The following is a 57671-nucleotide window of genomic DNA, read 5'->3' on the forward strand; positions in this document are numbered from 1 at the left end:
CACACAGGTTTGGCCCGCGGCTCATCCGCATCTACGCCGACGACCTCGAAAAGGTCGGCCACCCCCTTGGCAGCGCTTGCGTGCCGCAGCCTCTTTGAGGGTGATTTCTTCGCGGTAAGTCACGGAAGCACGCTCCGAATGGTCAGTGGTTGCCGGGTGAGACCAATCTATTTCGCTTCTCATACATCGTGCGATCACGAGATATGTTGTGTCACATGTAGACTGGCCTACACTATCACTGGGAATCAACCTGTTTCCGCACGCAAAGAATGGTGCGGCCGGTGTTGAAAATTACTGGCATCAGCACGACGCCGGGCAAAATTATCAGACTGTTCTCAGTTTTCCTGCGCCGGAAGTCGTGCTGATGTCGGTGTCATTGACTACACCGCACCCGCCAGCTTCGACAGCGCCTCGGCCACCTCGGCGTCACGTCCAGTTGCGATCGCGGAATACCGCAGACTCGCCTTCGCGTGCTGTGCCCGAGGCGATCCATGGTTTCGCGCAGGTTCCCGACGCGGGCCGCCGACGTCCCTGCGAAGTGCCGAAGGTCGTGGATCGTGGGCCGTGGCATCTTCTCGCCGTCGCGCCCGCGCTTGTGGGGTTGGGGTGTGATGAAGCCTCGGCGTTTCAGGATCCGCCAGATCGTTGATACCGCTGGCGCTTTAGTGATCATAAGGTCGGCGGCCAGGTGGAAGGAGATGGTGTCCGCGCCGGCGTCGAGGCCGCGTTTGGTCAGGGTCTTGCGTAGCCGCACGATGCGCTCCTCGATCTCGGCGGTGACGGCCTGCGGGTTGCGGTGGGGTCGCCGTGACCGGGCGACGAAGGCCGCGTCCCCTTCGGACTCGTAGCGTTTGCACAGTTGCTGGACCCATTGCCGGGAGACGTCGTAGTCGCGGGCGACGTCGCTTTTGCTGCGACCTTCCAGGACCACGGCGGTGATGACGAGCTGCGCCTTCGACGTGGCTGACCTCCCGGGCTTGCAGAGGTGTCAACTATGTCGCGAGACAGCTGCCAACTAGGTCCTGAAACACCACAGCCCAGCCGTGACCGAGCCACAGACCAAGCACACTGTCATCTACACGCAGTACGTCACCGCTGCGCACCTTCACGACATGCGACTTCACCTGCCGATGTCGTTTTCGTCTCCGACGGCGATGAGCGCACCGACCCAGACGGCGGGTGTCGCACCGTCCTATCGCGGATGGTCTCAGCCACTCACGGGGCGGGCGACGCCAACGGCCGTCGCATTGTCGTTGACTCCGCGGACGGCCCCGACAGCCGGACCTTCGACCTAGATGAGCACGTCGAGGTTCACATCATCGCGCCGGGCGAAACCATGCCATGAGAAACGAAAGTGAATAGTGTCGATGCGGCGACCAGCCTAAACTTTGGCTCGTGGGATCGGACGCAATGCAGGTCGCCTTGGGCGAGCTGGCCGCAACGGCAGGCCACTGGCAGGGAGTGGGCACCCAGCTCACAGCAATGACACCGCCAACCCCAGACCCACCAGTCCAACCCACCACCGCCGCGATCAGCATCGTTAACGCGGCTGTCGGGACTGCCACCGCGTCGTTGGTCGCGCGAACCCAGGCGACCGCTGACGCATTGGTAAATGCTGCCGAAGGGTACGGCAACCAAGAGGCCACCAACGCCACCGACATGACCGGCGTTACACAGGGTGTGACGGTGGTCTAGGTGGCGGTCACCTTGTCGCAAATCCGGGCGTGGAGCACCGCGCCCCTGACCGATGCGGCCAGTTATTGGAGCAAGACCGCCGACCAGTGGGACGACGTTTTCTTGACCATGCGCAATCAGTCGCAGTCCATCGCCTGGAAAGGTGCTGGGGGTGATGGGTTGCGGCAGCGCACCGCAGCCGACTTCTCAACTGTCAGTGGCAAGGCCGACCAACTTCGCCAGGCGGCCGTATCGCCCGCAATGGGGCGAGCGAAATCAGCACCGCCAAACAACGCGCGTTGTTCGCTGTCGAGGACGCGCAGAACGCGGGTTTGATGTCGGCGAAGACCTTTCGGTTTCCTACAACGATCATGGCGGTACCCTCGCCGAGCAGGCCGCACGCCAAGCGCAAGCCGAACAGATGGCTATTGAAATGTGGTCTCGCGCCGCTGGACTAGAGGGTGCCGACGCCAAGGTTGCCGGCCAAATCACCACCGCCGCAGCCGATGTCGGCAATGTCGGCTTTGCGCCAGGCCGCAATGGCAAAGGCGTCCAGTTGGTCGACTTCAAACAGGACGGTGGTCCGGAACCAGCCCCGCCAGGTCTGCCGCAACCATTGAAAGACTTCATCAATTTCCAGCTGCAGGGTAAGCCGTTGGCGCCGATGACCGGGCCACCGATCACCGAGATTGAGAACCGCATCAGAGTCATGCAACACAGTCAGGAATGGCGCGACTACCAGGCCGCGCATCCCAAAGTGGCGGGCTGCAGCACCCGCGACATTATGACCGCATTGGGTGCAATGGGCGCAGGGGACCTATCGCTGCTTGCGGGTGCTGCAGCCGCCCCCGAAACATTTACCGCTAGCTTCTGGCTAGGACTGGCGGCCTGGGGAGCTGGGCAGGCGACAGCAATCGGCGGACTCGCACAGTGTGCGCCATAGGCAAGGGCTAAGGGGATGCAAATCGTATTACTGGTCGCTGGGGCGGTATTCATCATCTCGACGTTGGCCGTTACCGTTCGCCGTCTGATGAAAGCGGCACCGCACTCGAAAGCCAGGGCTGCGATGTGGGGAACGTTGGGTCAGTTGGGAGCTGTGACCATATTCCTGGTGTTGGCCCTTCAACGCCCGCACAGCGGCAACATATTTTCGTGGTTGATACTGATCGCTCTGGCGCTCGCCGCGATCAATGTTGTTGCCACCCTACTCATACGGTGGCTGAGCAGCGGTATCAAGCCGTGATGTCAGTGATTGCTGATGGGTTGTCGATGCCGAAAGTACTTCCGCTGCTGATCATTGGGCACGGTTCACTCGGCACCAGAGTCATGCCTGTAGCCGTAGCTGTCAGCGCCGCCGCCGAGGCCTTGTGTGACATCGTTGGCTGATGCGGGCACGGCGACTTTGAGTGCGCGTCCGCGGGTTGGGCGCTCAGTCGGCAGCTCCCGCCGCGGGGGCAAGTGTGGAGTGCAAAGCCACATAGCATCGCCGACCCCCAACAACGTGTTGGTGACCTCCCTCCCGGCGAGATGACGCATGCCTAGGGCCGCTATCGGCCCCAAGTACGCGCCGCCAGCCAGGTCAGTGTGCCGTCTCGGTAGCTCTGGGCGATCGCGCGGCGTTTGATTTTGCCGCTGGTGGTGGTGGGACTGGCGCCGCGTTGCACCGTGATGATTTTGTCGAGCGGAAGCCCGGTCGAGGTGATGACCTGCTGCCGTAACCGATCGGCAGCAGCTTCGTCAATTGGGATTTCCGCTTGGGTTTCCAGCACAACCACGACGCGGTTGTTATGCCCGAAGCAGGCAACTTTGGTGCGGTTCTGCTGGGATTCCCTGCGGATTAGGAACTCGATGTCGTAGGGGAATCTGTTCTCGCCGTGGAGCAAATGCCGCAAAGCCGGCGGAGTCGTCGATCAGGCCGTTGGAGCCGCCAGCGAGATAACCGGGGCGGGCGAGAACGTCAAAGAATAGTGCTTAAAGAAACTATTGCATAGCGTTATAGTCGAACGTGCAAGCTCTCGCACCACCCGGGTTATCCATTTCGAGGGGAGGTTGCGTGCGGTGAAAATCGCGATCAGTGGCGCCGGTGTCGCCGGACCGACGCTCGCCTACTGGCTGCACCGCACTGGCCACGAGCCGACCCTGATCGAACGGGCAAAGCAATTTCGCACCGGCGGCTACGTAGTCGATTTCTGGGGAGCCGGCTACCGGGTGGCGCAACGGATGGGCCTGGAGACGGCCATCCGCGACGCCGGGTATGAGATTCAAACGCTCCGATCGGTCGGTCGCGAGGGCCAGACCCTAGCCAGTCTGAGCGTCGACGGATTCCGGCGGGCCGCAGGCGGCGAGCTCACCAGCCTGGCCCGCGGCGACCTCGCCAGCGTCATCTACGACGCCATTCAGCAGGACGTCGAAACGATCTTCGATGACAGCATCACGGCGATCAGTCAACACCCGGACAGGGTCAGTGTGAGCTTCGCGCAATCAGCGGGTCGCGATTTTGACCTGGTCATCGGCGCCGACGGTCTGCACTCCAACGTGCGTCGGCTGACATTCGGACCCAAGCACGACGCCGAACATTACCTGGGTTGCCTCGTCGCAGCCGCCGTCGTCGAGGGATATCGGCCGCGCGATGAATCCGTCTACGTCACCTATAGCCGACCGGGCCGATCCGTCGCCCGATTCGCGCTACGCGGCGACCGGACCATGTTTCTGTTCGTGTTGCGCTCCGAAGAGGGCCATGATCCCGGCGATCTCGAAGGCCGAAAAGCGCTGCTGTGGCGCGAGTTTGCCGACGCGGGTTGGGAATGCAAGCACATCCTCGCTGCTGTCGATGACAGCGACGACCTCTACTTCGACGTCGTCAGTCAGATTCGCTTAGACCATTGGTGGTCGGGCAGAGTGGCGCTGGTCGGCGACGCTGCCGCCTGCGTATCACTCCTGGCGGGCGAGGGCACCGGTTTGGCCATGACCGCGGCGTACGTGCTGGCCGGGGAACTCCGCTGCGCTCAGGGCGATTTCCAACGTGCATTCCACGCCTACGAGACACGGATGCGCCCCTTAATTGAAGAGAAGCAAGCCAACGCGAAGAAACTCCTACCGGTCTTTGCAACTAAGACGCAGATTGGGATCCGGATTCGCGACCTGGTCATGCGGGCAATGAACTTCCGCCCGTTGGGTGACCTGGTGGTCGCCCGCGGCCTGCGCGACGACATCGATTTGCCCACCTACCTGATGTGAGATCGCGAATCGATGTGAGATCGGGAAAACCCAGTCCGACCAATGGGCCCCGAGAGTTTGGGATCGGTAGCGCATCTCGTCGTCTGAAGTGAAGGCAACTCCACACGGAGGGCAGTCACGGAAGGATTCAACGATGAGTCGACTGGTGCGGTTCGCGACAATTCTCTTGGCGTCAGCCGGTTTTGGCTTCGCAGTCCTGGGACCGGGAACTGGGGTCGCCTACGCCGACGGGGAACGGCATTGGTGTCCCGGAGACGACCCACGTGGTGAGCCCGGTGGCGCGTTCATCACCAGCCCACCGAATTGGGACTGGAATGTCTGCCATACCTACTACATCGTGCCGGCTGGGCAGGGCAATGTATCGCCAGGGATTCTGGCCGATGCACCGCCACCCCCGCCACCGGTGGTGTGCTGGTCGCTGTTCATTCCACGGCCCTGCTGAAAGTGCCTCGGCCTCGCCACCGGTCGGGCGGGTGGCGGGTCAACCCGCGCGCCCGCCGGGCGGTCAGAGGGGCTATGCCGCTTTAGCTTCGAGTGGCTCCGGTTCATCGACCGTGGCGTCGGCCGACTGGCGTTGCGTCTGGCTGTGTACTACGCCGATAGCAGCGACGATGACGCAGATCGCAGCGGGAAGGATCAACGCGTACCCACCGAACCGCGCACCGGCGACAATGCCGGCGACGCCGCCCGCGAGGAACAGCACGAACGTCACCGAGAGAATGATCGCCTTCCACTTTTCGATTCCGTGGACACGGCTACGGCCAATCATCAGCCCGAGGTCGGTGATGGTTCCGGTGAAGTGGGTCGTACGTACCGCCATACCGCGGAAATTCGACGTCAACCCGTTCTGCATGCCCAGGGCGGCGGCGGTAACGATCGCATGGACGACGGACGGCTCGATACCAACCGTGGCGATTTGTGTCTTGAGACCGGAAACTTCCAGCCCCGTCGCAACCAGCATCAGCAGTATCGCCTCGAGGATCAGCACGACAGCTTGTCGTGGCCCCGCCAGCGCTCGGGTCGGCGCCAGAATCGCACCAGCAATAGCCGCGCCGACGAGGAATCCAACTACGATCCCCGCCAGCAGGTGACCTTCATAAAGCAACGGATTCGCGGTGTTCATGCCGAGCTGCGTCGTAACCGCCGTGACGTTGCCGACTGGGAATGCGAAGATCAAAATGCCCACCGCATTGACGAAGCCTGCAGTCAGCGCCATTATCGCGCTGTAACTCACTACCAGCCTCTGCGAAGCAGAATCGTCGCTGCGGGCAGCGCTCTTCCGCAGCGGCATCAAAAATCCCCCCACTTGACCTTTACTTAACTATTTTCGTTGGCAACTCTTGGCCGCTCTGACAAGAAGCTACCAGCTGGGTAGCCCCTCGGCCTGTCGCCGAATCCTCTTCATAGATTTCCCAAAGTTAGGCCGCCAGCGCCACACTCCGTGGTTTGGCGAAAACCGCAGCTCTGCTGAGTGCCGGCCGGATCGCTTTCGTTGCGATGTGTCGAAAGTCATTGAACCGCGAGAAGTCATTGGCCAGCGAGAAGTCATTGGGCAGCGAGAGGCGAAACACTTTCTTCCACGCCGAGCCAACCTGGCGTGGCAGCGATCCGGTGGTGTAGGTCAGACCGTACCGGTCGAACAACTCTTGCACCTTCGGCGCGATCTCCTGGTAGCGGTTGCTCGGCAGGTCCGGGTAGAGGTGATGCTCGATCTGGAAGGACAGGTTGCCGGTCATGAAGTGCAGCACAGCATTTCCGGATATGTTGGCCGAACCCAACATTTGCCGCAGATACCACTGGCCGCGTGTTTCGCCCACGATGGAGGTCTTCTCATACGTCTGCACGCCGGATGGGAAGTGCCCGCACATGATGACCGAATGCGTCCACAGGTTGCGCACCAAGTTGGCGGTGATGTTGGCGGTCATTGTGGTCACTGCCGACGGCCCCGACAGCAACGGATGCAGCACGTAATCGCGCAGTAGGTGCTTGCGCACCTTGGCCAGCACCTGATTGCCCTGTCGCCGGAATTCGTCCTTGTCGCTACGCCCCTGCAGATACTTGCCGATCTCGAGATCGTATGCGGCGATGCCGTATTGAAACAGGCAGGCGTTGATGAAGTTCCACAACGGCTGGGCCAGGTAGAACGGCTTCCAGCGCTGGTTCTCGTCTACCCGCATGATGCCGTAGCCCAGATCGTGATCCTTGCCCAACACGTTGGTGTAGGTGTGATGGACCTCATTATGCGAGTGCTTCCACATGTCCGACGGCGAAGCGTTGTCCCACTCCCAGGAGGTGGAATGAATCTTCGGATCGCGCATCCAGTCCCACTGGCCGTGCATCACGTTGTGACCGATCTCCATATTTTCGACGATCTTCGAAACCGAGAGACCGGCCGTGCCGACGACCCAGGCGGGCGGGAACAGCGAGAAAAGCAGCACCGCGCGACTGGCTAGTTCGAGCCGGCGCTGACCATTGATGACGCGGCGGATGTACGCGGCGTCCCGCTCGCCGCGGCTGGCCAGCACGTGTTCGCGGATGGCATCGAGCTCGCGGCCCAGGTTCTCGATGTCCTCGTCGGACAGGTGGGCTGTCGGGTCGGATTGCGTAGCAGTCATTTTGGACTCCTTAAAGGTCAAGCTCGCACGCGCCCGCTGCGGCGGACACACAAGTTTGGATTTGCACGTTGTCCTCGCCGGCGCTCGCGGTGGTCACGGCGCCGTTGCGCAGATCACGCACAGCGCCCTGCCGTAACGGCACCACGCATCCGAAGCAGATGCCCATCCGGCAACCCGATGGCATCAACACCCCAGCGGATTCTCCTGCGTCGAGCAAGGTTTGCGATCCGTCGGCTTCCACGACACTGCCGGTCTTGGCGAAGGTGACGGTGCCGCCTTCGCCTGCGGAGATCAGCGTGGGACGGAAACGCTCGATGTGCAACTGATCGGCAATCCCTGCCGCGGCCCACCGCTGTTCGACGGCGTCCAGCAGCCCAGCCGGGCCGCAAGCCCACGTCTGGCGTTCGGCGATGTCGTCCACCAGGTCGTCCACGCGCGCCACATCTAGCATCCCGTGTGTGTCGGTGTGCTTCTCCACCAACCGGATTCGCCCCTCGCGGGCAAGCATCCGCAGCTCCCAACCGAAGATGACGTCGTCCGGTGTCGGCGCGGAGTGCACCACCACAACGTCCGGGTCGGCGACGCCGGCCCGGTGGCAGAGTTCGGCCAAATTGCGCAGCATCCCCATCACCGGAGTGATCCCACTACCCGCGGTCAGGAACAGCAGCTTGGCCGGCGGCCGGTCGCCGAGGACGAAATCGCCGGCGGGTTGGTCGAGGTGCACCACACTCCCGACGGTGGCGCGCCGGACCAGATGGTTGCTGACCACGCCGTCCGGGATGGCCTTGACGGTCACCGTGAAGCAACCGTCGCGCCGATGACCTTTCGAGGTCAGCGAATAGGCCCGCCACTGTCGCACTCCGTCTACGTCGACACCGATGCGCACGTACTGGCCCGGCTCGTGTGGGAGCCAGCCCCGCCCAGGTCTGATCACCAACGTGGCGGCGTCGCGTGTCTCGGGGTTGATCGCGACGATGCGTCCGCGCAAGTCGGTCCCGAAGCGCAACGGATCGATCAGGTCGAGGTAATCGCTGGGCACCAGCGGTGTGGACAGCGGTACAGCGACGCGCTCGGCAAACTTCAACGCTCGTTCACGCAGTGCGCCGACGACGGTGGTTCGGGATGCCAGGGTGGTCATGACTTCATCTTGATTGTTACCACGGGTAAAGTCTTGACTGACCAGCGTGAAAATCAGAGGCCAATTTGTTCGGAAAGGATAGTTTTGTCGGAAACGCCGCTCCATCTGACCGGACTGGAACTTGACGAGCCGGTGGTCAGGGCGCTGGAGGCGATCCTGCCGGCAATGGCGGAGCGAACCGTGACGGCGATCACGGTCGAGGTGCCGAGCTACGCGGACGCGTTCAGCGGACGCATGGGCCAAACCATCGAGAACGCGGTTCAGACGTCGCTGGGCGCATTCCTGCGGCTGGCCACCAGACCGGCCTATGCCGACCACGACGGGTCACTGTCCCCTGCGGTCGACGGCGCCTACGAACTCGGCCGCGGCGAAGCCCGCCAGGGTCGGTCGATCGATGCATTGCTCGCGGCCTATCGGGTGGGTGCGCAGGTGGCCTGGCGGGAGTTGTCGGCGACCGCGGTCGCGGCGAACCTCCCTGCGGCAACGATCGCGCGGTTCGCCGAGTTGGTGTTTGCCTATATCGACCAGCTGTCGGGGTCCAGCGCGTCCGGCCACGCTGACGAGCTCGCGACCACGGGACGGGTCCGGCAGCGTTACCTTGACCGACTGGCGCAGGATCTGCTTGCCGGTGAAGCCGCGGCGACGCTCCTCGCCGATGCCGAAAGAGCGGGTTGGCAGCCACCTGACACGCTCACGGCGGTCGTGCTGCCACTGACCCAGACACGAGGCCTGGCGACGCAATTCGGCCAGTCGACGTTGCAGTTGTCTGAGGACCTCCCCGGCGTCGAGGCATCGGAGGCGCTCACGGTCCTGCTGGTTCCGGACATGGTGGGCGCGGGTCGGCGCCAGCTGATCGCAGCTCTTGCCGGCCGGCACGCGTTGGCGGGTCCGGCACGACCGTGGATGCAGGTCCGGTCGTCCTACCATCGCGCGTTGCGCGCCCGGAACCTATTGCACGGCAAGGAATCCGACGGACCGTCAACGGTAGACACCGACGACCATCTCGCCGAACTCATCCTCGGCGCCGACCTCGAATCCGTCCGCGATCTACGTGCTCGGGTCTTGGCGCCGTTAGCCGACCTGCCACGCAATACCGCCGACCGGCTGACCGAGACACTGCGGTCGTGGGTGTTGCACCAGGGCAGGCGCGACGCGGTCGCCGCCGATCTCTTCATTCACGCCCAAACAGTGCGCTACCGCATGACCCAACTGCGCGAACTGTATGGCGACCGGCTCGGTGATCCGCGCACGCTCCTGGAACTGACAATCGCGCTCGGCCTGGGCGCCAAGCATTAAACTCCCCGCATGCGGCGACGGCTACGGTGGCAAAGTCCTTCTGTGACAACCAAAACGTTGATCGCATTCGCAGCGGCGTTGACAACGGGATGCGGCGCGTCGTCCGGTCCGACGCTGACGAGCACACCGACCAGCAGCACCACAAGACCGACTACCAGCAGCACGACACCACCGGCTCACAGCGGCACCACACCGGCGACGAGCAGTACCACCAACCCCGATTTCGGCACGTCACACGGTCAGACTTATGGCGTCACTATGGCTTCGCTCGACGGTGCCACGCCGGATAGTCGAGGTCGCTGGCATGGCCGGGTCGCGCAGCTTTCCGGCGGTGATCCACGTGTTGCCAACGTGTTCAATAAGGCCAGCAAGGCGTCCGGAAACGGACAGATCGACCAAATGCGCGCCGACGCCGACCCCGAAATCGGCTGGCTGTTCGAATTGAATCCGACCGTGACGTTCCGTCCCGTTGCTGTCGCGGAACTCATCGTCGGCGTCTATTCGGCGGACCGGGCGGCCCATCCGGTCAATTCGGTGAGCACGATCGTCATCGACAGTCGGACCGCGAGACCGATCACTCTTGCTGACCTGTTCGGTAATCAACAAGAGGGATTGAATCGGCTGTCCGAACAGACCAAAGTGATCTTTCCGCAGGTGTACGGCAATGGATCAGCGCCGATGGCTGACGAACCGGGCAACCGCCCGATCACCGAGAACTTCGCCAACTGGATTCCCGCGAAAGCCGGGATGGAGTTGCACTTCACGGATTACCAATTCGGTCACGGATTGCCGGTCATCACCGTGCCGTGGTCGGCACTGACGGACGTGCTTGCTCCAGACATGCTGGCTCTGACCCACGACTAGTCGCTGCTTGACCGCCGGCTTCCGCTACGGGACTGCCGGGCCAGCATCCGCACCGACTGTCAACAATCGCCGAGCGCGAAAACCGTTGTGTTTCCGGCATCTAGACGCAGTTTTCGCCGCCGGAGGCACCTCGGTGTCAACCAGATGTTTGTCGACGGTCCGAGGTGGGAAGGTTCAGAAAGAGGTGGGCGGCATCGGCCGGCCGGTACGCCCGCCCAGGTCCCGTCGGTTCAGCCCGAGAGCCGACGGGACCGCTTTATCTCCCCTTCATCCCGTGCCGCTGTGCCGGCTCGCCGCACACCCGGGAATCAAGCGCCTACCTGGGAGTACCGTGCCGCGTATGAATGGCGCATCTCCCGGCGTGTGGATTCTGGGCGGTTATCAGAGCGACTTCGCGCGCAACCTCAGCCGGGAGCACTGCGACTTCGCTTCCCTGACCGCCGAGGTCGTGGACGCCACGCTGGCAGCGGCGCGGATGAAGGCCACGGACATCGGAGTCGTACACGTCGGGAACGCCTTCGGTGAGATGTTCGCCACTCAGGGCCATCTGGGCGCCATGCCGGCCACCGTGTGCGACGGCCTGTGGAACACCCCGGCTGCCCGGCATGAGGCCGCGTGCGCGTCGGGCAGCGTCGCCGTCCTGGCTGCGGTGGCCGACCTGCGGTCCGGAGCGTACGACACCGCACTGGTCGTGGGTCTCGAACTGGAGAAGTCGGTGCCCGGCGACACCGCCGCCCAGTACCTCGGCGCGGCTGCCTGGACCGGACACGAAGGCGCCGAGGCTCGGTACCTGTGGCCGTCGATGTTCGCGCAAGTCGCCGACGAATACGACCGGCGCTACGGTCTGGACGACGCTCATCTCCGGGCAATCGCGCAGCTCAACTACGCCAACGCGCGGCGCAATCCGAACGCCCAAACCCGGGACTGGACCGTCCCGAATCCGATCACCGACGACGCCGTGACGAATCCGATCACCGAGGGCCGGTTACGGCGGTTGGATTGCAGCCAGATGACCGACGGCGGCGCGGGGGTCGTTCTGGTCAACGACGCCTTTCTGCGCGACCATCCCGAGGTGCTTCCGGCGGGCCGCATCGACGGTTGGGGGCATCGCACCGTGGGTCTGGGCTTACGCCAGAAACTGGACCGCGCCAGTGACGATCCATACGTGATGCCGCACGTGCGGGCCGCGGTGTTGGACGCGATGCGACGCGCACAGGTGACCTTGGACGACGTCGACGGGTTCGAGGTGCACGACTGCTTCACCCCCAGCGAGTACCTGGCCATCGATCACATCGGCCTGACCGGTCCGGGTGAATCGTGGAAAGCCATCGAGAACGGCGAGATCGAGATCGGTGGTCGGCTGCCCGTCAATCCCAGTGGCGGAGTGATCGGCGGCGGACACCCAGTGGGCGCGTCCGGGGTACGGATGCTGCTCGACGCGGCCAAACAGGTCAGCGGGACGGCCGGCGACTACCAGGTCGAGGGTGCGCGGACGTTCGGCACCCTGAATTTCGGCGGCAGCACCGCCACTACCGTCAGCTTCGTCGTCAGTGGGGTGAGTTAAGTATGGACGTAGAGATCGTCGGCAAGTACCTCTCGACGCTGCCCGAGGATGACGACCACCCGTACCGGACCGGCCCCTGGCGTCCGCAGACAACGGAATGGGACTCCGACGACCTGACCGTGGTGGCGGGTGAACTCCCCCACGACCTGGACGGCATCTACCTGCGTAACACCGAGAACCCGCTGCACCCGGCGTTCAAGACCTATCACCCGTTCGACGGTGACGGCATGTTGCATGTGGTGGGTTTCCGGAACGGAAAAGCGTTCTATCGCAACCGCTTCATCCAAACCGACGGCTTCCTGGCGGAGAACGAGGCCGGCGGGCCGCTGTGGCCCGGACTGGCCGAGCCCGTGCAGTTCGCGAAACGCGAACAGGGCTGGGGCGCGCGCGAATTGATGAAAGACGCGTCCAGCACCGACGTCATCGTGCATCGGGGCGTCGCGTTGACCAGCTTCTATCAGTGTGGCGACCTATACCGGGTGGACCCGTATTCGGGGACCACGCTGGGCAAGGAAGCATGGAATGGGGGCTTCCCGGCCGACTGGGGCGTCTCCGCTCACCCGAAAGTGGACGCCAAGACCGGCGAGCTGTTGTTCTTCAACTACAGCAAGCAGGACCCCTACATGCGGTACGGCGTTGTCGACCAGCACAACGACCTCGTGCACTACGTCGACGTTCCACTACCCGGACCGCGCCTGCCGCACGATATGGCGTTCACCGAAAATTACGCCATCCTGAACGACCTCCCGCTGTTCTGGGATCCCGGGTTGCTCGAGCACCGACTGCACCTGCCGCGGTTCTATCCTGATGTGCCGTCGCGCTTCGCGGTGATTCCGCGCCGCGGCAACACCTCGGACATTCGCTGGTTCGAAGCAGACCCGACATTCGTACTGCACTTCACCAACGCCTACGAGGAAGGCGACGAGATCGTGCTCGACGGTTTCTTCGAAGGCGCCCCGCAACCTCTGGAAAGCGGTGCCGGGCCAGCTGGCAAGTGGGAGAAGCTTTTTCGCTTCTTGGCGCTGGACCGATTGGAGACCAGATTGCATCGGTGGCGATTCAATCTGGTCACCGGCGCCGTGCACGAGGAACAGCTGTCGGATTCGATCACCGAGTTCGGCACCATCAACACCGATTACGCCGGCGGCAAGTACCGCTATACCTACGCCGCCACCGGCAAGCCGGGGTGGTTCCTGTTCGACGGGCTGGTCAAGCACGATGTGCAGACCGGGCACGAGGAGCGCTACTCGCTGGGCGACGGCGTCTACGGTAGCGAGACCGCGATGGCGCCGCGGGTCGGCGGCGACGCTGAGGACGACGGTTACCTGATCACCCTCACCACGGACATGACCGCCGATGCGTCCTATTGCCTGGTGTTCGACGCGGCCCGGGTGGCTGACGGGCCGGTGTGCAAATTGCAGCTGCCTGAACGGATTTCCAGCGGAACGCATTCGACGTGGGTGGCCGGAGCCGAGTTGCGGCGCTGGGATCAGGCGGAGTCGGCGGCCGGCGCAGTCGGACTGTAGACATGGACAAGCCCGGCCGGAGGACCCACTGGCCCGAGCAGTTGGCCTCCATCGGCGCCATCCGCTTTGCCCGCCGCTCGTCGAATTACGCTGAGACGGTCCGCTTCTACCGCGAGTTGGTGGGTCTGCCGCTGTATGAGACGTTCGGTGACAGCTATGGCAGCAACGGCGCGATCTTCGGGTTGCCGAGTTCGCAACTGACGATGGAGATCGTCGAGGCGCTCGCCGGACCCGACACTGACGTCCCGGTGGACCATCACGATCAGTTGTGCCTCTACTTCCCGGACCGGGCAACGCAGCAGGCAGCGATCGCCCGCCTGCAGGATGCCGGACTGCGACCGGTGCGACAGCACCCGTACTGGGAGGCGACCGGTGCGGTCACCTACCGCGACCCCGACGGCCGGGAGGTGGTGTTCGCTCCGTTCGTTTATGGGGTCAACGAGCCGGCCGACAGCTCGGCGTCGGGCCGGCACGAGTTCCCTTCGAACGAAGCTCAGAGCTGAGCTCAGCGGCCGTTGCGCGCGGCCAGCGAAGCCTCCGCGACCGCCCACAACGCGCAGATCACCGCGCACACCGTCGCGGCCGCGCCGACGTAGAGTCCGTATTCCGCCGCCACCGGCGAGTTCACATTGCGCTGGTAGTACAGCATCACCAACGCACCCACCAATAGCGAAATGACCAGCGCGGCAAGCGAAGCCGCACGTACCGACAGTCCACGCCCCACCATCGCGCCGGCCACCAGCAATGTCGCGGACAGCAGCACGATGAGTTGCCCCGGCCCGAACCCACGGGGTAACTCGAGACTGCCGTGGGTACCGCCGATCGCGTTGGCCCATCCGCCCCCGTTGACCTTCGTGGTCAGCCACGGCAGCCACGTACTGGTCAACACCGCTACCGCGAAAAGCGCCACCAACCAACCGGGACGCAGACGGCGATGCATGAATGCGAGATTAACCGACCATCACCGTCGGGTACGCGCGACGCTCAGCCGGCCAAGGAAGACAAGTTGAAGACGACTCCGGTCGGATCGGTCGCGGCGGCGAGTCGCCCGTAGGGCGTGTCCTCGGCGTCGCGTACCACCGCTCCCCCATGGTCGGTGATCATTCGGAGCGTCTTGTCGACGTCGTCCGCGCCGAAGAAAATGCTCCACTGCGACGGCACCCCCTCGGCGAGGAACCCGGCGCCGTCCATCACACCCAGTAACTGCTGGTCACCGAACCATGCTGTGGTGTACCGGAATTCGTCGGTGTCGCTGGCCTGTTCGGTTCGCCAGCCGAACACCTGGCGGTAGAAGTCGACGGCGGCGTGGTAGCCCCGCGTCGTCAACTGGTGCCACACGGGTGCGCCGGCTTCGCCGATCACCTCGAAGCCCTGGTGCTCCAACGGTTGCCATAAGCCGAAAACGGCCCCCGCCGGATCCGTGCCCACCGCCATGAACCCCTTGCCGGGCACCTCCATTGGTTCCAGGCAGCCTGATCCGCCGGCCGTAGTAACCGCGGAGACGGTGGCGTTGATGTCGGCGGTGTGGAAGTAGGTCGCCCAGTTGTCCGGCATCTGCCACTCGGGGTTGTTCGCCATTAATCCGGCGACGGGGCGGCCGTCCCTGGCAGCGTTGATGTATCCGCCGTACTCGGGTCCGGCGGAGTCGAATGTCCATCCGAAGACGGCGCCGTAAAACTCCTGGGCGCGGTCGACGTCGGAGGTGGTCAGGTCAATCCAGCAGGGGGCGCCCAGCGGGGCGCCGATACGGGTGGGCATGAGGTTCTCCTTGGGGTTGGTCGGTCTGTAAGTACCGACTCGTCCGGCCCGAGAAAGTCATCGCGATAGCGATCAGCGATGGAGGGCCCGGTCCCCATTCATGCCTGGATCCGGGCGGGTGAAGACCCGCAGGAAGTTCTGCAACGATTCGCGGATGTCGCTGCGCAGCGCGGCCGCCACGACCATGCCGATCGGCCCGAACAGCGCAGGGCCGCCCAAATGCACGTCGAAACTCACGACGGACCCGTCGTTTTTGGGGGCGACCTTGGCGACCAACTTGACCTTGACACCGCCCACGCCGTCGCCGTTGAGCGTCATCCCCTCCGGTGGTTTGTAGCGCACAATCGTCCATTTGATCCGGTTGGGCATGCCCTTGACCTCGACATAGGACTCGATTACGGTGCCCTTCTCCAAGACCTCGGGCAGCTTGCTGCGCCATACCTTGTGGATGGTCAACCAGTCCTTGTAGCGGGTCAGGTCCGAGGCGTGGCGCCAGGCCTCTTCGGGCGGCAACGGGACGTCGATGGATCCGGAAAGCTTGGCCATTCTCAGCTCCGCAGGTCCTTGGATTTGTCGAGCATTCCCACGCTGGTGTTCCTTCCCCCAGGGCTTCCTCCGAAAACCCTACTTAACGCCACGATCAGCGGCTGACGTCGGGGTCTAGCCTGCGAACAGGGCAACAGCGTTGTCATGGAGCACTTTCCGCAACCACACGTCATCGATGCCGTCGATCTCGGTGAGCGCTGTCAGGGCATCGACGTAGCGGTAAGGAATGTTCGGAAAGTCGCTGCCGAACAGGACCTTGTCGCTGAGGTCGCGCAGCCGCGGCAGTGCGGCCGCGGGGAACGGCATCGTCTCGTCGATGAACGAGGTGAAGGCCATCGTGGTGTCGAGTCGCACGTTCTCATAGACGGCGCAGATGTCGAGAAAATCGGCGTATTCCGGCATGCCCATGTGCGCGATGATCAGCGGCAACTCGGGGAACCTGCGCAACACCGCGCGCACCGGGTCCGGGCCGGTGAAGCGGCCGGGAGTGGGACCAGAACCGGCGTGCAGCACGACGGGGACGCCGGCGTCGGAGATGGCACCCCACACGGGGTCGAGGAGGGGGTCGGTGGGGTCGTACTGACCCACCTGAACGTGCGCTTTGAACAGCCGGGTTCCGGCTTCGATGACATCCTCGACGTACCGGCCGGCGCCAGGCTCCGGAAAGAAGGTGGCTGTCGGCAGGCAATCGGGCGTGGTGCCGGCGAAGGACTGCGCCCATTGGTTGAGCCATGCGGCCATGTCCGGCTTGTGAGGGTAAACCAGCGAGCTGAATCGCAGCACCCCGAAGTCGCGCAGCACCTGGACCCGTTGTTGCTCGTCGGCGCGGTAGGTGATCGGCCAGGGCCGCCCAATCAGCGGGCCGGCCGAGTCGAAGTACCGCCACACCTTGTCCATCACCCGCCGGGGCATGAAATGGGTGTGCACGTCCACGATGCCGGGCAGGCCCAGGCCGCGCCAGATCCGTCGCACGGGTTCGGGGTCGGTGACGGCATTCCACGTTTCGGAGCCGGCGCAGCAGTCCACCGCATTCACCGCCACAGCCGCGGTTGCACACCGAGAACCCTGGCCCGGATCCACCACATCGCCTCGATGGCCGCCGCTCCGATGACGCCGATGCCCAGCCCCAGCGACGTCGTCCATGTGTTGGACGGATCGAGCAGAAACTTCTGCTGCGTCCACGGCAAAGTGAAGATCACGACGTATGCCAGGCCTGCGGCGACAACCAGGGCCAGGCGCCACCACTCATACGGCCGCGCCGCCACGGCGAGCACCCAGACCCCGGTGATCAACAAGGTGATCAATGCCGCCGTCGACGCCTGGTCCTGCTCCACCCACGACGCGTTACGACCGTGATAGGCGCTCAGGTACGTCGCGAAGGTGGCGATGCCGACGACGATTCCGGCCGGCAGCGCCGACGTCAGCACGCGCCGGACGAACCCCGGATAAGCACGTTCGTTGTTGGGCGCCAGCGACAAGACGAAGGCCGGGATCCCGATGGTGAACCACGCCGCGATCGTGACGTGAATGGGCTGGAAGGGGTAGAGCAACGGATCGGCCCCCAGCGGCTTGGCGAGCAGACACTCGATGCCAACCAATAGCGCGAGCAGCACCGAGTACACCGTCTTGGTCAGGAACAACGTGGCGACCCGCTCGATGTTGCCGATAACCCGTCGCCCTTCACCTACGACGTAGGGCAGCGTGGCAAACCTGTTGTCCAGCAGCACGATCTGCGCGACGGCACGAGACGCCGGGCTGCCCGCACCCATCGCCACCCCGATGTCCGCGTCCTTGAGAGCGAGCACGTCGTTGACGCCGTCGCCGGTCATCGCGACGTTGTGCCCGTGTGACTGCAAGGCGTGCACGATCGCGCGTTTCTGCTCCGGCCGCACCCGACCGAATGCGGTGCAGGAATCCAGCGCGTCCGCCAATTCCGCTTCGCCCGTGGGCAATCGGCGCGCATCCATCGCGTCGCCGCGCAACCCCAATTTCCCGGCGACCGCCCCCACCGAAACCGCGTTGTCGCCCGAGATCACCTTCACCGAAACTTGTTGAGCAGCGAAGTATTCCAACGTCTCGCGGGCGTCAGGCCGTACCTTCTGTTCCAACACCACCAGCGCCACGGGTGTGACGACGCCCGGAGCATCCGCATCGCCGACCGGCAGGGCAGACGCAGCCAACAGCAGCACACGCAGTCCCTGCGCACCGATCTGTTCGGCCTGCCCGGCCGCCGTCGACTCGGGATCCAGCAGCACATCGGGCGCACCGATCACCCAGTTCCCGTGATCCTGGAAGGACACGCCACTCCACTTGGTCGCCGACTTGAACGGCGCGGTCGCTGTGATGATCCATCCGGGCGCATCGGGGAAGGCTTCGGCTATCGCTCGCATGCTGGCATTGGGACGCGCATCCGCTGCGGCCAGGCTGGCCAACGCATCGGCCAGGTTTTCGTCGGCCGGTTCGAGTGCTGCGATATCGGCTACGCGCATACCGCTTTCAGTCAATGTTCCGGTTTTGTCCACGCACACCACGTCGACCCGGGCCAGGCCCTCGATGGCGGGCAACTCCTGTACCAGGCACTGTCGGCGGCCGAGGCGCACGACACCGACGGCGAAGGCGATCGACGTCATCAGCACCAGGCCTTCGGGCACCATCGGCACCAGTGCGCCCACCATCGCGAGCAGAGACTGCCGCCAGCCCGCATTCGTCGTGAACAACTGGGTATAGACGGTCAACAGACCCGCAGGAATCAGCAGGAGGGTGATGAACTGCAAAATCCGATTGATGCCGTTGCGCAGTTCGGATTTGACCAGGGTGAACTTGCTTGCCTCGGCGGCCAGTTGAGCCGCGTACGCGTCCGCGCCCACCTTGGTTGCGCGGTAGGCGCCGGTGCCGGCGATCACGAAGCTGCCCGACATCACCGCAGCACCAATATGTTTGGCGACGGGGTCAGCCTCACCGGTGAGCAGCGACTCGTCGACCTCGAGGTTCTGTTCCTCGACGACATCGCCGTCGACCACGATCTGGTCGCCTGGCCCGAGTTCGATGATGTCGTCCAGCACCACCTCGCCGGGAACCAACGTCTGCAGGCCAGAGTCCCTGCGCACCATAGGCTTTGCCCGACCGACGATTGCCAGCTGGTCCAGTGTCCGTTTCGCGCGGATCTCCTGCACCATGCCGACCACACTGTTGGCCACGATGAGCAGACCAAACAGACCGTTGATGAGCGAACCGGTCACGAGCACGATGCCAAACAACACGCCGAGAATCGCGTTGATCCGGGTGAACACGTTGGCCCGGACGATCTGCCCGATGCCGCGGGTGACACGGTCCGGGACGTCGTTGACCTTGCCGTCGGCGATACGTTCTGCCACCTCGGCATCTGTCAGCCCGGCTACGGTCATCGCGTGAAGGTCCCTAGCTTGGCTGAGTCGTAGTACTCCAGATTCAACGCGGCACCACTGAACGTCGCCTTGGAAATCGAACCGGGCAAAGCGTTTTCGGTGGACAGCTCAAAGGTGAAAGTGTCCCCGTCCCAGTGCGTCAGGTCGAAGGTCTTGTTTGCCGGTCCGAGCGCCAGCTGCAAGTGTCCGTCACGCTCGGTAATGGTGGCCGGCCCCCAGTAGTCGTTGGCGTAGACCCCGATGTACTCGCTGAGGGCTTTGGCGGGCGCCGGACTGGCCGGGGGTTGTTTCCCGACGAGCGAGCCGTCCGGATTGTTCGTCGGGCCGAGTTGTTGGCGGTAGAGCTGCGGCCAGTCCTCGCGAACCTGCCCGTATTGCACCAGGTCCAGGAACTGGGCTGCCAGCGCCTCGGGGATACCGTAGGGCGCCGCGTTGGTCAGCACGACGATGGCGACGTCCTCGGACGGCAACGCCGCGAAAGTCGTTGCGGCTCCTAGTCCAAATCCTCCGGAGTGGCTGTACTGGGTGCGGCCTGAGGAGGTCACCGACACGTTGAACCCGTAGCCGTAGGTACTCGCCCGCGCCTTCGGGTTCTTGGCGGGAACAGAGATAACCTGCGAGGTGTAGGCGGGCAACAACGCTTCCGGTGCGGTGATCCGCTGACCGTTGTAGACACCATTGCCCAAGAGCATGGTCAGCCAACGTGCCATGTCGTTGACCGACGAGCTCACACCGCCGGCCGGCGTCTGGGCATCGGGGTTGCGTTGGTAGCGCGCTTCCCATTTGTCCCCGACCTTGATGTGATCGACCGCGTGATTGGGTCTGGCCACGTAGTCGCTGAACCGGGAACTGGTGGACGCCATGCCTAATGGTCGGTACAGCACCTCCTCGGAGAGGTCTTCCCATGACTTGCCGGCCGCGGCGGCCACCGCACTCGCCGCGGCGGTCACGCCGAAGTTGGTGTAGGCGTAGCTGCTTCGAAACGGCGCCAGTGGCAGGTACCTCAGGTGTTCCAGCACCTGTTGGCGGTCGTAGCCCAGGTCCTCCAGCGCATCACCGGCGTGATCGGGTAGCCCGGAGCGGTGCGAATACAGGTCGGCCACGCTGACGTTGGCTGTGACGTACGGGTCCATCAGGGTGAAGCCCGGGAGCTTGGTCGCCACTGGCGTGTCCCAGGTGATCGCGCCTTCGGTCACTTGGTGCGCAACTACCGTCGCGCCGACCGTCTTCGATATCGAAGCGAGTTGAAAGACGGTGTCGGCGTTGACCTTGTTGTCGGGATGGTCACCCTTGCCCGCGTCCTTGATCCCGAATCCTTTGGCGTACAACGTTTTACCGCCGTGCACGATCGCCACGGCCAGCCCGGGTATGCCGCTGCTGCGCATCAGGTCGGCGACCAGGCCGTCTACTTTTCCGACGGCGTCGTCGATGCGGCCGGACGGGATGGCGATGCCTGATATCTCATTGGGCGGCACATTCGATGCCGGCGGCGGCGTGGCCGCTGGTTGAGCGGAGCCGCATCCGACCAAAGTCGACAACAGCACTGCAAGCGCGGCCGTCGCCGCACGCTTCGTCATGGCCCGCACTCTAGCTCGGCGGCGGGTGTGGTCAGAGCGCGTAGTCGGCGAGTTACAACCGCCACCACGGGGTGGACCGCAACGGCGAAGCGGTATCGATCCGCTGACCCGGATTCGGCACCGCCACGTTGACCTGCGCCGGTTCAGCCGCTTCCAGTAACCGCTCGACGGGCTCCGCCCACGGGTGCGGGGCCAACCGAAAGGTGCCCCAGTGCACCGGCACCAGCAGCCCCGAGCCGGAATCGGTGACGTCCAGATGCGCCCGCACCGCTTCCTCGGGGTTCATGTGGATATCCGGCCAGGCGGTGTTGTAGGCGCCGATCGGCATCAATGTCAGATCGAACGGTCCGTGCTCGGAGCCGATCTCCGCGAAGCTCTTGGTGTAGCCGGTGTCGCCGCCGAAGTAGGCGCGGCGCTGCGGCCCGATGAAGGCCCACGACGCCCATAGCGTGGTATTTCGGCTGAGGAAGCGTCCAGAGAAGTGCCGCGCCGGCACACAGACCAGACTCAGTCCGTCGATCTTGGCGCTCTGATGCCAGTCGAGTTCGATCACGCGTTGCTCGGGTATTCCCCACGAGCGCAGGTGTGCCCCCACTCCGAGCGGCACCACGAAGGGCGCCCGCTGCATGCGGGCCAGCGCTTGCACGGTGTCGATGTCGAGGTGGTCGTAGTGATCGTGGCTGATGACCACCGCGTCCACGGCCGGCAAGCCTTCCAACTGAACCGGTGGCGGGTGCAGACGGCGCGGTCCGACGACGTCCGAGGGTGAACACCGGTCACTCCACACCGGGTCGGTGAGTATGCGGTAGCCGTCGATCTCCACCAAGGCTGTGGAATGCCCAAACCAGCTGACCGCGAGCTCGGCGGGTTCGCCCTGGTAGATCGACGGTGCGGCCAGCGGTATCGGCCGACGAGGACGACTGGCCGAGCGCGCACCCGCCAGTTCCCACGCCATCTGCCGCAGTTGTTCGCGGTCCATGACGTAGAGCGACCCTGGATCGATGTTGACGAAGACTCCGTCGCGATAGTTCGGCGAACCCTCCGCGACATCCTTGATCGCGGCGGGGTCGGCGCCCAGCGCCGCTGGCGCACCGTGGAGCGCTCGGAGCAGCCAACCGCCCGCAGCAAGCGACGCGGTGCCGGCTGCCATGCGCAGCGTCCCCCGGATCATGCCGTTACGCCCCCTGGAAGTTCGGCGGTCGCTTCTCCACCCGGGCAATTTGCGCCTCGATCACATCCTGGCTTGCCCATGCCTTGTCGAAGAGTTCCTTGTGCTCGGGCCACGGTTGCTCGATGGCGCCGTCGTCGTTGAGTACCCGCTTCGCGTGCTGGATCGCCAACGGAGCGAGGCCGGCGATCTCCGCGGCCCATTCCTGGGCATCAGCCACGGTTCCGATCCGGTTGGCCATCCCGGTTTGCAGCGCCTGATCGGCGGTCAGCTTCTCGGCGGTCAGCAGCATCGCCCGGGCCCGCCCGTGACCGACCAAAGACGACAGCCGCCGGATGCTCCAGTTGTCCAAGGCCAGCCCGTACTTCGACGTCGGAAACTGGAAGAACGCGTCGGGCGCGACTACTCGCAGGTCACACTGCATAGCCAGCTGCAATCCGGCCCCGATGGCGGGGCCGTTGATAGCGCCGAGCACCGGTACCGCGACCGCATCCATGACCCGGTGCAATTCGACGAGCCGGTCGGGGTAGTCGGCGGCGAAGGCGTCTCCGGACAGATCGGCCCCGGCGCAGAAGGCCGTGCCCTGCCCAGTCAGCACGACGGCACGGATCGACCCGTCCCCCGCCTTTTCCAGGGCTTCCCGCAATTCTTCGACCAGCTGAGAATTCAACGCGTTGCGCCGCTCGGGCCGCTGCAACTCGATGGTCAGCACGGCTTCGGTCTGAGTGATACCGATCATGGGGGCCAGGATATATAGCCTCACACCTGTGAGCCGTATCACGACCGACCAACTGCGCGAAGCGGTACTCGACGAGGGGTCCTACGTCAGCTGGGACAGCGCCCCGGTCGCGGTGCCAATGTCGCCGTCCTACGCGCGCGAGCTGGCCGCTGCCCGGGAGGCCACGGGTCGCGACGAATCGGTATCGACCGGGGAAGGGCTCATCCACGGCCGCCGGGTGGCGGTCGTGGTCTGCGACTTCGCGTTCCTCGCCGGTTCGATCGGGGTGGCGGCCGCCGAACGGATCACCGCCGCCGTGGAGCGTGCCACGGCCGAACGGTTGCCGTTGCTGGCCTCACCGAGTTCCGGCGGCACCCGCATGCAGGAGGGTACGGTCGCTTTCCTGCAGATGGTGAAGATCGCCGCGGCCGTCCGGCTACACCGCCAGGCACACCTTCCCTACCTCGTCTACTTACGCAACCCGACCACTGGCGGGGTGTTCGCGTCATGGGGCTCGCTCGGCCACGTCACCGTCGCCCAGCCGGGCGCCCTCATCGGATTCCTCGGCCCGCGGGTCTACGAGCTGCTCTACGGCGAGCCGTTCCCGCCGGGTGTCCAGACCGCGGAGAACCTGCACCGCTATGGGTTGATCGACGGTGTCGTCGCCCTCGACGAGTTGCGCGCGACGCTGGACCGGGCGCTGACGGTGATCGCCGACTCTCCCGTGCCCCCGCCGGACGCACCACCCCCCAGCCCCCTGCCGGACGTTCCGACCTGGGACTCGGTGGTCGCGTCCCGCCGCCCTGACAGACCCGACGTGCGCCAGCTGTTGCACCACGGCGCCACCGACCGGGTGCTGCTCTCGGGAACCGGTCAGGGTGAAGCAGCGACCACCCTGCTGGCCCTGGCCCGTTTCGACGGCCAGCCGGTGGTCGTGCTCGGCCAGCAACGAATGGAAGCCGGCGGCGGCAACGCCGTGGGGCCTGGTTCGCTGCGGGAGGCGCGTCGCGGTATGGCTTTGGCAGCCGAGCTCCGGCTGCCGCTGGTACTGGTGATCGACACCGCCGGCCCGGCCCTGACGGCCGAAGCCGAGCAGGGCGGACTCGCCGGACAAATCGCCCAGTGCCTGGCCGACCTGGTCACGCTGGACACCCCGACGGTGTCGGTGCTGCTCGGCCAGGGCAGCGGGGGGCCTGCGCTGGCGATGGTGCCCGCGGACCGGGTGCTGGCAGCGCTGCACGGCTGGCTGGCGCCGATCCCGCCGGAGGGGGCCAGCGCGATCGTCTTCCGGGACATCGCCCATGCGCCCGAACTTGCTGCTGCACAGGGCATCCGGTCAGCTGATCTCTTGGCGTCGGGGATCGTCGATGCCATCGTGCCCGAGCGCCCCGATGCCGCCGACGAACCGGTGGAATTCTGCCGTCGACTGTCGGCAGCCATCGCCATCGAAGTGCACAACCTGCGCGGGTTACCCGACACTCAGCGACTTGCGGCGCGCTTGCAGCGTTACCGACGCATTGGCCTGCCACCCCGCACTGGCTGACGCCGGCCCAAACTCAGTCGTCCAGGTATCGCTGGATTGTCGGTCCGAGCCACTCGACCACCTCGGTACGGCTCATGCCGACAACGGGCGGAAGTCGTAACACGTAGCGGCACAACGCCAATCCCAGCACTTGCGTGGCGATCAGTCCGGCCCGTTTCGCCGCCTGGCCGGGCGGTACCCGGTCGGCGACCATCGGCCGCAATTGTCTGCCGAAGATCTCCCGCATCCGTTGGGCTGCGTCGTCGTTCGTGGCACTGGAACGCAACAGGATGATCAGCGCATCGTCACCACCCTCCCAGCGGCGCAAGAAGTGCTCCACCAGCAACCAACCCAGGCGCTCCCGGTCCGCTGCGGCGAAATCGGGTAACTGCAGATCGAACTCTGCTGCGGCGGCAAAGAGTCGATCTTTGTTGCCGAAGTACCGCATGACCATTGCGGGGTCCACCCCGGCGTCGGCAGCGATCGCCCGGATAGTGGCGGCCTGGAATCCAGCCGTCCGGAACCGTTCCCGGGCCGCGGCCAGGATCACGGCTTTGGTGTCCGACGATGATCGCCTCATGTCAACAACTGTAGGCCAACAGTCGTTGACATAGCGGCGGTGCCCCGCGCATGATGTTGGTATGCCAACAAGCGTTGACTTAGTGGCGTAGAGAGGAACTGCCATGAACGACACAGATGTCCTGGTAATTGGAGCCGGACCCACCGGACTAGCCCTTACCGCATCCCTGCATGCGCGCGGTATCCGCGCGCTGGTGGTCGACAGATTGCCCGCCGGCGCCAACACCTCGCGCGCGGCCGCTGTAAACGCCCGCAGCCTCGAGGTACTCGAAGAACTCGACGTATCGCGGCGCCTGGTCAAGGCTGGGCTCACCGCGCCTCGGTTCACCATGCGGCAGGGGGCTCAGGTACTGATCGCCGTCGACTTCAGCGGTCTTCCGACGCCTTATCCGTACACCCTGATGATCTCCCAGGCCGAGACCGAGCGACTGCTGGAGGAACGATTGAATGAATTGGGCGGCAGCGTTATCCGGCCTAAAGAGCTGAGCGGTGTCAGTCAGGACGCGACCGGGGTAACCGCCGTCTTCGAAGACGGCGACAGGATCCGCGCGTCCTACCTCGTCGGGGCAGACGGCATGCACAGCACGGTTCGCAGTCAGGCCGGCATCGGCTTCGGCGGTGGAGAATTCGCCGAGTCCTTCGCATTGGCCGACGTGCGGGTGGCCGGTGCGGCGCCGGTTGACGAGGTGATTCTCTTTTACGGCAACGAGGGCCTGAACGTACTGGCGCCGTTGCCGAGCGGTGTGTTCCGCATCGTGGCGCCGGCGGGCGATGTTCCCCAGGTTCCGACGAAAAAGTTTGTGCAGGACCTGTTGGATAACCGAGGCTTTGGGCCCGGGCGCACGGTCGTCACCGAGGTGTTGTGGGGATCGCGTTTCCGGATCCAACATCGCGTCGCCGATCGGTACCGGTCCGGCCGTCTCGTGCTCGCCGGCGACGCCGCCCACGTGCACAGCCCCGCCGGCGGGCAAGGCATGAACCTAGGCATCACCGATGCTGTGGCATTGGCCGGCACGCTTACCGAGATCTTGCAGGGCGGTTCGGACGAAGCACTCGACATCTACAGCGCGACGCAGCGTGCCCGTGCGCAGGAGGTACTGAAATTGACCGGACGCCTGACCAAGGTGTCGACGCTGCCGCGACAACTGCGGCCAGTCCGCAACTCGGTCATGCGAGTGAGCGCCCACGTGCCCGCGGTGCGGCGGCAGCTGGCATGGCGGCTGAGCGGACTTGTGTATCGGTGACAAAACCCACCGGTGACCCACCGGTGCCAATCGCACTGCCAGCGGGTAATCGACAGACACCAGCACGCGATCACCATCCTGCGGGCCGCGTGCCAGTGGGACAACGCGAATCCGATGTGGCAATGTATCTGTTTAGGCCTGAAGTCGGGAGGGGACCAGGGATGCCGTCAACGACAACCGCGCCGAACAAGCCAGTGCGGGTAACCAAGCGCCGCGCTGAAACCCGTGCCCGGCTCATCAGGGCAGCCTTCGGCGTCTTCGCCGAAAAGGGATACGGACACGTGACCATCGAGGACGTGTGCGAAGCGGCAGGCTACACCCGAGGCGCGTTCTACTCGCAGTTCGAAAGCCTCGAGGAATTGTTCTTCCTGCTGTACGACGAGTGGGCCGCCCGCACCGCCGATCAGGTTCGCACCGCGATGGAGGGCAGCGATCCCGCCTCCGACCTGACCGGAGTGGTCGAACGAATCGTGGACACGTTGCTACTGGAACGCGACTGGCTGCTGATCAAGTTCGACTTCTTGCTATATGCGGCGCGCAAACCCGAGTTGGCGCACCGTTGGGAAACCCACCGCGCGCAATTGCGCAAAGTCATCGAGGAACGGCTGACTGCCAGCGGCATCGACTTTCACCCGTCGGCCAAGAACGCCGCCGACACCGCCCGAGCCATCATCGCCGCCTACGACGGGGTCAGCGTCCAGCTGCTATTGGACAGTGACCAAGTCGCGGCCCGCGCATGGCTCACACAGTTGATGAGTGTCGTGCTGACCCGGTGATCGCACTGACGACGACACCTAGATACATTTATGTATATGATACATTGACGTATCAATACTGATCGTGGGAAAGGTGTCACATCGTGGACGCGGATGTCATCGTCATCGGTGCTGGACTGTCTGGCCTGGTCGCCGCTCACGAACTCACCCGAAGCGGCAAGAAGGTCGCGATCATCGACCAAGAAAACGAGGCCAACCTGGGCGGGCAGGCCTTTTGGTCGTTCGGCGGACTCTTTCTGGTCGATACCCCCGAACAGCGACACCTGGGTATCAAGGACTCGCTGGAACTGGCATGGAGCGACTGGTGCGGCAGTGCGGCGTTTGACCGCCTCGACGACGAAGACTCGTGGGCTGAGAAGTGGGCTCGCGCCTATGTCGAGTTCGCGGCCGGTGAGAAACGCTCTTACCTGACCGACCTCGGCATCAAGTTGCTGCCCACCGTCGGCTGGGCCGAGCGCGGGGATCTGCGTGCCCAAGGGCACGGGAACTCGGTCCCGCGATTCCACATTGCTTGGGGCACCGGGACAGGAGTGGTCGAGCCGTTCGTGAACTCGGCCCGACGGGCCGCCGAAGATGGGCTGGTGACTTTCCATCACCGGCACCGGGTAGACGAGTTGATCTACACCGACGGTGCGGTCACCGGGGTCAAAGGCGTCGTCCTGGCGGCCGACGACGCGATACGGGGCGCGTCGTCCAACCGTGACCAGGTTGGTGAGTTCGAGCTGTCGGCACCAGCGGTGATCATCACCACCGGTGGGATCGGCGCCAACCACGAGATGGTGCGACGCTATTGGCCGGACCGCTTGGGCACCCCGCCGTCGTCGATGATCACCGGCGTACCCGCGTACGTCGACGGCCGCATGCTCGACATCGCCCAAGACAGCGGTGTTCGGCTGGTCAATCGGGACCGGATGTGGCACTACACCGAAGGCGTCAACAACTGGGACCCGGTCTGGCCAAAGCATGCGATCCGAATCATTCCCGGGCCGTCTTCGATGTGGTTCGACGCCCTCGGCCGACGGCTGCCCGCACCCTGCCTGCCGGGCTACGACACTCTAGGCACGCTGAAGCATCTCCGCACCGACCCGGACATCGCGAAATACGACTACTCCTGGTTCATCCTGAACCAGAAGATCATCAAGAAGGAATTCGCGCTCTCAGGCTCGGAGCAGAACCCCGACATCACCGGTAAGAGCCTGATGGCCGTCCTTCAGGAACGCTTCTTCAACAGAGACGCCACCGGCCCGGTAGAGGCGTTCAAGACCCACGGCACCGACTTCACCGTCGCCGACAATCTCGAAGAACTGATCGAGAAGATGAATGCTTTGACCGACGAGCCCCTGCTCGACGCGGCGAAAATCCGCTCGCAGATCGAAGCCCGGGACCTTCAGGTCGCCAACCCGTTCTGCAAGGACGTGCAGGTGCAGGGCATCCGCAACGCGCGGCGCGCGCTCGGCGATCGGTTAGGGCGGGTCGCTGCGCCGCACCGCATCCTGGACCCCAAAGCCGGACCTCTGATCGCGGCACGACTACACATCCTGACGCGAAAGACATTGGGCGGCATACAAACCGACCTATCATCGCGGGCGATCGGCAACGACGGTCAGCCGATTCGCGGCCTGTACGCGGCCGGGGAGGTAGCCGGCTTCGGTGGTGGCGGTGTGCACGGATACAACGCGCTGGAGGGGACATTCCTCGGCGGTTGCATCTTCTCCGGACGCGCCGCCGGACGCGGCGCCGCCCAAGACATCTGAGCGCGGCGGCCATCGCAGTTCAACCGTGACCCGTCGAGCGCCGGACCCGCCGATGACCGCCTAGTGAAAACGTGAAATCCTAACGGCGACAATCGAACCGAGAGGGCGAGCATCCCCGCAGCAACGATCCTGGGCGCCCATGCCGCTGTCCACGGCGGATTGGTCTGCCGTCCCGCTGCCGCAGCCGATCGGACAACGAATACCCTTCTCCGCCAGATGATTTCGACGATAACGCGGGGGAACACACCGGGCGGTGGCTAGGTAGCGTCAAAACGGAGCCCCGTCGCCAAAAAGGTGTTTCCCACGGGGGCGATATCGCCTCAGCCTCGCGCCTCCCACCGACGTCGGCCACAATCAGGCAAGATGGGCCCATGGACACTGGTGTGAACTCACCTCGGGTCTTGGTCGTTGACGACGACTCCGACGTGCTTGCCTCGCTGGAGCGCGGTTTGCGGTTGTCCGGATTCGAGGTGTCAACCGCGGTCGACGGCGCCGAGGCTCTGCGCAGCGCGACCGAGACCAGGCCGGACGCGATCGTGCTCGACATCAATATGCCGGTGCTGGACGGCGTGAGTGTGGTCACGGCCTTGCGCGCGATGGACAACGACGTACCGGTGTGCGTGCTCAGCGCCCGCAGTTCGGTGGACGACAGGGTGGCCGGCCTGGAGGCCGGCGCCGACGACTACCTGGTCAAGCCGTTCGTGCTGGCCGAACTGGTGGCGCGGGTCCGCGCGCTGCTGCGACGACGCGGCTCCACTGCCACGTCGTCGTCGGAAACCATCACCGTCGGCCCGCTCGAAGTGGACATTCCAGGTCGCCGTGCCCGCGTCAACGGCGTCGACGTCGACCTGACCAAGCGGGAGTTCGATCTGCTCGCCGTGCTGGCCGAGCACAAGACGGCGGTCTTGTCGCGCGCCCAACTACTCGAACTTGTGTGGGGTTACGACTTCGCCGCCGACACCAACGTCGTCGACGTCTTCATCGGATATCTGCGGCGCAAGCTGGAGGCCAACGGTGGCCCGCGCCTGCTGCACACCGTCCGGGGAGTCGGGTTCGTGCTCCGAATGCAATGAGTGCGGTAGGTGCCCCATGGTGGCGATGAATTTCCTGTCCCGAATTTTCGCGCGCACGCCCTCCCTCCGGACTCGAGTGGTGGTCGCCACGGTCATCGGTGCGGCCATCCCAGTACTGATCGTCGGTGCAGTGGTGTGGGTGGGCATCACCAAGGACCGCAAGGAACGGCTGGACCGCCGGCTGGACGAGGCTGCGGGTTTCGCGATCCCGTTCGTGCCGCGGGGGCTGGACGAGATCCCCCGCTCCCCCAACGACCACGACGCCCTCATCACGGTCCGCCGCGGCAACGTGATCAAGTCGAGTTCTGATATCACGCTGCCCAGACTGCAGGCCGACTACGGCGACACCTTCATCCACGGGGTGCGTTACCGGGTGCGCACTGTGGAGATCCCGGGGCCGGAACCCACCTCGCTGGCCGTCGGTGCGACGTATGACGCGACGTATGCCGAGACCAACAACCTGCATCGACGAGTGCTGCTGATCTGTGGTTTCGCCATCAGCGCGGCGGCCGTGTTCGCCTGGCTGCTGGCCGCTTTCGCAGTGCGTCCGTTCAAACAACTAGCCGAGCAGACCCGATCGATCGATGCGGGCGATGAGGCGCCGCGGGTCGAAGTGCACGGCGCCAGTGAGGCGGTCGAGATCGCCGAGGCCATGCGAGGCATGCTGCAACGCATCTGGAACGAACAGAACCGAACGCAAGAGGCGCTGGCGTCGGCGCGTGACTTCGCGGCGGTTTCCTCGCACGAATTGCGCACACCGCTGACGGCGATGCGCACCAATCTCGAAGTGCTTTCCACTCTTGATCTGCCCGACGACCAACGCAAAGAAGTGCTCAACGACGTTATCCGCACCCAGTCGCGGATCGAGGCCACGCTCAGCGCGCTGGAGCGGCTGGCCCAGGGCGAACTATCCACCTCCGATGACCATGTGCCGGTCGACATCACCGACTTGCTCGACCGTGCCGCCCACGACGCCACGCGCATCTATCCGGACCTGGACGTGTCCCTGGTGCCGTCGCCGACATGCATCATCGTCGGGATGCCGGCTGGATTGCGGCTGGCCGTGGACAACGCGATCGCCAATGCCGTCAAGCACGGCGGTGCGACCCGGGTGCAGTTGTCGGCGGTCAGTTCGCGCGCTGGTGTTGAGATCGCTGTCGACGACGACGGCTCCGGAGTGCCCGAGGAAGAGCGCCTGGTGGTGTTCGAGCGCTTCTCACGGGGATCGACGGCCTCGCATTCAGGCTCCGGACTCGGACTGGCATTGGTCGCCCAGCAGGCGCACCTGCACGGCGGGACCGCGTCATTGGAGAACAGCCCGCTCGGTGGCGCGCGGATGATATTGCGCCTGCCGGGCCCCAGCTGAACTTCCCGGCCTCTACTTCTTGCGGGTGCTCTTGCTCCACGCCGTGAAAAACGCCCGCGCGGCGAACTCCTCGTTCTGAAACCAGACCTGAGCCTCGATGTCGTCGTAGTCCGGGTCGCCGGGGGTGTAGAAGAGGCGCGAGTCGGTGCGACCTTTGACCGGCCAGTCCTCTGGCCCGCTGCCGTCCGGGCTGGCTCGCATGGAGCCCGGCCCGTAGGGCGCGTAGGGCATCAGTGGGGGTAACACCAAGGTGGGTGTATCGTCGCTGATCGGAATCTTGTTGGTCGCAGGATCTTTCGACCGCGGGATCCGCTTGGTTGGTGCGCCTTGCGGCCTCGGCCGCGGCCTCGCCTTGGTGGGCGCGCCCTTCTTGGCCGGCACCTTCTTGGCCGGAACTTTTCTGGCCGCCGCCTTCTTGGCCGGCACCTTCTTGACGACGGGAATACGCTGCGTCGCAGGGTCTTTGGCGACCGGGATCCTCTCCGTAGGAGCATCCCTGATCATTGAGATTCTTTCCGTGACAGGGTCTCCGGTAACTGGAATGTCGCCCGTCGCAACCTCTTTGGTGGTGCGCTTCCTCGGTGGTGCTTTTGTTACGGCCTTCTTGGTCGGTGGTCCCGTTTCGGCGGCCGGGATCTTCTTGGTCGGCGCCTCGGCGGGAGGTGCTCTCATCACCGGCGGGCTGGGTTCCTGGGGTGTCGGGGTCGGCTCCACCAGGGCCCAGGCCGGCATTTGCACTTTGGCGGGCCGGACCAGCAACGCGAACGTCAGCGCCATTCCCAACGCGAAGGACAGGGCGGCCAGCCACCAGTGCACGTGGTCGCTCACCTTCTGACCTCGATCCCCGGCCACTGGGAAGGCGGGCCAGGCCAACGCGGCTGCCACAGCTCGGGCTCCGGCTCACGCTCTTCGGACTCGGACGCCACGGGTTCCGACTTGGCAATGTCCGGTTCAGGTTCGGATGCAACCGGCTCAGGCTCGGGTGCAACCGGCTCGGGATCGAGTGCAACCGGCTCAGGCTCGGGTGCAACCGGCTCAGGCTCGGACTGGCGTCTGGGCGGCGGCTCAGGCTCGGATGTCCCAAGATCGAATCCCTGCCATGAAGCCGGAGCGCTAGGCCACTGCGGCTGCGACACCTTCCTTGCGACCGGCTCATCAGCGGTTGGTGACTCGGCGACCGCCGACGCGAGGTCGGGTTCGGGTTCGGGCTCGGGTTGGGGTTCAGGGGCCGGCTCGGGTTCGGGGGCCCGCTCGGGCTCACGGGCCGGCTCGGGCTGGGGAGCCGGCCTGGACTCCGCTGTCCAAAGGTCGAATCCGTGCCATTGCCCCGCAGCGCTAGGCCACTGCGGTTGCGCTACTTCCGTCGCCGGATCCTCTGTCGCCGGGGACTCGGCGATTTCTGGTTCGACTTCAAGCTTCGCGGGCTCGGACTGGGGCTCGGGCTCGGACTGGGGCTCGGGCTCCGGCTCGATTTCGGGCTCCGCGAACACAACCTCCGCAGAGACGGGCTCCACCTCGGGCTCGGGCTCGGGCTCCGCGGACACAGGCTCCGGCTCTGGTTCCGGTTCGAGTTCAAGCTACGCGGGCTCGGGATGGGGCACTGGCTCTGGCTCGAAGTCGGGCTCCGCGAACACAGGCTCCGGCTCCGGTTCGGGCTCCGCGGACACGGGCTCCGGCTCCGGTTCGGGCTCCGCGAACACGGGCTCCGGCTCGAATTCAGGCTCCGCGGACACGGGCTCCGGCTCGAATTCAGGCTCCGCGGACACGGGCTCCGGTTCGAGTTCAAGCTTCGCGGGCTCGGGTTCCGGCTCGAATTCGGGCTCCGCGAACACGGGCTCCGGCTCCGGTTCGGGCTCCGCGAACACGGGCTCCGGCTCCGGTTCGGGCTCCGGCTCCGGCTCTGGTTGCGGTTCGAGTTCAAGCGTCGCGGGCTCGGGATGGGGCTCTGGCACTGCCTCTGGCTCGAAGTCGGGCTCCGCGAACACCGGCTCCGGCTCTGGCTGGGCGGACACGGGTTCCGGCTCGAACTCGCGCTCCGCAGACACGGGGTCCGGCTCCGGCACGAACTCGGACTCCGCGGACACCGGCTCCGGCTCTGGTTCCAGCTCGGATTCGCGCTCAGCGGACACACGCTCCGGCTCGGAGACGAACTCGGGCTCTGCGGACACGGGCTCCGCTTCCGACCCGGGTTCCGGCTCAGGCTCCGCCGCGGGCTCGAACTCCGGCGACACGGACCTAAACTCCGATTCGTCCTCAGCGGTCGGGGTCACCTGCGGCTCGGACGCAGTCTCTGCCGCGACAGGCTCCGCCTCCGTCGGCCCCGGGCCAGCGTCAGCCACTGCCGCAGCGGCTAAGGGCTCCCGCTCTACCGCCTCAGACTCGCCCGACCGCTGCGACGCCGACTCGGACCACTGCGGTGCCGTCACGTCGGGCGTCGTTCCAGCACCATCCCCTACCGGAAGGTCGGACACCGGCTGAGAGACCTCCGGCGCAGCTTCAACCGGCTGGGCGCCGGCCCTCCGCGTCAGCGCGACGATTCCGTAGGCCGCGGCCGAACCAGCCACGAAGGCAGCCAGGTACACCAGCCACTGGATCAAAAAACCCATGCTCGTCCCCCCTAGCTGACCACGATCTCGACGCGGCGGTTCTTGGCGCGACCGTCCTCCGTGTCGTTGCTGGCGATCGGACTGGCCGACCCGAGACCCTTGGCGGTGACGTGGTCGCGGGCCACACCGTTCGCGATGAGGTACTCGGCGACCGCGGTGGCCCGCTGGTTACTCAACGGAATGTTCATCGCTTCGACGCCGCTGTTGTCGGCGTAGCCGTTGATGGTGACCCGCGCGTCGGGACATGACTTGAGTTTGTCAGCCACCTTGATCAACATCTGTTTGTCTTCGGTGGTGAGGACGAGGCCGTCGTTACCGAAAGCGAGCGGTCCTCCGGTCATCGCGTTGATCGCGGCTTGCAGGTCGTTGCAGGAGGGGGTCCCCGGTGCGGGCGTAGACGGGGCGCCCGGCGTGATCTGCCCCCTGGTGGCGATTTTGCTGCTGATGCTCACGTCGGGCCAGGCGCCGGCCGCCGCACGCTCGACCGCGGCCTTCTGTTCGGGCGACGGGGCGGTGCCACTCATGGTGACGGTGTCCTGTTCAACCCTCAGAGTGAAGTCAGGGATCGGCGCTCCGGCACTGAAGACGGGTTCAGCCGCGGCGAAATCGAGAGCGCGCACCGGAAGATCAATACGGATCTGGTCGACCACGTTGACACCTGGCGCCAACATTGCGCGTAGGGACTGCATCAATGTCGCCTTGGCGGCCGCGTCGGGGAAATCGCCGATCAAGGTGATGCTGTTGCCGTTGCGGCTGATCGACAGCAGCGATAACGGTCGGTTCCCAGCGCTGGGAGTAGCGACGGGACTGGTAACAGTGGGCAGGTCGCCGGTGGGTCCGTTGACGCCGCTCGGCCGCTCATACGCCCCGTAACCGATCATTGCGAGCAGGATCGGGATCGCTGCGACGCCGATCAACCAGAGCCGGACGAGCTGCCGACGGTCGACTCTTGGGGTGGGCTCGCCGCTGCTTTGCTCGGCGGCGGGCGCGACTGGTTCGTCGACGCCCACTTCTGCCCCCACCATCGCTCCTCACTGATACCGGCTTGTTGCCCTTTCCAGGCGTTATGAAGCCTACCGAGTCCACCCCGGTGTACTGGCCATTGTCGGGCACACTGGAGCAATGGGTAACGGCAGGAAATCAGTAGACAACGAGACCTTGGCGCACATCCAGGACCTGGTCGCCGAAGAGAAAGCACTGCGTGCTGCCCTGCAGGACGGTGAAATCAGCGAGTCAGAGGAACACCGGCAACTGCGCCGCGTCGAAGTCGAACTCGACCAGTGCTGGGACCTGCTGCGGCAGCGACGGGCGCTGCGTGAGACCGGCGGCGACCCACGCGAAGCGGCGGTGCGTCCGGGCGACGAGGTCGAGGGCTACCTCAACTGACGCGGGCTGATCACGATGTAATCATCGTGGGCGGCGGTCACAACGGCCTGGTCGCGGCCGGTTATCTGGCCCGCGCGGGCCTGCGGGTGCATCTGCTCGAACGGTTGGCGCACGTCGGCGGGGCCGCGGTGTCGACTCAGCTCTTCGAGGGCGTCGACGTCCGCCTGTCGCGCTACTCGTATCTTGTCAGCCTGCTCCCGCCGCGCATCCTGGCCGACCTTGGTGCCCAGGTGCGTTTGCTGACGCGACCCTATTCGTCCTATACCCCGGATCCCGCAACGGCTGGACGCGCCGGCCTGCTGGTCGGATCCACGAGCACCTTCGGGGCGATCGGAGCGGCGGGCGACGAGCAGGGATTCGCCGCCTTCTACCGCCGCTGTCGGTTGGTGACCCGGCCACTCTGGCCCACGCTGCTGGAACCGCTGCGCACCCGCGAGCAAGCCCGCCGTCTCGTCCTAGCCGGCGGAGACCGGGACACCGCGGCCGCCTGGCACGCGATGACCGACGAGCCCATCGGTCATGCGATCACCAGCATGGTGCGCAACGACCTGGTCCGCGGGGTTGTCGCCACGGATGCGCTGATCGGCACCTTCGCTCGCCTGGATGAGCCTTCGCTGGTGCAGAACAAATGCTTTCTGTACCACGTGCTTGGCGGCGGTACCGGCGAGTGGAACGTGCCTGTCGGCGGAATGGGTGCGGTGTCGTCGGCTCTGGCGACCGCAGCCATCCGTCACGGAGCCGAAATCACTACCGGCGCAGATGTTTTCGCCATCAGCCCGGACGGCGAGGTGCACTACCGCAATGACGGTGACGAGCATCGGGTTCACGGCCGGTTCGTCCTGGCCGGCGTGAGCCCGGCGGTGCTGGCCGAACTACTCGGTGAACCGGCACCGGCACTGGCACCGGGCTCCCAGATCAAGGTCAACATGGTGCTGCGCCGCTTGCCCGGACTGCGGGATCCCCACGTCCGTCCGGACCAGGCCTTCGCCGGGACCTTTCACGTCAACCAGACGTGGTCGCAACTCGACGCCGGATACGTGCGGGCATCAGCAGGACAGGTGCCGGACCCGGTGCCCTGCGAGGCTTACTGCCACTCACTGACCGACCCGAGCATCGTCGGAAGCGGTCATCGTGGGGTCCAGACCATGACGGTGTTCGGTCTGCACGCACCGCACTCCACGTTTGGGTCCCTAGACCCCGCCGAGTTGCGCCGACGGCTCACCGACTCGCTGCTCGCATCGCTGAATTCGGTTCTGGCCGAACCCATTCAGGATGAGCTACTGACCGACGCACACGGCCGTCCCTGCCTGGAGACGACGACCACCCTGGACCTGCAGCACGCTCTGCGGATGCCAGCGGGCAACATCTTTCACGGCGCGTTGTCGTGGCCGTTCGTGGACGACGACCCCTTGGACACGCCGGCGCGCCAGTGGGGGGTCGCCACCGAGCACCCGCGGATCATGGTGTGCGGTTCCGGCGCCCGCCGCGGCGGCGCGGTGTCGGGCATCGGCGGGCACAACGCCGCGATGGCGGTGTTAGCGGCGAGCCGACGGACGGACGCCTAGCGGCCGTCGATGCTGACGTAGTCGCGCTCGGTGTAACCGGTGTAGATCTGGCGCGGCCGGCCGATCTTGCTGTCGCCCTCGTCGTGCATCTCGCGCCAGTGCGCGATCCAGCCTGGGAGCCGTCCCAGCGCGAACAGCACGGTGAACATCCGCACCGGGAAGCCCAGCGCCCGGTAGATTAGGCCGGTGTAGAAGTCGACGTTCGGGTAGAGCTTGCGCTCGACGAAGTAGTCGTCGGTCAACGCCGCCTCTTCGAGTTGCTTGGCGATGTCCAGCAACGGGTCCCCGCCCAGCTTGGCCAGGATCTTGTCGGCCTGTTCCTTGACGATCCGGGCGCGCGGGTCGTAGTTCTTGTAGACACGGTGGCCGAAGCCCATCAGCTTGACGCCCTCTTCGCGGTTCTTGACCTTTCGGACGAACTCACCGACGTCGTCGCCGCTCTCGCGGATCTGCTCGAGCATCTCGAGCACCGCCTGGTTGGCGCCGCCGTGCAAAGGCCCCCACAGCGCGTTGATGCCACCGGAGATCGAGGTGAACAGGTTGGCCCGCGACGAACCCACCAGGCGCACCGTGGACGTCGAACAGTTCTGCTCGTGATCTGCGTGCAGGATGAACAGCATGTCCAGCGCCCGAACCACCTCGGGGTCGGGCTGGTAAGGCTCGGCCGGGAAACCGAACGTCATCCGCAGGAAGTTCTCCACCAGGGACAGCGAGTTGTCCGGGTAAAGGAACGGCTGGCCGACCGACTTCTTATAGGCGTAAGCGGCGATGGTCGGCAACTTGGCCAGCAACCGGATCGTGGACAGCTCGACCTGGTTGTTGTCCATCGGATCCAGGGCGTCCTGGTAGTACGCCGACAGGGCATTCACCACGCTGGACAGCACCGGCATCGGGTGCGCGTTGCGGGGGAAGCCGTCGAAGAACCGCTTCAGGTCCTCATGCAACATCGTGTGGCGCTGAATCCGCCCGGTGAACTCGGCCAGCTGGTCGGTGCTGGGCAGCTCTCCGTAGATCAACAGGTAGCTGACCTCGATGAAGGTCGACTTCTCCGCCAGCTGGTCGATCGGGTAGCCGCGGTAGCGGAGAATCCCCGCGTCACCGTCGATGTAGGTGATGGCACTCTTGCACGCCGCGGTGTTGACGAAGCCGTTGTCGAACGTGGTGTGTCCGGTCTTGGACAGCAGCGAACCCAGTGCGATGCCGTCAGCACCTTCGGTGGCGTGGGCAATCTCCAGGTCGATCTCGCCCCCCGGGTACTTCAGAGTTGCGGTGTCGTCGGTGTCGCCCACGAGAACCCCTTTGCGCTCAGGCTGATATGGCAGCTCGCCCTAGGTGCTGCACAGGTGCACTAGGTACGTATAGGTGAAGGTAGTCGTTATCGCGACGGCCTGCCTGCGCGGGGTCGGGGTCTGCGGGTCCGACATCTGGACGAGGAGCCGAAACTCCGGTCAACGTGCTGGTTGACGGGCTTCCCTTGGCCTATCTGGCTGCGGGACTGGCTAGATCTGCGGTGCCGGGAGGACGGGGTGCGGGTCCGTTCGCCGAGAGTTAAGTAGTCGGTTACTTAAGCCCGCAGTGTCGTATCGCGAGAGTCTGGCCTGGCAAAATCAACCACTTCGGCACGGGGGAAGCTCATGTCGTTCGTAACTGCAGCGCCCGATTTGATGATTGCGGCCGCTTCAAATCTGGCCAATATCGAGTCCGCGCTCAGCGCAGCCAATAATGTCGCAAACGCTCGAACGACGGCGCTGCTTGCCGCAGGTGCCGACGAGGTGTCGGAGGCCATCGCGGCTCTGTTTTCGGCACATGGTCGCGTCTACCGAGAGCTGAGCGCGCAGGCGGCGGGTTTCCACGACCGTTTTGTACGGACGCTGACCGGGGTGGCGAACGCGTACGCCGCGACTGACGCCGCCGCCGCTCAGGCACTGCCTGCCGCGAGCCTGCAAGAGGCGTTGACGAATCTTGGCGTCGGTAACCAGGGCACTTCCAACGTCGGCAACGGCAACATCGGCAACACCAATGTGGGCAACGGAAATATTGGCAACCAAAACATCGGCGGCGGCAACGCGGGTAACGCCAACGTAGGCAGCGGGAATACGGGCAGCGGAAATGTGGGGTCAGGCAACTTCGGTAGCGGCAACATCGGATTCGGAAACAACGGCGGCAGCGCCTTTCAACCGGGCAATAACAACGTGGGATTAGGGAACGCGGGTCACGACAACGTCGGCTTCGGCAACAGCGGCATCGGGAACCGGGGCGGCGGGAACACCGGCAATTTCAACACGGGCGCTGGAAACACCGGTAACAACAACTTTGGTTTCGGAAACAGCGGAAACAACAACATCGGAATCGGGCTCACCGGTGACCACCAAGTCGGTATAAATCTTCTTGGTCTGCTGAATTCTGGCAGCGGAAACATCGGCTTCGGGAACTCGGGCACGAACAACGTCGGGTTCTTCAACTCAGGCGACGGTAATGTCGGGATCTTCAACACCGGCTCGCATTTCGGTCAACTTCCGGGCATTCACAACAACTTTGGCGTTGGAAACTCAGGCGCCGGCAACTTCGGCATCGGCAACTCAGGCACCCTTAACAGCGGCGCTGGTAATTCGGGCACACTCAACACCGGCTTCGGCAACACGGGCGGTTACAACACCGGCTATGGAAACGCCGGCTATGTCAACTCCGGGTCCTGGAATGCGGGCTACTACAACACCGGCGACGGAAACTCCGGCGACATCAACACCGGTTTGTGGAATTCGGGCCACGCCAACACCGCCATCGGATCAGCGACCGATACTGGCCTGACCCGGTCTGGCTTCAATAACACGGGCAACAATGTGTCAGGCTTCGGAAACACTGGCGACCAGATATCGGGCCTTTTCAACACGGCCAAGGGTGGCAGCGTGGTGAACCACGCGATCTCGGGCATTTCCAACTTCGCGACCGGCGGTTCGGAGATCAACGGTCGGGTGTCCGGCTTCTTCAATACGACAGTCACTGCCCCGGTCGTGGGCCAGCCGATCGGCTTGTACAGCGCATTCAGTTCAGGACTATTCAATTTCGGTAGCGGTATAGCTGGCCTGTTCAGCATCGGTCGCCTGTGACGCCGCTTCCCAGGCAGCGCGACTGCCACCGTCGCATGAGGGATACGTCATGACAACAGATGCTGTTACCCCCACCGAGCGCAACCTATGGCGCCTCCGAACCACGCGCCCAGCGCGCGGCTATGCGGTGCACTTCCTCGTCGGAACCCACGACCTGCTGAATGACTCGCAGGGTCAGGTCGTAGTGCGTGGCCACCCAGCCGATGCCCCGTTCGCAGTCGACGCGCAGCAGAGTGCCGTCCTTCGCTCTGGCGTGGCCGGTCACGTGTGGAGCGATGCCTGTCAATCCCCCGGTATCCATCATCGATCCCTCTAGTTGAGTTGTGCTCCCTGAGGAAATCGTCATCCGTGCGAACCAAGGCACGTGCAGTAGTGCGCTACTGCTTTGCGGTGTTCAGGCTGAAATCAGTGACGCGCTTTGGGGCGACTCCGCGTCGGGTATGACGCGGGACCAGCGCAGCGAGTTCGTCCCGCGTCGTGGTTCCGGTCTTCGCCATTGCCCGGTAAATGTGGCTTTCCACAGTGCGGACCGAAAGAGTCAGCCGCTCCGCGATAGCGCGGTTGGACAACCCCTGACCGATCAGCATGACGATCTCTCGTTCACGGTCAGTGAACGGCACTGGTTCGCTCGCGTCGCGAAGCGCCGGGGTCGAAGCACCACCGCATTGCTCGGCCAGCGCACTGGCGCGGGTCGCGCAACCCAACGCCGACCCCCGCAGCCCTTGATTTCGATACACAATGGCGGCGTGGGCGGCGGCATCGACCGCGGCCACTAGGTCACCCATCGCCTCGAACTCCGCTGAAAGCGCAAGCAATCGAGCAGCGTCACGGTCACTCAGAGCAGCTGACAAACGCGCGGCGAGTCTGACGCGTGGCCCCTCGACAATGTTTTCGAGCTCGCACAACCGGACCGTACCCGACCGGTCCCCGAATTGGGCGGCGGTCTGCAGGCACAGCACTTCGGCTCCCAATTGCCCTTTGGCCCGGGCGTTTTCGGCGCCGGACACCAGCATGGTGATGGCTTGGCTGGTGGCGCCCTGTCCCGCGGCCAGCCACGCCCGGGCCAGCGTGCGTTCATAGTCCAATGACCGGAACGGACGTCGCTGCTCCTCAAGGGCGGCAAGAATGACACTCGCCTCGGCGACTGAACCCCGCATAGCCAGGACCGTCGCTCGGCAGACTTGATAGCGGTATCCCCACCCCAGGGCGTGCGTGGCGGACAGCCCTACCGTGGCCCGTTCGAGCAAAGCGCTCGCGGAATCCAGTTGTCCGGCAGCACAAGCCGCGCGACCAGCGACTGCGGCGCCGAGCAGTTGAGCCGCACCGGGCAGGTCGGCGGCCTGACACTGCACCCGATGAGCTACCTGGGACGCGTCGGCGATCCGCCCGGCCAACAGCAGCGCGCTGATGTGTGAATCCGCGATGTTGAAACCCATGTGCGGCGGATCGAAAGAGCGTGCGACCGCGCGATAGCCGGCCTCGGCGACGGTAACGGCTTCGGCGGCGCGTCCCGCATCCGCCGCGAGGGTGGCCAGGACCCAGGCGATCTCAGCGCCGACGACGGCGGGCAGGTCAGCCAGGGTGAGGCTGTTCGACGCGCGTACGGCGTTATCCGGCTGGTCCGTCGCGAACCAATACACGGTGAGGAAAGCATCGATATAACTACGCGCCTGCGGTGTGGTCGTGTGCGACGCGCCGTCGATGATCGCTTTCGCCCGGGTGGGATCGCCAAGTGCCCACAGCGTGTTGCTGGCCCAAAGGAATGCCCGTCGAGCGCGTTCGATTTCGGTCAACTGTCCTGGGTCCAGCTCGGCCAATACCGCGTCGGCCTCGTCGCCACGACCCGACCATGACAAAGCATGTGCCCGCACGAAACTCGACTCGGCTCCCGCTCCGGCCCGGACCGCCCCTTCAGCGAGCCGATTCGCAAGAGGCAGATCCGCAAGCCAAACCGCGCCACGTGCCGCTTCGACGAGCAGGTCAACGTCGGGGGGAAGGTCGGAGTCCAAGCTCAGGGTTGCCCGCCGCACCGTGACGTAGATGTCGTCGCGGTCCTTGCTCGTCGCGAGTTCGGCAGCGACGAGACCGCGGAGCCGACGCAATCGGGTCGGTGCCGCTCGCTTTCGGCGTACCTCGCCGTACAGCGGGTGCGCCAGGCGTACCTGCGCGCCCTCGTCTGACGCCTCGAGCGTGATGAGGGCACGGGTGTCTGCTTCCTCGATGGCAGCGGGATCAGCGATACGCCGAAGACAGGCCAAGTCAACGGGTTCTGCGACCGCGAGCGCATCGATGACTTCACTGATCGGTCCCGGCAGAGCGCCTATCCGCGATTCGATCAACTCGACCAGGCCGGGCGGCATGACGGGATCGCCAACCCACCGCCAGTATCCGTGCTGCCGCATGATTCGACCGTCGGCAACTTCTTGCTCGACGATATTTCGCAGGTATAACAGGTTGCCGCGGGTCAGATCCCAAAGCCGCTGCGCGGCAGCGGGATCCACCGGGCCACCCAGAGCTGTCGACAGCAGCGCGGCAGATTGGTCCAGGGCCAGCGGTTGCAGGTCCAGCCGGTCGAAGTGGCCAACCGACCATATCTCTCGCACCGCAGCGGGAATGGGGACGCCATCGCGAGCGGTGAGTATTACTTTCGCCGCGCCTCGCTGCACGATCTGGTGCAGAACGAAGATCGATAGGTCGTCGAGAAGATGCACGTCGTCGACCACCAGCACCACCGAGACGCCGGGACGTGCCGCAGTGAGTGCATCGATGACTCCACGCAGCAGTTGCAGGGTGCCAGTGCCGCTCGGCGGCGCCCACGCGGTGAAAGCCCCCAGGGGAACCGCGCGCGCCGCTGAGGTGCCGACCGCCCATCGGCCTTCGCGTCCCCGGGATACGGCCGCCGACAAGGCGTCACGAGCGATCCGGCTCTTGCCGACACCGGCGGCGCCGTAAAGAAAGATCCCGGCAACGTCGGAAGCCGCGAGTGCGGCCTCGATTACCTTCATCTCCTTCGAGCGGCCCACCAGCGGCCACGACAAACGCACGTCAGCAGCGTACGTCTGATCACCGCAGACACTGGGCACATCGCGGCAAATGATCGATGGGCCGCGATGCTGCGGGCCGGCCTACTGCCTCGGGTTTGGCGCGCGATAGCGGATGAAGACCGGCGCAACGAGCACCGCCAACACCACACCGACCACGACCAGTGCCCCTCCTCCGGCCGCGGCGGCGGACGTCCCCACGACGGCGGCCGCGGCGCCATGCAAGGTGTCCGCGAGCCGGGGACCCCCACCGACCACCACGGCGAATACTCCCTGCAACCGCCCGACCACCTCGTCGGAGGCGGCCGTCTGCAGGATGGTCTGCCGGAATGCAGCCGAAATCATGTCGGCGGCACCGCCAATGGCCAGGAACGCCAACGCCGTCCACAGCACCGGTCCGGCCCTGCCATGCGCCATCCCAACGACAACGCCGAACCCCACCATCGCCAGACCCCACACGACGATCGCGACAAAGATCGTCAGGCCGTGGCGCCGGATTCCGGGCAACCAGCCCGAAAACACCCCACCGGCAACCGCGCCGACTGCTGTCGCCGCCGACAGCAATGCCATCGCCGACCCGCCGTCGATGGGAGCGCCGAAGCTCTGGTGCGCCATCTGCGGAAACAGCGCCCGCGGCATCCCCAGAATCATGGCTATCAGGTCGACGACGAATGACATCAACACCACGGTGTTGCCGGCTAGGTACCGAAAGCCCTCCAGCACCGCGCCGATCCCCCAGCGCCGGTCGCTGTCGCGTTCGGGCGCAGGGATAGGTGCCAGCCGAAAGGTCGCCCAGATCGGCAACAGGCAGCAGATCGCATCGATCAGGTACAGCGAGGACAGGTCGACCCAGTTCAGCAGCACACCCGCCAACAGCGGGCCGGCTATGGCACCGATCTGGCTTACGGTCATATTCAGCGCGTTTGCGGCGGGCAGTTGGTCCCCGGGCACCATTCGCGGAATCGCCGCCGATCGCGCCGGTGAATTGACGGCAAAGAATGCCTGTTGCACCGCCAACAGGCAGAACACCACCCACACGTCGTTCACCGCCAGCACCGCTTGCAACCACAACAGCAGTGAGGCCAGCGCCAACCCGCACGACGCGACGATCAACAGCAGGCGTCGATCCATCGCGTCCGCCCAGGCCCCACCCAGCAGTCCGAACACCATCAGCGGCAACAACGCGAACAGGCCGGCCAGTCCGACGTAGGCGGAGTTCTGGGTCAGGGCATAGATCTGCACCGGCACCGCGAAAATCGTCAGATTGGCCCCGATGACCGTCGGGATGCCGGAAACCCAGAGTCGGCGGAAGTCGGGCGTGCGCAGCGGCGTGGTGTCCGCGAAGAGCTGCATCGTCGATGAGCGTAACCGCTGGCCCGGTCCGCCCAGGGTCAGGGCTGCAGGCGCTCCACCTGGCCGTCAATCAACCGAATCCGGTTGTGTACCCGGTCTTCCCGGCCCTGCCAGAACTCGACCACCTCGGGCGCAATGAGGTAACCGCCCCAATTGGGCGGCACCGGCACCTGGTCGGAGTCGGCGAAGCGGGCGGTCACCTCGGCGAGCTGCTCCAGCAATGCCCCCCGCGACGCGATCGGCCAGGATTGGTGCGATGCCCAGGCGCCCAGCTGCGAGCCGCGAGGACGTTTGGACCAGTAATCTTCGGTAACCTGCCGATCTACCTGGTGCACCGGTCCCCGAATATGGATCTGTCGGCCCAGCAAATACCACGGGAAGGTCGCCGACGCATACGGCGTCGCGGCCAACTCAAGCCCCTTGGCGGAGTCGTAGTTGGTGAAGAACGTTATCCCGGTCTCCTCGACGCTCTTGCACAACACCGAGCGGCTGACCGGCTTGCCGTCCTTGACGGTGGCCAGCACCATGGCGTTGGGTTCGGCGATTCCGGCTTGTTCGGCGTCATTCATCCAGGTGCGGAACAGTGCGAGCCAACCGTCGACGAGCCAGTCCGCATCCAGGTCGGGACTGCCGTCTTTTTCGACTGATCCGTACTCCACCCGCATCCCCGCCAGGCGCCGCTCGTCCGGTCCCGTCACCGTCCCCACGCTACTCGGCGGCGGTTACCGACCGGTAGCAGGCGACTCAGGCACAGGTGCAAGAATCTGGCCATGACTGTGGTCCCGGAGGATTTTGTCCCAGGCCTGGAAGGCGTCGTGGCCTTCACAACCAAGATCGCCGAACCGGACAAGGACGGCGGCGCGCTGCGCTACCGCGGCGTCGACATCGAGGACCTGGTAGGCCGAGGGGTCACGTTCGGTGACGTGTGGTCGCTTCTGGTCGACGGTGACTTCGGTCGAGGTTTGCCGCCGGCCGAACCGTTTCCGCTACCGATTCATACCGGGGATGTGCGCGTCGACGTGCAGGCCGGCCTGGCCATGTTGGCACCGATCTGGGGCTACAAGCCGCTGCTGGACACCAACGAGCCCACTGCCCGCGATCAGCTCGCCCGGGCGTCGGTCATGGCACTGTCCTACGTCGCTCAATCCGGGCGCGGCATCTACCAGCCCGCGGTCCCGCAGCGAATGATCGACGAATGCTCTACTGTCACAGCGCGTTTCATGACGCGCTGGCGAGGCGAGCCAGACCCCAAGCACATCGAGGCGATCGACGCCTACTGGGTGTCGGCCGCCGAACACGGAATGAACGCCTCCACTTTCACCGCGCGGGTGATCGCCTCGACCGGGGCGGACGTGGCGGCAGCCCTGTCCGGGGCGATCGGGGCGATGAGCGGTCCACTGCACGGCGGGGCCCCGGCGCGCGTGCTGCCGATGATCGAAGAGGTCGAGCGCACCGACGACGCCCGTGGTCTGGTCAAGGGCATCTTGGACCGCAAGGAGAAGCTGATGGGCTTCGGGCACCGGGTCTATCGCGCCGAGGACCCCCGCGCCCGGGTGCTGCGAGCGACGGCCAAGCGACTCGGTGCGCCGCGTTACGAGGTCGCGGCGGCCGTCGAGGAAGCCGCCTTGGCCGAGTTGCGGGAGCGCCGTCCAGACCGGGCGATCGAGACGAACGTCGAGTTCTGGGCCGCGGTGATCCTGGACTTCGCCGGGGTTCCGGCCAGCATGATGCCTGCCATGTTCACCTGTGGCCGCACCGCCGGATGGTGTGCCCACATCCTGGAACAGAAGCGTCTCGGCAAGTTGGTGCGCCCGTCGGCGATCTACATCGGTCCCGGGCCGCGCAGCCCGGAGTCCGTCTCGGGCTGGAACCACGTTTCGACCTCGGCGTAGGCACTGGCGCTAGTACGCGTTAGAACAACCCGCTGCTCTAAGGCCATACGGGCTGATAGGCGGGACAGGTGCTGGGCGTGATGCCGCGCACCGTCAGGGCGGTTGTCGGAGGGTGGCGTTACGGTCCCGGTGTGCGGGCGTAAGTGCGGAGCGCAGTGAGAAAAGCGCGATGAGAAAAGCGCGATGAAAAGCGCGATGAGAAAAGCGGCCGCGCTTAGTCAGTACCCGTGAGCCCTGGGCGGGCCCTACCAACAACAGAGGAGTGACAATGGCCATCAACGTCGAACCCGCACTGTCCCCACACCTCGTCGTGGACGATGCTGCTGCCGCGATCGACTTCTATGTCAAAGCGTTCGACGCCGTCGAACTGGGCCGGGTGCCGGGTCCGGACGGGCGACTGGTTCACGCCGCGGTACAGATCAACGGCTTCACCGTGATGCTCAACGATGACTTCCCGGAGATGTGCAACGACCAATCGATGACACCGAAGTCACTCGGTGGCACTCCGGTCACAATCCACCTCACTGTCACTGACGTCGAGACGAAGTTCCAGCGCGCGATCGACGCCGGAGCGACGGTCATCATGCCGCTGGCGGACCAGTTCTGGGGTGACCGTTACGGGGTGCTTGCCGATCCGTTCGGGCACAACTGGTCGCTCGGTCAGCCGGTGCGCGAGGTCAGCATAGAGGAGTTGCGGGAGGCGATGTCGGCTCAGTCCGGCTAAGCCAGATCGCGCAGCCGCGCCAGCAGGCGTCGTCGTTTTGGTGGCGGTGCCTGCTCGGCGGCGGCCGCGACTGCGAGCATGTCGGCGGTGTCGGTGAATTTCTTGCGCGGCCGTCCGTCTCGGCCGCCCCGCTCAACTTCGGCGGCGTCGATGGCGCGCCATCCTGCGGAGTCGACGACGTCGGGCTGCCGGGCGGCTACCAGCTCCGCCAGCCCCGCCGGCCCCGCCACGGGGTCGGTCAGTTTGCCGGCATTGAAGTCGGACACCAGCGCCTGCACGGTCTCGAATGAGCACGACTTGTTGGTGCCGATGAAGCCGGTGGGACCGCGTTTGATCCAACCCGCGACGTAAGTGCCGGTGACCGACTGGCCGGTACCCGGGTCGACGACGCGGCCACCATCGTTGGGCACCACGGCACCGGATTCGTCGAACGGTAGGTCACGAATCGCTCTGCCGCGGTAGCCAATCGACGTCAACACCAATCCGGCATCGAGCCGACGCAGCTCGTCGGTACCGGTGACCTGAAACTCCACACCGTCGGCACGCCGGTCACCGAGCACCCGGTGCGGCGTCAACGCGTATGCCAGCCGGATGCGTCGCCGTGTCACGGGCGCCGAACCGTCGCCCAGCGTGCTCAGGATCTCCAGCTTGCTCTTGGTCAACGAATCTGAGACCGCGGCCAGATCCCTGCGCACCCGGTCATGGTCTTCGGGATCCAGGACCACTTCGGCGGTACCCGTCAGCCCCACCAACTCGGGCAGGGTGAACGCTGAGTGGGCCGGCCCGCGGCGAGCAGCGATCACCACCTCGCGAACCGCCGATTCACGGAATGCCTCAAGCGCGTGGTCGGCAATGTCGGTGTGCGCCAAGTCATCCGGGTCGGCAGTAAGCACCCGTGCGACATCGAGGGCCACGTTGCCGTTGCCGACGATCACGACACGCTCGTGGCTGAGATCAACCGGTAGTTGGGTGTAGTCCGGGTGCCCGTTTATCCACGCGACCAACTCGGTCGCCGTGCCCGTGCCGGGCATCCCCATTCCCTCTACCTCGAGCCGACGGTCGTCGGGGGCGCCGACCGCATACAAGACCGCGTGATGATGGGCCAACAAGTCGGCATGGCTCACCTGCTTGCCGACCTCGACATTGAGGTAGAACCGAAGACGAGGATGGCCGGCTACCCGATCGAAGAGCTGCGTGACCTTCTTGGTGTGCTGATGATCGGGTGCCACACCCGCGCGCACCAAACCGTAAGGCGTCGGCAGCTTCTCGAAGACATTGACGCGCACGCCATGTTGGATCAACAGCTCGTCGGCCGCATACATAGCCGCCGGTCCGGACCCGACGATCGCCACCGTCAACGGGTGCGGGTGCGCTCGTACCTGGGCAGCGGGGATAACCGGGGCAAGTTTTGATGTCGGTGGCAGCTTCACACCGGCGGGCCGCTCGGGGTAGAACGAGGCATTGATCTCGACGAACGGCAGTTGAGCCGAATCCAGTCGGCTGTCGGGAACGATCGCACCGACGGGGCAGGCACTCACGCAGGCACCGCAGTCCACGCAGGCAACCGGGTCGATGTAGAGCATCTCCGAGGTGGCGAACCCCGGCTCATCCGGTGAGGGATGGATGCAATTGACCGGGCACGCGAAGACGCAGGACCCGTCATTGCAGCAGGACTGAGTTATTACGTGCGGCATGAGAATTGACCTTCAGGCCCCAGCAGGGCCGGTGTAAGTTACGCCGCCGTGACGGGGGCCAGGCGCTGGCGCTGCGGCTCACTGCGGTAACGCGACGGCTTGCCGTTGATCTTGCAGAGTCGCCACATCAGCCGAGCAGAGCGATTCTCCATCAGCCCGGTGTCGTAGGCCAGCATGCGGACGTCGGAAAACATGTCGCGCAACCACTTTCGTGACTCCGGCGACCGGAAGAAGATCTCCTTCTTCACCGAACGCGGGATATCAAACTCCTGCCAGAAAACCTTGGGCGGGATCAGGATTGCGTTGCATAAAATCCGCATCGTCAGCGGGAAGAACAGCGAAACCCAGAACCGCTGCCATTTGGTCAAGTGCGGCAAGCGCTTCCGAAGAAACTCGTGGGCGAAGGAGATGTGCCGCGCTTCCTCGGCCACGTGAATGGCCATCACCCGCTCCATGATGGGGTGCAACGACTTACCTTCGCGCAGAACCTGTTTCTGGGTATGGTCGATCGGCTCCTCCCCGGCGAGCACACCGATGAAGAAGGCCACCGGCAGTGGACCGGCCACCAACGGAATCACGGGCGAAATCCAGCGCAGCCGCCGCGGCATTCCCGGCACGTCGGCACCGACGCGGTTCACCATCTCCTGAAACATCATGGTGTGGTTGCACTCTTCGACCGATTCGTGCAAGCAGTATCGGTATTCCGGCGATCCGTTGGGCACCCAGAAGGTGTAGTTCATCAAGCCACGGATCAGGATGGACTCGAAGTGCAGCCCCACCTTGGCCACGTTGGCCTGTCGCCACATCCCGATCTTGATTTTCTTTTCGTCGGTTTGTGCCTGATACCAAGGGTGCCGACCCAGCGGATCGGTCGCCGGCAGGATCCACCTGGGGTCGTTGTCAGTGACTGCGAACTCGGGTGAATCCCAGTCGATATCGGTATAGGGGTTGAAATTTCGCCGCACCGATCCCTCAGACAGGGTGGCGAGCATGTCCACGTATTCGGTGTCGTCCCGCACTTCCATGTTGCGGCGCCACCGCCGAACCATGCGCGTCCTGGCTTGTCCAACAGCCATGAGCAGCCTCCTCGGTGCCTGTGTGGATAGGACGTGTAATAAATACGGTACCGGCGGTACTGGCAATTAACCAGACCTGCAGGAGGCACTGTGGCCTAGCCCGAATCGCGCCGCCTTTGTGGCCTAAGTCACAGCACCGGCCCGTTCAGCTAGCGCGCAGCCTGGCTCACTACCCTGATGACCATGGCTGACCAGCTCGAGATTCCCGCCGACCTCAAACCCCGCGATGGCCGTTTCGGTTGTGGCCCGTCGAAGGTCCGACCCGAACAACTTCAGGCGCTGAGCACCACCGCGGCGGAGCTGTTCGGTACTTCGCACCGCCAGGCGCCGGTAAAAAACCTGGTAGGGCGGGTCCGATCGGGTCTGGCGGAGCTGTTTTCGGCACCCGACGGCTATGAGGTGGTGCTCGGCAACGGCGGCGCGACCGCATTTTGGGACGCCGCTGCGTTCGGCCTGATCGACAAGCGTTCGCTGCACCTGACCTACGGCGAATTCAGCTCGAAGTTCGCTTCGAGTGTCGCCAAGAACCCGTTCGTAGGCGACCCGATCATCGTCAAGGGAGACCCGGGCAGCGCGCCCGAGCCGCAGTCGGACCCGTCGGTCGACGTGATCGCCTGGGCGCACAACGAGACATCGACCGGCGTCGCGGTGCCGGTTCGTCGCCCCGCCGATTCCGGTGACGCCCTGGTCGTGATCGACGCCACGTCGGGCGCCGGTGGGCTGCCGGTCGACATCACCGACGTCGACGCCTACTACTTCGCCCCGCAGAAGAACTTCGCCAGCGACGGCGGCCTGTGGCTGGCCGTCATGAGCCCGGCGGCGCTGTCCCGCGTCGAGGCGATCGCGGCGTCGGGACGCTGGGTTCCCGACTTCCTGTCCCTGCCCATCGCGGTGGAGAACAGCGTGAAAAACCAGACCTACAACACCCCGGCGATCGCCACGCTGGCCCTGATGGCCGAGCAGGTCGACTGGCTGCTGAGCAACGGCGGCCTGGACTGGGCGGTCAAGCGAACGGCGGATTCGTCGCAGCGGTTGTACTCGTGGGCGGAAGATCGCTCCTACACCACCCCGTTCGTCGCGGATCCCGCGCTGCGCTCGCAGGTGGTGGGCACGATCGACTTCGTCGACGACGTGGACGCCGGCGCGGTGGCCAAGATCCTGCGCGCCAACGGCATCGTAGACACCGAGCCGTACCGCAAACTCGGTCGCAACCAATTGCGAATCGCGATGTTCCCGGCGATAGACCCCGACGACATCAGCGCCCTCGTGGCATGCGTCGACTGGGTGGTCGAGCGGCTCTAGACGCGGCCCCAATCAAGGCCGTTATCAGCCCGCAACAATCCAGCGTGTCAGCACGGGTTGCAGAGGTCCACTGCGTTAAAGTGCGCAGGTAATGGGTCCGGCGCTGACCTGCACGGAACCTGCGAGGAGAAGCCATGCGGGAACTCAAAGTGGTTGGGCTCGACCCCGACGGCAAATTCGTCCTCTGCGAGGGTGCCAGCTCGGCGGAGAAGTTCAGACTTCCGGCCGACGACCGGTTACGGGCCGCGCTGGACGGCCGGCCGATCCCGCCGGAGCAGCCGCCTCTCGACATCGTCGTCACAAACATGCTCAGCCCCAAGGAGATTCAAGCCAGGATCAGGGCCGGGGCTTCTGTCGAACAAGTGGCCGCCGCATCGGGATCGGATCTGGCCCGTATCCAGCGGTTCGCCAACCCGGTATTGCTGGAGCGTTACCGTGCCGCAGAGCTGGCCACCGCCTCACACCCGCTCCTGGCCGACGGTCCGGCGGTGCTGACTTTGCTCGAGACCGTCACCATGGCGTTGGTGGCGCGTGGCCTGAGCGCTGAGAAACTCAGCTGGGACGCCTGGCGCAACGAAGACAGCCGATGGACGGTGCAGCTGGGATGGCAAGCCGGCCGCTCGGACAACGTGGCGCATTTCCGCTTCACGCCCGGCGCGCACGGCGGCATCGTGACCGCCGTCGACGACGCAGCCAGTGAGCTGATCGACCCCGACTTCAAACCTCGGCAGTTGGCGCCCGTCGCGCGACTCGCCTTCGACGCCTCCGAAAACCCGGACACGACCGCGAAACCTGCACCCCCGGCGGCTCCCCCGGCACCGAACGCGACCGACACACCCGCTGGGCCGTCGGCACCGGTCGAACAACCGGCCAGCCGGCGCGGCAAACCCGCCATCCCGGCGTGGGAGGACGTGCTGCTGGGCGTGCGCTCCGGCGGCCAGCGCTAGCGGCTACGCCCTTACTGGCTCAGCGTTAGCGCGACCAGCGCCAGCCACGCCCCGGCTACGCCGACTCCCGCGCCCAGCACGAACCACCGCAGCACCAATTTGCTTCTCCAGCCCCAGAACGTCGGCGCCAATCCGCCGACGGCCACCAGGTTCAGGCCCACCGCCAGCAGCGGGTGCACGCGGATCAACCCCAGACTGAGCACCACGATCGCTGCGCCAGTGACCGCAGCGACGAAGCCGGCGACCGCCAAACCCGTTGCCCAGGGAACGGACTCGTCGTTCACGACGCGAGCCTAACGCGCTCGTAGAACGCCACCGCCGCGGCCGTCGCGACGTTGAGCGAGTCGGTTCCACGTGACATCGGGATGCGTACCCGCATGTCACTGATCCGCAGCGCAGCGCTGGTCAGCCCCGGCCCTTCCGCGCCAACCAGCAACGCGACCGGTTCGTCCTGCACCTCGGCCATTGCCTCCGGCAGGCCACGAGCGTCGCCCTGCGGGGTCATCGCCAGCAGCCGGAACCCGGTGCTTCGAAGCGTCAACAGGTCCCTCGGCCAGTCATCGGCGCGGGCATACGGCACCAGCAACGCATGCCCCATAGACACTCGCACCGCGCGGCGGTACAGCGGGTCGGCACAGCCGCTGCCGAAGACCACGGCATCGACACCCAGGCCCGCGGCGTTGCGGAAGATCGAACCCAGGTTCTCGTGATCATTGACGCCTTCGAGCACTACGACGGTGCGTGCGCCGTCGACGACTTCGGCGACGCTGGGCTCAGGGACCCGGCTCGCAGCGGCCAACACACCCCTATTGAGATGGAATCCCACCGCCTGCGCCATAACCTCGGCGGAGGTCCGGTAGTAGGGTGCTGGCGCGCCGACCAGGTCATTTTTGAGTTCCTGCAATCTGCGATCGGTGCCAAGCAGGGCGCGAGGGGTGAACCGCGACGCCAGCATGCGCTGCACGACGAGCACCCCCTCGGCGATCACCAGTCCCTTGCCGGTCGGCAGGTCGGGCCGGCGATCGATGCTGTTCAGGTCGCGGAAATCGTCGAGACGCGGGTCGTCGGGGTCGGTGACGTCCTGAACGTCGAGGCCGGGTGCAGGCGCAGTCACGGGCTTTCGTCGACCAGAGCCGAGATCAGGTCGGCGGCATTGCGCAGGATGTCCCGTTGCCCGTCGTCCAAGGTCGCTAACCGTTCAGCCAGCCACTCCTGCCGAGCCCGCCGGGCTGCTTTGACCAACTCGGCACCCGATTCGGAGACCGAAACCAGCACCTGCCGCCCGTCGACCGGGTGCGGCGCACGGTCGACCAGGCCCTCGTCGGCCAGTGAGGCGATCACCCGAGTCATCGACGGAGGCCGGACTCGTTCGCGGATGGCCAGCGCCCCGGGCGTCATAGCGCCCTCGTTGGCCAGGGTGGTCAGTGCCGACAACTGGGACAACGACACGGGTGCCGACGGGTTGCGAAACCGGAGTTGGCGGGCCAACCGCATGACCGCCAACGACAAATCGGCAGCTAGCCGCGCATCGCTGTCAGGCACAGCGCGAGGTTACAACGTTATTTCCGAAAGTTGGCTAAGAATCGACGAACACCGTCGCTGTCAGGCAGGGCCAGGCAAACAGAACCGGTGGTCTGCCCGTCAGGCCGTAGGGGCTGCGCGGCTATGTTGAAAGCGATGAGTAACCAGTCCGAACCCGAACCACCACCGCTGCCACCGGCGCTGCTCGCGGTGTGGCCGGTAATTCTGGTCGGCGCACTGGGCTGGCTGGTCGCCGTGGGCGCCGCATTCCTGCTGCCGACCCTCCAGACGTGGCGACCGGTGACGGTCGCCGGACTCGGGGTCACGGCGCTCGGCACCAGCATCTTCGTCTGGCAACTCGCCGCAGCCCGCCGTGGTGCCCGCGGCGCCCAATCCGGACTGGAAACCTATCTCGACAAGAAATGACATCCGGCAACGCGTAGGAGGACACGAATGGTAGCCCCGCTGCTCCAGACTTCGATCGACATCGATGCACCACCCGCCAAGGTTTGGGAATTGATCTCCGACCTGCGGCGCATGCCCGAGTGGAGCCCGCAATGTCGCTGGATGCGTCAGTTCGGTCCGCTACGCACCGGGACGCGCACACTGAACATGAACCGACGGAACCGGTTGTTCTGGCCCACCACCAGCACCATCGTCGAGGTGATACCCGAGCAGAAGCTGGCGTTTCGAGTGGACGCCAACCGGACCATCTGGAGTTACGAACTCGAACCCCACGGCGAGGGCACCCGGGTGACCGAAAGTCGTCACGCAGAAAATGGCGTGACTGCGTTCTCCAGCATGACGGTCAACACGGTGATGGGCGGGACCGAAAACTTCGAACGTGAGCTGGTCGAGGGTATGAACGCGTCGCTGGCAAAGATCAAGGCCGCCGCCGAGAACAGCTAATCGTCGGCAGGTTCGCCGGCCTCGGCAGACGAAGTGGCCGGTGTTTCCACGACGTCGAGCACACCGTCGTCGTAAGGCTCGTACATCGGTGATCCGGTACCCGCGGGGGCCGGGGTGTCGGAATGAGCGCCGCAGCCATAGTGCTTGTCGACGACGTGCCCGTCTGCGGATAGCTCGTTCCCGCAGACCCCGAACATCGTGCCCAGGGAGCCGGCCAGCGGCAAGAAGAATCCGCAATCGCGGCACACCCGCTTGGTCGAGCGCGACATCGCCGAGTCGGGACCGAAATCCCCTTCGTGCCATCGTTCGGCCGCCTCGGCGCGACCCCAGGCGCTCATCACCCAACGCCGACCCAGGCCGATCTCGGCGGCCACCTCGTCGACCTGCGGATCCCCGCTGGCGCTGTAGCCGGGCACCAGCCGCGGGTCATCCTTGACCGGCGCCAGCAGGTCACCGGGGCTCAGATCTCCGGCCCGCACCCGCTGGTCCCAAGGCACCCACTCGGGTGCCAGCAGCGCGGTCGGTCCCGGGATCAGCACCACCTCACTGATCGTGGCGCGGTCGGCGCCGGCGTAGCCGGCGACCACAACTGCCCATTGCCAGCCCTGGTAGCCGGGCACGTGCGCAAGGAATCGGTGGGTGGCAGCATTCGGATCCTCGTAGGTGACCCCCAGGTAATCGCCGACGGAATCCGGCCCGCTGAATTCCGCCACCGCGGTTCGGGCCTGCTCAGCCGCACCTGTCAGCACTCCGGCCAGTTCATCCGGCCACTCGGCCACGGTCACAGCACCGCCTTCGCGGGCGGTCTCGTCGCTGGGTCCGGTCACAATGTCACCTTAACGTCACCGGGCTCGGTGCCGCTGCCGACTGTGCACCGCCCGACCGTCGGGAGACACGGACCGGCGAGCCGCACCCGGTTTCCTCCGCAGCGACCCGGCATAGGACAGAATTGAATGGTGTCTGCAGGGCGAGGTGACCATCCGGGCCGAATGGCTCCTCTGCCGGGCCAACGGACCCGCAATGGGCCACCTGGATCGTTCGAACAGCATCCGGGGATGGCCAACTATCCTGCCCAGGATGATCGCGGCGCCGACCACCGGCGCACCCGACGCCCCCCGCCGATGCCCAGTGCCAACCGCTATCTGCCGCCACTGGGCGAAGAGCCACCCGACCGCGCCAGCGATCCTCCGCCGCAACGGGGTTACACCAACGGTGAACGCATCACCGTTACCCGCGCAGCGGCGATGCGTAGCCGAGAAATGGGCTCCCGGATGTACTGGATGGTGCAACGCGCCGCCACCGCCGACGGTGCCGACAAGTCGGGGCTGACGGCGCTGACGTGGCCGGTTATGGCGAACTTCGCTGTCGACTCCGCGATGGCAGTGGCCTTGGCGAACACGTTGTTCTTCGCAGCGGCGAGCGGTGAAAGTAAATCCAAAGTCGCGCTGTACCTGTTGATCACCATCGCACCGTTTGCCGTGATCGCACCGCTGATCGGACCGTCGCTGGACAAACTGCAGCACGGCCGGCGGGTCGCGTTGGCCCTGTCGTTCGCGCTGCGCACGGCGCTGGCATTGGTGCTGATAATGAATTACGACGGGGCCAGCGGTAGCTTTCCGCCTTGGGTGTTGTATCCCTGCGCGCTGGCCATGATGGTGTTCTCGAAGTCGTTCAGCGTGCTGCGCAGCGCGGTGACGCCGCGGGTGATGCCGCCGAGCATCGACCTGGTCCGGGTCAATTCGCGGCTCACCGTGTTCGGGTTGCTCGGCGGGACTATTGCCGGCGGAGCCATCGCCGCCGGCGTCGAATTCGCCTGCACGCATTTGCTCAACATGCCGGGTGCACTGTTCGTCGTCGTGGGCATCACGATCGTCGGTGCCCTGTTGTCGATGCGGATTCCGAGTTGGGTCGAGGTGACCGCCGGCGAAGTTCCGGCCACCTTGTCCTACCACCGCCACAGCGATGCGTTGCACCGCAGTTGGCAGGAAGGCGCCAAGCAGGTCGGTGGCAAGCTTCGACAGCCATTGGGCCGCAACATCATCACTTCGTTGTGGGGGAACTGCACCATCAAGGTCATGGTCGGGTTCCTGTTCCTGTATCCCGCATTCGTCGCGAAGGCGCACGACGCCGACGGATGGGTCCAGTTGGCCATGCTGGGGATCATCGGCGCGGCCGCCGCGATCGGCAATTTCGCCGGCAACTTCGCCAGTGCCCGGCTGAAACTGGGCCGGCCCGCCGTGCTCGTGGTGCGCTGCACCCTGGTGGTCACCGCGTTCGCGCTGGCCGCCGCGGTAGCCGGCAACCTGGTGGTCGCGGCGGTCGCGACCCTCATCACCTCCGGGTCGAGCGCCATTGCGAAGGCTTCGCTGGACGCCTCGTTGCAGCATGATCTGCCTGAAGAGTCGCGCGCCTCGGGTTTCGGCCGATCCGAGTCGACCCTGCAACTGGCCTGGGTGCTGGGCGGCGCGGTCGGGGTCTTGGTGTACACCGAATTGTGGGTGGGGTTCACCGCGGTCAGTGCGCTGTTGATCCTCGGCCTGGCTCAGACGATCGTCAGCTTCCGGGGTGACTCGCTGATCCCCGGTCTCGGCGGCAATCGGCCGGTCATGGTCGAGCAGGAGGGCGGGCGTCGAGGCGCTTCGACGGGTGCGATGCCGCGGTGAAACGTACTGGGGTGATGCTCACGGTCGCCATGCTGGTGCTGGCCATCGCAGCGGGCATCGGGACCTGGCTGCTGTTGCGGCCTTCCGGTCCGCATTGGCCGATGGTCAGCGCCTACTCGCACGGCCAGTCCACCCGGGTAGGGCCATACATGTACTGCAACGTGCTCAACCTCAACGACTGCCAGACGCCGCAGTCACAGGGTGAACTGCGGGCGACCGAACGTTATCCGGTGCAGCTCTCGGTGCCCGATGCAATTGGCCGGGCCCCGTGGCGATTACTGCAGATCTATGACGACCCGACCAACACCGCGACGACGTTCTTTCGCCCGAACTCCCGGCTGGCGCTTACCATCCCGACCGTCGACCCGCATCGGGGACGGTTGGCGGGGCTGGTCGTGCAGCTACTGACGCTGGTGGTCGACGACGGCGAACTACGGGAAGCCCCGCACGCGGAATGGTCGGTGCGACTGAACTTCTGAGGTGGCT

The 57671-nt window shown here is 65.2% G+C and carries 53 protein-coding genes and 6 pseudogenes; 29 read left to right on the forward strand and 30 right to left on the reverse strand.

The features are described from left to right. Positions 1-380 precede the first annotated feature (380 nt). Positions 381-556: pseudogene (locus A5636_RS26400) on the reverse strand (tyrosine-type recombinase/integrase); the annotation flags it as partial. An 84-nt stretch (positions 557-640) separates the two neighbouring features. Next, positions 641-931: pseudogene (locus A5636_RS26405) on the reverse strand (helix-turn-helix domain-containing protein); the annotation flags it as partial. Between the two features lie 270 nt (positions 932-1201). On the opposite strand from A5636_RS26405, the gene A5636_RS25965 reads away from it, so the two are divergent. The 4 genes and pseudogenes from A5636_RS25965 to A5636_RS03735 all read left to right on the forward strand — a co-directional run bounded on the left by A5636_RS25965 (position 1202) and on the right by A5636_RS03735 (position 2917). Next, positions 1202-1345, forward strand: coding sequence for a hypothetical protein (locus tag A5636_RS25965; protein ID WP_155763571.1), 144 nt, complete (start codon positions 1202-1204; stop codon positions 1343-1345). 50 nt (positions 1346-1395) lie between these two features. Continuing rightward, positions 1396-1695, forward strand: a complete 300-nt coding sequence (locus tag A5636_RS03720) for a hypothetical protein (protein ID WP_065157357.1) — start codon at positions 1396-1398, stop codon at positions 1693-1695. Next, positions 1696-2617, forward strand: a pseudogene (locus A5636_RS27800) (hypothetical protein). It begins immediately after the preceding gene. Positions 2618-2632: 15 nt separating this feature from the next. After that, positions 2633-2917: a hypothetical protein gene (locus tag A5636_RS03735; protein WP_065157360.1), complete on the forward strand. Its 285-nt coding sequence runs from the start codon at positions 2633-2635 to the stop codon at positions 2915-2917. Positions 2918-3181: 264 nt separating this feature from the next. On the opposite strand, the pseudogene A5636_RS03740 reads toward A5636_RS03735, so the two are convergent. Continuing rightward, positions 3182-3557, reverse strand: a pseudogene (locus tag A5636_RS03740) (fatty acyl-AMP ligase FadD34); the annotation flags it as partial. A gap of 175 nt (positions 3558-3732) precedes the next feature. Between A5636_RS03740 and A5636_RS03745 the strand changes: the two are divergent. Beyond that, positions 3733-4911 carry an FAD-binding domain gene (locus tag A5636_RS03745; RefSeq protein WP_065157362.1) on the forward strand — a complete coding sequence of 393 codons (1179 nt, stop codon included), beginning with the start codon at positions 3733-3735 and terminating at the stop codon, positions 4909-4911. Between the two features lie 133 nt (positions 4912-5044). Next, the gene (locus tag A5636_RS25970) at positions 5045-5353 is read left to right on the forward strand and encodes a hypothetical protein (protein ID WP_155763574.1); all 309 of its coding nucleotides are present in this window, start codon (positions 5045-5047) and stop codon (positions 5351-5353) included. 72 nt (positions 5354-5425) lie between these two features. On the opposite strand, the gene A5636_RS03750 is transcribed toward A5636_RS25970, so the two are convergent. The 3 genes from A5636_RS03750 to A5636_RS03760 form a co-directional block, all read right to left on the reverse strand. Beyond that, complete coding sequence (locus tag A5636_RS03750; protein ID WP_065157528.1) at positions 5426-6202, reverse strand: YoaK family protein; 777 nt, start codon at positions 6200-6202, stop codon at positions 5426-5428. 127 nt (positions 6203-6329) lie between these two features. Next, the gene (locus A5636_RS03755; protein WP_081287588.1) at positions 6330-7526 is read right to left on the reverse strand and encodes a fatty acid desaturase family protein; all 1197 of its coding nucleotides are present in this window, start codon (positions 7524-7526) and stop codon (positions 6330-6332) included. Positions 7527-7536: 10 nt separating this feature from the next. Further along, positions 7537-8664, reverse strand: coding sequence for a ferredoxin reductase (locus A5636_RS03760; RefSeq protein ID WP_065157363.1), 1128 nt, complete (start codon positions 8662-8664; stop codon positions 7537-7539). An 84-nt stretch (positions 8665-8748) separates the two neighbouring features. Between A5636_RS03760 and A5636_RS03765 the strand changes: the two genes are divergently transcribed. From A5636_RS03765 to A5636_RS03790, 5 genes are all read left to right on the forward strand, one after another. Beyond that, on the forward strand, positions 8749-9960 hold the full coding sequence (locus A5636_RS03765; protein WP_253900485.1) for a PucR family transcriptional regulator: 1212 nt from the start codon (positions 8749-8751) through the stop codon (positions 9958-9960). Between the two features lie 42 nt (positions 9961-10002). Then, entirely contained in the window at positions 10003-10824 is an 822-nt protein-coding gene (locus A5636_RS27060; RefSeq protein WP_253900486.1) for a DUF3298 domain-containing protein, read from the forward strand. 340 nt (positions 10825-11164) lie between these two features. Then, entirely contained in the window at positions 11165-12388 is a 1224-nt protein-coding gene (locus A5636_RS03780; protein ID WP_065157365.1) for an acetyl-CoA acetyltransferase, read from the forward strand. Positions 12389-12390: 2 nt separating this feature from the next. Beyond that, positions 12391-13914, forward strand: coding sequence for a carotenoid oxygenase family protein (locus A5636_RS03785; RefSeq protein WP_065157366.1), 1524 nt, complete (start codon positions 12391-12393; stop codon positions 13912-13914). A gap of 2 nt (positions 13915-13916) precedes the next feature. Then, a complete protein-coding gene (locus tag A5636_RS03790) occupies positions 13917-14417 on the forward strand; it encodes a VOC family protein (RefSeq protein WP_065157367.1) in 501 nt (166 codons plus the stop codon). Between the two features lie 2 nt (positions 14418-14419). On the opposite strand, the gene A5636_RS03795 is transcribed toward A5636_RS03790, so the two are convergent. The 8 genes from A5636_RS03795 to A5636_RS03830 all read right to left on the reverse strand — a co-directional run bounded on the left by A5636_RS03795 (position 14420) and on the right by A5636_RS03830 (position 23106). Next, positions 14420-14854, reverse strand: coding sequence for a hypothetical protein (locus tag A5636_RS03795; protein ID WP_065157368.1), 435 nt, complete (start codon positions 14852-14854; stop codon positions 14420-14422). A 44-nt stretch (positions 14855-14898) separates the two neighbouring features. Beyond that, complete coding sequence (locus tag A5636_RS03800) at positions 14899-15672, reverse strand: VOC family protein (protein WP_065157369.1); 774 nt, start codon at positions 15670-15672, stop codon at positions 14899-14901. A 72-nt stretch (positions 15673-15744) separates the two neighbouring features. Then, the gene (locus A5636_RS03805) at positions 15745-16218 is read right to left on the reverse strand and encodes a type II toxin-antitoxin system Rv0910 family toxin (RefSeq protein WP_065157370.1); all 474 of its coding nucleotides are present in this window, start codon (positions 16216-16218) and stop codon (positions 15745-15747) included. A 114-nt stretch (positions 16219-16332) separates the two neighbouring features. After that, positions 16333-17253 carry an amidohydrolase family protein gene (locus A5636_RS03810; protein WP_253900487.1) on the reverse strand — a complete coding sequence of 307 codons (921 nt, stop codon included), beginning with the start codon at positions 17251-17253 and terminating at the stop codon, positions 16333-16335. Next, entirely contained in the window at positions 17250-19622 is a 2373-nt protein-coding gene (locus A5636_RS03815; RefSeq protein ID WP_065157371.1) for an HAD-IC family P-type ATPase, read from the reverse strand. Before A5636_RS03815 ends, A5636_RS03810 begins: the two co-directional genes overlap by 4 nt. Next, positions 19619-21199: a serine hydrolase gene (locus tag A5636_RS03820; RefSeq protein ID WP_065157372.1), complete on the reverse strand. Its 1581-nt coding sequence runs from the start codon at positions 21197-21199 to the stop codon at positions 19619-19621. Before A5636_RS03820 ends, A5636_RS03815 begins: the two co-directional genes overlap by 4 nt. Before the next feature lie 52 nt (positions 21200-21251). After that, positions 21252-22370, reverse strand: a complete 1119-nt coding sequence (locus A5636_RS03825) for an MBL fold metallo-hydrolase (RefSeq protein ID WP_155763576.1) — start codon at positions 22368-22370, stop codon at positions 21252-21254. A 4-nt stretch (positions 22371-22374) separates the two neighbouring features. Next, complete coding sequence (locus A5636_RS03830) at positions 22375-23106, reverse strand: enoyl-CoA hydratase (protein ID WP_065157373.1); 732 nt, start codon at positions 23104-23106, stop codon at positions 22375-22377. A gap of 28 nt (positions 23107-23134) precedes the next feature. Between A5636_RS03830 and A5636_RS03835 the strand changes: the two genes are divergently transcribed. Beyond that, positions 23135-24628 (forward strand): acetyl-coenzyme A carboxylase carboxyl transferase subunits beta/alpha, encoded by a 1494-nt coding sequence (locus A5636_RS03835; protein ID WP_065157374.1) that lies wholly within the window; start codon positions 23135-23137, stop codon positions 24626-24628. Positions 24629-24641: 13 nt separating this feature from the next. Here the strand turns inward: A5636_RS03835 and A5636_RS03840 are convergent, their stop codons facing one another. Continuing rightward, positions 24642-25187 (reverse strand): TetR family transcriptional regulator, encoded by a 546-nt coding sequence (locus A5636_RS03840; protein ID WP_065157375.1) that lies wholly within the window; start codon positions 25185-25187, stop codon positions 24642-24644. 103 nt (positions 25188-25290) lie between these two features. Here A5636_RS03840 and A5636_RS03845 point away from each other — a divergent pair, with 103 nt between their 5' ends. From A5636_RS03845 to A5636_RS03865, 5 genes are all read left to right on the forward strand, one after another. Next, positions 25291-26430 carry an FAD-dependent monooxygenase gene (locus tag A5636_RS03845; RefSeq protein ID WP_065157376.1) on the forward strand — a complete coding sequence of 380 codons (1140 nt, stop codon included), beginning with the start codon at positions 25291-25293 and terminating at the stop codon, positions 26428-26430. A gap of 161 nt (positions 26431-26591) precedes the next feature. Further along, positions 26592-27206: a TetR/AcrR family transcriptional regulator gene (locus tag A5636_RS03850; protein ID WP_065157377.1), complete on the forward strand. Its 615-nt coding sequence runs from the start codon at positions 26592-26594 to the stop codon at positions 27204-27206. An 83-nt stretch (positions 27207-27289) separates the two neighbouring features. Continuing rightward, positions 27290-28960 (forward strand): FAD-binding dehydrogenase, encoded by a 1671-nt coding sequence (locus A5636_RS03855; protein WP_065157378.1) that lies wholly within the window; start codon positions 27290-27292, stop codon positions 28958-28960. A gap of 371 nt (positions 28961-29331) precedes the next feature. Then, positions 29332-30033: a two-component system response regulator PrrA gene (prrA, locus tag A5636_RS03860; RefSeq protein WP_065157379.1), complete on the forward strand. Its 702-nt coding sequence runs from the start codon at positions 29332-29334 to the stop codon at positions 30031-30033. 25 nt (positions 30034-30058) lie between these two features. Next, positions 30059-31399: a HAMP domain-containing sensor histidine kinase gene (locus A5636_RS03865; RefSeq protein WP_065157533.1), complete on the forward strand. Its 1341-nt coding sequence runs from the start codon at positions 30059-30061 to the stop codon at positions 31397-31399. 12 nt (positions 31400-31411) lie between these two features. Here A5636_RS03865 and arfC (A5636_RS03870) read toward each other — a convergent pair whose 3' ends face one another. Both arfC (A5636_RS03870) and arfC (A5636_RS27805) read right to left on the reverse strand, forming a co-directional pair. Beyond that, complete coding sequence (gene arfC, locus A5636_RS03870; protein ID WP_437339797.1) at positions 31412-32131, reverse strand: channel accessory protein ArfC, sunset domain variant; 720 nt, start codon at positions 32129-32131, stop codon at positions 31412-31414. Positions 32132-32134: 3 nt separating this feature from the next. Then, positions 32135-32284 (reverse strand): annotated as a pseudogene (arfC, locus tag A5636_RS27805) (channel accessory protein ArfC); the annotation flags it as partial. Between the two features lie 464 nt (positions 32285-32748). Here arfC (A5636_RS27805) and A5636_RS25975 point away from each other — a divergent pair. Further along, complete coding sequence (locus A5636_RS25975) at positions 32749-33753, forward strand: hypothetical protein (RefSeq protein WP_155763578.1); 1005 nt, start codon at positions 32749-32751, stop codon at positions 33751-33753. Positions 33754-33924: 171 nt separating this feature from the next. On the opposite strand, the pseudogene A5636_RS27810 reads toward A5636_RS25975, so the two are convergent. Then, a pseudogene (locus A5636_RS27810) lies at positions 33925-34005 on the reverse strand (hypothetical protein); the annotation flags it as partial. Between the two features lie 11 nt (positions 34006-34016). Beyond that, positions 34017-34922 carry a channel-forming protein ArfA/OmpATb gene (gene arfA, locus A5636_RS03885; RefSeq protein ID WP_437339798.1) on the reverse strand — a complete coding sequence of 302 codons (906 nt, stop codon included), beginning with the start codon at positions 34920-34922 and terminating at the stop codon, positions 34017-34019. A gap of 205 nt (positions 34923-35127) precedes the next feature. On the opposite strand from arfA, the gene A5636_RS03890 reads away from it, so the two are divergent. Next, a complete protein-coding gene (locus tag A5636_RS03890; protein WP_065157382.1) occupies positions 35128-35391 on the forward strand; it encodes a DUF2630 family protein in 264 nt (87 codons plus the stop codon). Beyond that, on the forward strand, positions 35388-36956 hold the full coding sequence (locus A5636_RS03895; RefSeq protein WP_253900494.1) for a phytoene desaturase family protein: 1569 nt from the start codon (positions 35388-35390) through the stop codon (positions 36954-36956). The genes A5636_RS03890 and A5636_RS03895 overlap by 4 nt, the downstream gene beginning before the upstream one ends. Here the strand turns inward: A5636_RS03895 and A5636_RS03900 are convergent. Then, on the reverse strand, positions 36953-38245 hold the full coding sequence (locus A5636_RS03900; protein ID WP_065157384.1) for a citrate synthase: 1293 nt from the start codon (positions 38243-38245) through the stop codon (positions 36953-36955). The two genes, A5636_RS03895 and A5636_RS03900, sit on opposite strands and share 4 nt — an antisense overlap. A gap of 345 nt (positions 38246-38590) precedes the next feature. Here A5636_RS03900 and A5636_RS03905 point away from each other — a divergent pair, with 345 nt between their 5' ends. Next, positions 38591-40063: a PE family protein gene (locus tag A5636_RS03905; RefSeq protein ID WP_065157385.1), complete on the forward strand. Its 1473-nt coding sequence runs from the start codon at positions 38591-38593 to the stop codon at positions 40061-40063. An 85-nt stretch (positions 40064-40148) separates the two neighbouring features. On the opposite strand, the gene A5636_RS03910 is transcribed toward A5636_RS03905, so the two are convergent. The 4 genes from A5636_RS03910 to pdxH form a co-directional block, all read right to left on the reverse strand. Then, positions 40149-40409 carry a hypothetical protein gene (locus A5636_RS03910; protein ID WP_155763580.1) on the reverse strand — a complete coding sequence of 87 codons (261 nt, stop codon included), beginning with the start codon at positions 40407-40409 and terminating at the stop codon, positions 40149-40151. Between the two features lie 31 nt (positions 40410-40440). Beyond that, on the reverse strand, positions 40441-43107 hold the full coding sequence (locus A5636_RS03915) for a helix-turn-helix transcriptional regulator (RefSeq protein WP_081287598.1): 2667 nt from the start codon (positions 43105-43107) through the stop codon (positions 40441-40443). 81 nt (positions 43108-43188) lie between these two features. After that, a complete protein-coding gene (locus A5636_RS03920; RefSeq protein WP_065157387.1) occupies positions 43189-44457 on the reverse strand; it encodes an MFS transporter in 1269 nt (422 codons plus the stop codon). Between the two features lie 38 nt (positions 44458-44495). Next, entirely contained in the window at positions 44496-45122 is a 627-nt protein-coding gene (gene pdxH / locus A5636_RS03925) for a pyridoxamine 5'-phosphate oxidase (RefSeq protein ID WP_081287599.1), read from the reverse strand. Between the two features lie 105 nt (positions 45123-45227). Between pdxH and A5636_RS03930 the strand changes: the two genes are divergently transcribed. Together A5636_RS03930 and A5636_RS03935 are read left to right on the forward strand one after the other, a co-directional pair. Beyond that, positions 45228-46349, forward strand: a complete 1122-nt coding sequence (locus A5636_RS03930) for a citrate synthase 2 (RefSeq protein WP_065157389.1) — start codon at positions 45228-45230, stop codon at positions 46347-46349. A 268-nt stretch (positions 46350-46617) separates the two neighbouring features. Next, a complete protein-coding gene (locus tag A5636_RS03935; RefSeq protein WP_065157390.1) occupies positions 46618-47073 on the forward strand; it encodes a VOC family protein in 456 nt (151 codons plus the stop codon). Here A5636_RS03935 and A5636_RS03940 read toward each other — a convergent pair. Together A5636_RS03940 and A5636_RS03945 are read right to left on the reverse strand one after the other, a co-directional pair. Beyond that, a complete protein-coding gene (locus A5636_RS03940; RefSeq protein WP_065157391.1) occupies positions 47070-48767 on the reverse strand; it encodes an FAD-dependent oxidoreductase in 1698 nt (565 codons plus the stop codon). The genes A5636_RS03935 and A5636_RS03940 overlap by 4 nt on opposite strands. Before the next feature lie 38 nt (positions 48768-48805). Next, positions 48806-49843, reverse strand: a complete 1038-nt coding sequence (locus tag A5636_RS03945) for an AurF N-oxygenase family protein (RefSeq protein ID WP_216638806.1) — start codon at positions 49841-49843, stop codon at positions 48806-48808. Between the two features lie 183 nt (positions 49844-50026). Here A5636_RS03945 and serC point away from each other — a divergent pair, with 183 nt between their 5' ends. Next, positions 50027-51145, forward strand: coding sequence for a phosphoserine transaminase (gene serC / locus A5636_RS03950; RefSeq protein ID WP_065157537.1), 1119 nt, complete (start codon positions 50027-50029; stop codon positions 51143-51145). Positions 51146-51279: 134 nt separating this feature from the next. Further along, entirely contained in the window at positions 51280-52092 is an 813-nt protein-coding gene (gene sepH / locus A5636_RS03955) for a septation protein SepH (protein ID WP_065157393.1), read from the forward strand. Between the two features lie 11 nt (positions 52093-52103). Here the strand turns inward: sepH and A5636_RS03960 are convergent, their stop codons facing one another. The 3 genes from A5636_RS03960 to A5636_RS03970 are packed head-to-tail and all read right to left on the reverse strand — an operon-like array spanning position 52104 to position 53634. Beyond that, positions 52104-52376: a DUF2537 domain-containing protein gene (locus A5636_RS03960; RefSeq protein ID WP_065157394.1), complete on the reverse strand. Its 273-nt coding sequence runs from the start codon at positions 52374-52376 to the stop codon at positions 52104-52106. After that, entirely contained in the window at positions 52373-53206 is an 834-nt protein-coding gene (locus A5636_RS03965) for a TrmH family RNA methyltransferase (protein ID WP_065157395.1), read from the reverse strand. The genes A5636_RS03960 and A5636_RS03965 overlap by 4 nt, the downstream gene beginning before the upstream one ends. Beyond that, positions 53203-53634: a MarR family transcriptional regulator gene (locus A5636_RS03970; RefSeq protein ID WP_065157396.1), complete on the reverse strand. Its 432-nt coding sequence runs from the start codon at positions 53632-53634 to the stop codon at positions 53203-53205. Before A5636_RS03970 ends, A5636_RS03965 begins: the two co-directional genes overlap by 4 nt. 135 nt (positions 53635-53769) lie before the next feature. Between A5636_RS03970 and A5636_RS03975 the strand changes: the two genes are divergently transcribed. Continuing rightward, the gene (locus A5636_RS03975) at positions 53770-54039 is read left to right on the forward strand and encodes a DUF2530 domain-containing protein (RefSeq protein ID WP_065157538.1); all 270 of its coding nucleotides are present in this window, start codon (positions 53770-53772) and stop codon (positions 54037-54039) included. A gap of 27 nt (positions 54040-54066) precedes the next feature. Continuing rightward, positions 54067-54522, forward strand: a complete 456-nt coding sequence (locus A5636_RS03980; RefSeq protein WP_065157397.1) for an SRPBCC family protein — start codon at positions 54067-54069, stop codon at positions 54520-54522. Here the strand turns inward: A5636_RS03980 and A5636_RS03985 are convergent. After that, positions 54519-55349, reverse strand: coding sequence for a DUF3027 domain-containing protein (locus tag A5636_RS03985; RefSeq protein WP_065157398.1), 831 nt, complete (start codon positions 55347-55349; stop codon positions 54519-54521). The genes A5636_RS03980 and A5636_RS03985 overlap by 4 nt on opposite strands. A 162-nt stretch (positions 55350-55511) precedes the next feature. On the opposite strand from A5636_RS03985, the gene A5636_RS03990 reads away from it, so the two are divergent. Together A5636_RS03990 and A5636_RS03995 are read left to right on the forward strand one after the other, a co-directional pair. After that, complete coding sequence (locus A5636_RS03990) at positions 55512-57185, forward strand: MFS transporter (protein ID WP_065157399.1); 1674 nt, start codon at positions 55512-55514, stop codon at positions 57183-57185. Between the two features lie 14 nt (positions 57186-57199). Further along, the gene (locus A5636_RS03995) at positions 57200-57664 is read left to right on the forward strand and encodes a DUF2771 domain-containing protein (RefSeq protein WP_065157400.1); all 465 of its coding nucleotides are present in this window, start codon (positions 57200-57202) and stop codon (positions 57662-57664) included. The last annotated feature ends 7 nt before the right edge of the window (positions 57665-57671 follow it).

Origin of the sequence: Mycobacterium asiaticum, assembly GCF_001673315.1 — a bacterium.
GTDB lineage: Bacteria > Actinomycetota > Actinomycetes > Mycobacteriales > Mycobacteriaceae > Mycobacterium > Mycobacterium asiaticum_B.

What these genes read in the sequence shown, in the direction of transcription:
- A5636_RS03800 (WP_065157369.1), bottom strand. Translation starts at nt 15,672, where the DNA reads ATGCCCACCCGTATCGGCGCCCCGCTGGGCGCCCCCTGCTGGATTGAC.
- A5636_RS03750 (WP_065157528.1), bottom strand. Translation starts at nt 6,202, where the DNA reads ATGCCGCTGCGGAAGAGCGCTGCCCGCAGCGACGATTCTGCTTCGCAG.
- A5636_RS03865 (WP_065157533.1), top strand. Translation starts at nt 30,059, where the DNA reads ATGAATTTCCTGTCCCGAATTTTCGCGCGCACGCCCTCCCTCCGGACT.
- prrA (WP_065157379.1), top strand. Translation starts at nt 29,332, where the DNA reads ATGGACACTGGTGTGAACTCACCTCGGGTCTTGGTCGTTGACGACGAC.
- A5636_RS03815 (WP_065157371.1), bottom strand. Translation starts at nt 19,622, where the DNA reads ATGACCGTAGCCGGGCTGACAGATGCCGAGGTGGCAGAACGTATCGCC.
- A5636_RS03795 (WP_065157368.1), bottom strand. Translation starts at nt 14,854, where the DNA reads ATGCATCGCCGTCTGCGTCCCGGTTGGTTGGTGGCGCTTTTCGCGGTA.
- A5636_RS03735 (WP_065157360.1), top strand. Translation starts at nt 2,633, where the DNA reads ATGCAAATCGTATTACTGGTCGCTGGGGCGGTATTCATCATCTCGACG.
- A5636_RS03840 (WP_065157375.1), bottom strand. Translation starts at nt 25,187, where the DNA reads ATGAGGCGATCATCGTCGGACACCAAAGCCGTGATCCTGGCCGCGGCC.
- A5636_RS03845 (WP_065157376.1), top strand. Translation starts at nt 25,291, where the DNA reads ATGAACGACACAGATGTCCTGGTAATTGGAGCCGGACCCACCGGACTA.
- serC (WP_065157537.1), top strand. Translation starts at nt 50,027, where the DNA reads ATGGCTGACCAGCTCGAGATTCCCGCCGACCTCAAACCCCGCGATGGC.
- A5636_RS03995 (WP_065157400.1), top strand. Translation starts at nt 57,200, where the DNA reads ATGCTCACGGTCGCCATGCTGGTGCTGGCCATCGCAGCGGGCATCGGG.
- A5636_RS03910 (WP_155763580.1), bottom strand. Translation starts at nt 40,409, where the DNA reads ATGACGATTTCCTCAGGGAGCACAACTCAACTAGAGGGATCGATGATG.
- A5636_RS03930 (WP_065157389.1), top strand. Translation starts at nt 45,228, where the DNA reads ATGACTGTGGTCCCGGAGGATTTTGTCCCAGGCCTGGAAGGCGTCGTG.
- A5636_RS03790 (WP_065157367.1), top strand. Translation starts at nt 13,917, where the DNA reads ATGGACAAGCCCGGCCGGAGGACCCACTGGCCCGAGCAGTTGGCCTCC.
- A5636_RS03920 (WP_065157387.1), bottom strand. Translation starts at nt 44,457, where the DNA reads ATGCAGCTCTTCGCGGACACCACGCCGCTGCGCACGCCCGACTTCCGC.
- A5636_RS03825 (WP_155763576.1), bottom strand. Translation starts at nt 22,370, where the DNA reads ATGATCCGGGGGACGCTGCGCATGGCAGCCGGCACCGCGTCGCTTGCT.
- A5636_RS03975 (WP_065157538.1), top strand. Translation starts at nt 53,770, where the DNA reads ATGAGTAACCAGTCCGAACCCGAACCACCACCGCTGCCACCGGCGCTG.
- A5636_RS03785 (WP_065157366.1), top strand. Translation starts at nt 12,391, where the DNA reads ATGGACGTAGAGATCGTCGGCAAGTACCTCTCGACGCTGCCCGAGGAT.
- A5636_RS03905 (WP_065157385.1), top strand. Translation starts at nt 38,591, where the DNA reads ATGTCGTTCGTAACTGCAGCGCCCGATTTGATGATTGCGGCCGCTTCA.
- A5636_RS03850 (WP_065157377.1), top strand. Translation starts at nt 26,592, where the DNA reads ATGCCGTCAACGACAACCGCGCCGAACAAGCCAGTGCGGGTAACCAAG.
- A5636_RS25970 (WP_155763574.1), top strand. Translation starts at nt 5,045, where the DNA reads ATGAGTCGACTGGTGCGGTTCGCGACAATTCTCTTGGCGTCAGCCGGT.
- A5636_RS03890 (WP_065157382.1), top strand. Translation starts at nt 35,128, where the DNA reads ATGGGTAACGGCAGGAAATCAGTAGACAACGAGACCTTGGCGCACATC.
- A5636_RS03820 (WP_065157372.1), bottom strand. Translation starts at nt 21,199, where the DNA reads ATGACGAAGCGTGCGGCGACGGCCGCGCTTGCAGTGCTGTTGTCGACT.
- A5636_RS03755 (WP_081287588.1), bottom strand. Translation starts at nt 7,526, where the DNA reads ATGACTGCTACGCAATCCGACCCGACAGCCCACCTGTCCGACGAGGAC.
- A5636_RS03945 (WP_216638806.1), bottom strand. Translation starts at nt 49,843, where the DNA reads ATGGCTGTTGGACAAGCCAGGACGCGCATGGTTCGGCGGTGGCGCCGC.
- A5636_RS25965 (WP_155763571.1), top strand. Translation starts at nt 1,202, where the DNA reads ATGGTCTCAGCCACTCACGGGGCGGGCGACGCCAACGGCCGTCGCATT.
- pdxH (WP_081287599.1), bottom strand. Translation starts at nt 45,122, where the DNA reads ATGCGGGTGGAGTACGGATCAGTCGAAAAAGACGGCAGTCCCGACCTG.
- sepH (WP_065157393.1), top strand. Translation starts at nt 51,280, where the DNA reads ATGCGGGAACTCAAAGTGGTTGGGCTCGACCCCGACGGCAAATTCGTC.
- A5636_RS03780 (WP_065157365.1), top strand. Translation starts at nt 11,165, where the DNA reads ATGAATGGCGCATCTCCCGGCGTGTGGATTCTGGGCGGTTATCAGAGC.
- arfC (WP_437339797.1), bottom strand. Translation starts at nt 32,131, where the DNA reads ATGCCGGCCTGGGCCCTGGTGGAGCCGACCCCGACACCCCAGGAACCC.
- A5636_RS03980 (WP_065157397.1), top strand. Translation starts at nt 54,067, where the DNA reads ATGGTAGCCCCGCTGCTCCAGACTTCGATCGACATCGATGCACCACCC.
- A5636_RS03805 (WP_065157370.1), bottom strand. Translation starts at nt 16,218, where the DNA reads ATGGCCAAGCTTTCCGGATCCATCGACGTCCCGTTGCCGCCCGAAGAG.
- A5636_RS03935 (WP_065157390.1), top strand. Translation starts at nt 46,618, where the DNA reads ATGGCCATCAACGTCGAACCCGCACTGTCCCCACACCTCGTCGTGGAC.
- A5636_RS03830 (WP_065157373.1), bottom strand. Translation starts at nt 23,106, where the DNA reads ATGATCGGTATCACTCAGACCGAAGCCGTGCTGACCATCGAGTTGCAG.
- A5636_RS03990 (WP_065157399.1), top strand. Translation starts at nt 55,512, where the DNA reads ATGGCTCCTCTGCCGGGCCAACGGACCCGCAATGGGCCACCTGGATCG.
- A5636_RS03760 (WP_065157363.1), bottom strand. Translation starts at nt 8,664, where the DNA reads ATGACCACCCTGGCATCCCGAACCACCGTCGTCGGCGCACTGCGTGAA.
- A5636_RS03940 (WP_065157391.1), bottom strand. Translation starts at nt 48,767, where the DNA reads ATGCCGCACGTAATAACTCAGTCCTGCTGCAATGACGGGTCCTGCGTC.